The sequence below is a fragment of the Streptomyces sp. NPDC017448 genome (genome assembly GCF_044330565.1).
Lineage (GTDB): Bacteria > Actinomycetota > Actinomycetes > Streptomycetales > Streptomycetaceae > Streptomyces.
Window position 1 is genome coordinate 55,823 of the sequence record NZ_JBIRLM010000025.1, and the last position, 43,643, is coordinate 99,465.

At 73.4% G+C, this 43,643-nt stretch carries 39 protein-coding genes (1 of these 39 cut by a window edge); 8 read left to right on the top strand and 31 right to left on the bottom strand.

Annotated elements, in window-relative coordinates:
* The 7 genes from ACH4K1_RS29630 to ACH4K1_RS29660 form a co-directional block, all read right to left on the bottom strand.
* Nucleotides 1-997, bottom strand: partial view of an NtaA/DmoA family FMN-dependent monooxygenase gene (locus ACH4K1_RS29630; RefSeq protein ID WP_398092671.1) — the 5' portion only. 284 nt of this gene lie to the left of the window's left edge; only the first 997 of its 1,281 coding nucleotides appear in the window; the start codon lies at nt 995-997; its stop codon lies off the left edge, out of view.
* 14 nt (nt 998-1,011) lie between these two features.
* Nucleotides 1,012-2,088, bottom strand: coding sequence for an LLM class flavin-dependent oxidoreductase (locus ACH4K1_RS29635; protein WP_398092630.1), 1,077 nt, complete (start codon nt 2,086-2,088; stop codon nt 1,012-1,014).
* Nucleotides 2,089-2,184: 96 nt separating this feature from the next.
* A complete protein-coding gene (locus ACH4K1_RS29640) occupies nt 2,185-3,147 on the bottom strand; it encodes an ABC transporter substrate-binding protein (RefSeq protein ID WP_398092631.1) in 963 nt (320 codons plus the stop codon).
* Between the two features lie 28 nt (nt 3,148-3,175).
* The gene (locus ACH4K1_RS29645) at nt 3,176-3,928 is read right to left on the bottom strand and encodes an amino acid ABC transporter ATP-binding protein (RefSeq protein WP_398092672.1); all 753 of its coding nucleotides are present in this window, start codon (nt 3,926-3,928) and stop codon (nt 3,176-3,178) included.
* A 17-nt stretch (nt 3,929-3,945) separates the two neighbouring features.
* Entirely contained in the window at nt 3,946-4,899 is a 954-nt protein-coding gene (locus ACH4K1_RS29650; RefSeq protein ID WP_398092632.1) for an amino acid ABC transporter permease, read from the bottom strand.
* 73 nt (nt 4,900-4,972) lie between these two features.
* Nucleotides 4,973-6,814 (bottom strand): FAD/NAD(P)-binding protein, encoded by a 1,842-nt coding sequence (locus ACH4K1_RS29655; RefSeq protein WP_398092633.1) that lies wholly within the window; start codon nt 6,812-6,814, stop codon nt 4,973-4,975.
* A complete protein-coding gene (locus ACH4K1_RS29660; protein WP_398092634.1) occupies nt 6,811-7,689 on the bottom strand; it encodes an amino acid ABC transporter permease in 879 nt (292 codons plus the stop codon). The genes ACH4K1_RS29655 and ACH4K1_RS29660 overlap by 4 nt, the downstream gene beginning before the upstream one ends.
* A 551-nt stretch (nt 7,690-8,240) precedes the next feature.
* Between ACH4K1_RS29660 and ACH4K1_RS29665 the strand changes: the two genes are divergently transcribed.
* Nucleotides 8,241-9,179, top strand: coding sequence for an ABC transporter substrate-binding protein (locus tag ACH4K1_RS29665; RefSeq protein WP_398092635.1), 939 nt, complete (start codon nt 8,241-8,243; stop codon nt 9,177-9,179).
* Between the two features lie 17 nt (nt 9,180-9,196).
* Here ACH4K1_RS29665 and ACH4K1_RS29670 read toward each other — a convergent pair whose 3' ends face one another.
* Nucleotides 9,197-10,411 (bottom strand): DUF5685 family protein, encoded by a 1,215-nt coding sequence (locus ACH4K1_RS29670; RefSeq protein ID WP_398092636.1) that lies wholly within the window; start codon nt 10,409-10,411, stop codon nt 9,197-9,199.
* A 310-nt stretch (nt 10,412-10,721) separates the two neighbouring features.
* On the opposite strand from ACH4K1_RS29670, the gene ACH4K1_RS29675 reads away from it, so the two are divergent.
* The gene (locus tag ACH4K1_RS29675) at nt 10,722-11,165 is read left to right on the top strand and encodes a cell division protein SepF (protein ID WP_398092637.1); all 444 of its coding nucleotides are present in this window, start codon (nt 10,722-10,724) and stop codon (nt 11,163-11,165) included.
* 69 nt (nt 11,166-11,234) lie between these two features.
* Here ACH4K1_RS29675 and ACH4K1_RS29680 read toward each other — a convergent pair whose 3' ends face one another.
* Entirely contained in the window at nt 11,235-12,455 is a 1,221-nt protein-coding gene (locus tag ACH4K1_RS29680; RefSeq protein ID WP_398092638.1) for an acyl-CoA dehydrogenase family protein, read from the bottom strand.
* A 101-nt stretch (nt 12,456-12,556) separates the two neighbouring features.
* Nucleotides 12,557-14,290 (bottom strand): MFS transporter, encoded by a 1,734-nt coding sequence (locus ACH4K1_RS29685; RefSeq protein ID WP_398092639.1) that lies wholly within the window; start codon nt 14,288-14,290, stop codon nt 12,557-12,559.
* A 520-nt stretch (nt 14,291-14,810) separates the two neighbouring features.
* On the opposite strand from ACH4K1_RS29685, the gene ACH4K1_RS29690 reads away from it, so the two are divergent.
* Entirely contained in the window at nt 14,811-15,824 is a 1,014-nt protein-coding gene (locus tag ACH4K1_RS29690) for a phosphatase PAP2 family protein (RefSeq protein WP_398092640.1), read from the top strand.
* Nucleotides 15,825-15,938: 114 nt separating this feature from the next.
* On the opposite strand, the gene ACH4K1_RS29695 is transcribed toward ACH4K1_RS29690, so the two are convergent.
* The 3 genes from ACH4K1_RS29695 to ACH4K1_RS29705 all read right to left on the bottom strand — a co-directional run bounded on the left by ACH4K1_RS29695 (nt 15,939) and on the right by ACH4K1_RS29705 (nt 18,798).
* Nucleotides 15,939-16,154: an I78 family peptidase inhibitor gene (locus ACH4K1_RS29695; RefSeq protein WP_228991485.1), complete on the bottom strand. Its 216-nt coding sequence runs from the start codon at nt 16,152-16,154 to the stop codon at nt 15,939-15,941.
* A gap of 533 nt (nt 16,155-16,687) precedes the next feature.
* The gene (locus tag ACH4K1_RS29700; RefSeq protein WP_398092641.1) at nt 16,688-17,518 is read right to left on the bottom strand and encodes a transferase; all 831 of its coding nucleotides are present in this window, start codon (nt 17,516-17,518) and stop codon (nt 16,688-16,690) included.
* A complete protein-coding gene (locus ACH4K1_RS29705) occupies nt 17,515-18,798 on the bottom strand; it encodes a glycosyltransferase family 4 protein (protein ID WP_398092642.1) in 1,284 nt (427 codons plus the stop codon). Before ACH4K1_RS29705 ends, ACH4K1_RS29700 begins: the two co-directional genes overlap by 4 nt.
* Before the next feature lie 497 nt (nt 18,799-19,295).
* Here ACH4K1_RS29705 and ACH4K1_RS29710 point away from each other — a divergent pair, with 497 nt between their 5' ends.
* Together ACH4K1_RS29710 and ACH4K1_RS29715 are read left to right on the top strand one after the other, a co-directional pair.
* Nucleotides 19,296-20,078: a hypothetical protein gene (locus ACH4K1_RS29710; protein WP_228991488.1), complete on the top strand. Its 783-nt coding sequence runs from the start codon at nt 19,296-19,298 to the stop codon at nt 20,076-20,078.
* 137 nt (nt 20,079-20,215) lie between these two features.
* On the top strand, nt 20,216-20,545 hold the full coding sequence (locus tag ACH4K1_RS29715) for a hypothetical protein (RefSeq protein ID WP_398092643.1): 330 nt from the start codon (nt 20,216-20,218) through the stop codon (nt 20,543-20,545).
* Between the two features lie 95 nt (nt 20,546-20,640).
* On the opposite strand, the gene der is transcribed toward ACH4K1_RS29715, so the two are convergent.
* The 5 genes from der to aroH all read right to left on the bottom strand — a co-directional run bounded on the left by der (nt 20,641) and on the right by aroH (nt 25,125).
* Nucleotides 20,641-22,116: a ribosome biogenesis GTPase Der gene (der, locus tag ACH4K1_RS29720; RefSeq protein ID WP_145798824.1), complete on the bottom strand. Its 1,476-nt coding sequence runs from the start codon at nt 22,114-22,116 to the stop codon at nt 20,641-20,643.
* A gap of 73 nt (nt 22,117-22,189) precedes the next feature.
* Entirely contained in the window at nt 22,190-22,846 is a 657-nt protein-coding gene (locus tag ACH4K1_RS29725; protein WP_398092644.1) for a lysophospholipid acyltransferase family protein, read from the bottom strand.
* Entirely contained in the window at nt 22,843-23,538 is a 696-nt protein-coding gene (gene cmk, locus ACH4K1_RS29730; protein ID WP_398092645.1) for a (d)CMP kinase, read from the bottom strand. Before cmk ends, ACH4K1_RS29725 begins: the two co-directional genes overlap by 4 nt.
* A gap of 142 nt (nt 23,539-23,680) precedes the next feature.
* The gene (locus ACH4K1_RS29735; RefSeq protein WP_398092646.1) at nt 23,681-24,766 is read right to left on the bottom strand and encodes a prephenate dehydrogenase; all 1,086 of its coding nucleotides are present in this window, start codon (nt 24,764-24,766) and stop codon (nt 23,681-23,683) included.
* Nucleotides 24,763-25,125: a chorismate mutase gene (gene aroH / locus ACH4K1_RS29740; RefSeq protein ID WP_398092647.1), complete on the bottom strand. Its 363-nt coding sequence runs from the start codon at nt 25,123-25,125 to the stop codon at nt 24,763-24,765. Before aroH ends, ACH4K1_RS29735 begins: the two co-directional genes overlap by 4 nt.
* A 300-nt stretch (nt 25,126-25,425) precedes the next feature.
* On the opposite strand from aroH, the gene ACH4K1_RS29745 reads away from it, so the two are divergent.
* Together ACH4K1_RS29745 and ACH4K1_RS29750 are read left to right on the top strand one after the other, a co-directional pair.
* A complete protein-coding gene (locus ACH4K1_RS29745; protein ID WP_398092648.1) occupies nt 25,426-25,842 on the top strand; it encodes a Rieske (2Fe-2S) protein in 417 nt (138 codons plus the stop codon).
* Between the two features lie 43 nt (nt 25,843-25,885).
* Nucleotides 25,886-26,590 carry a DNA polymerase beta superfamily protein gene (locus ACH4K1_RS29750; RefSeq protein ID WP_398092649.1) on the top strand — a complete coding sequence of 235 codons (705 nt, stop codon included), beginning with the start codon at nt 25,886-25,888 and terminating at the stop codon, nt 26,588-26,590.
* A 25-nt stretch (nt 26,591-26,615) separates the two neighbouring features.
* Here the strand turns inward: ACH4K1_RS29750 and ACH4K1_RS29755 are convergent, their stop codons facing one another.
* The 13 genes from ACH4K1_RS29755 to ACH4K1_RS29815 form a co-directional block, all read right to left on the bottom strand.
* Nucleotides 26,616-27,641, bottom strand: a complete 1,026-nt coding sequence (locus ACH4K1_RS29755) for an ADP-ribosylglycohydrolase family protein (RefSeq protein ID WP_398092650.1) — start codon at nt 27,639-27,641, stop codon at nt 26,616-26,618.
* The gene (locus ACH4K1_RS29760) at nt 27,638-28,405 is read right to left on the bottom strand and encodes an NUDIX hydrolase (protein ID WP_398092651.1); all 768 of its coding nucleotides are present in this window, start codon (nt 28,403-28,405) and stop codon (nt 27,638-27,640) included. The genes ACH4K1_RS29755 and ACH4K1_RS29760 overlap by 4 nt, the downstream gene beginning before the upstream one ends.
* A complete protein-coding gene (locus tag ACH4K1_RS29765) occupies nt 28,402-29,481 on the bottom strand; it encodes an AAA family ATPase (RefSeq protein WP_398092652.1) in 1,080 nt (359 codons plus the stop codon). The genes ACH4K1_RS29760 and ACH4K1_RS29765 overlap by 4 nt, the downstream gene beginning before the upstream one ends.
* Nucleotides 29,478-30,131, bottom strand: a complete 654-nt coding sequence (gene pnuC, locus ACH4K1_RS29770) for a nicotinamide riboside transporter PnuC (RefSeq protein WP_398092653.1) — start codon at nt 30,129-30,131, stop codon at nt 29,478-29,480. Before pnuC ends, ACH4K1_RS29765 begins: the two co-directional genes overlap by 4 nt.
* A gap of 129 nt (nt 30,132-30,260) precedes the next feature.
* Nucleotides 30,261-31,565 carry a pseudouridine synthase gene (locus ACH4K1_RS29775; protein WP_398092654.1) on the bottom strand — a complete coding sequence of 435 codons (1,305 nt, stop codon included), beginning with the start codon at nt 31,563-31,565 and terminating at the stop codon, nt 30,261-30,263.
* Nucleotides 31,565-32,221, bottom strand: coding sequence for an SMC-Scp complex subunit ScpB (scpB, locus tag ACH4K1_RS29780; RefSeq protein WP_398092655.1), 657 nt, complete (start codon nt 32,219-32,221; stop codon nt 31,565-31,567). The genes ACH4K1_RS29775 and scpB overlap by 1 nt, the downstream gene beginning before the upstream one ends.
* Entirely contained in the window at nt 32,218-33,174 is a 957-nt protein-coding gene (locus ACH4K1_RS29785) for a segregation and condensation protein A (protein WP_398092656.1), read from the bottom strand. Before ACH4K1_RS29785 ends, scpB begins: the two co-directional genes overlap by 4 nt.
* A gap of 85 nt (nt 33,175-33,259) precedes the next feature.
* A complete protein-coding gene (locus tag ACH4K1_RS29790; protein ID WP_398092673.1) occupies nt 33,260-33,820 on the bottom strand; it encodes a hypothetical protein in 561 nt (186 codons plus the stop codon).
* Nucleotides 33,817-34,935, bottom strand: a complete 1,119-nt coding sequence (locus ACH4K1_RS29795; protein ID WP_030114293.1) for a ParA family protein — start codon at nt 34,933-34,935, stop codon at nt 33,817-33,819. Before ACH4K1_RS29795 ends, ACH4K1_RS29790 begins: the two co-directional genes overlap by 4 nt.
* Nucleotides 34,936-35,303: 368 nt before the next feature.
* Entirely contained in the window at nt 35,304-36,419 is a 1,116-nt protein-coding gene (ald, locus tag ACH4K1_RS29800; protein WP_398092674.1) for an alanine dehydrogenase, read from the bottom strand.
* Nucleotides 36,420-36,562: 143 nt separating this feature from the next.
* Nucleotides 36,563-38,695, bottom strand: coding sequence for a tetratricopeptide repeat protein (locus ACH4K1_RS29805; RefSeq protein WP_398092657.1), 2,133 nt, complete (start codon nt 38,693-38,695; stop codon nt 36,563-36,565).
* A 200-nt stretch (nt 38,696-38,895) separates the two neighbouring features.
* Entirely contained in the window at nt 38,896-39,522 is a 627-nt protein-coding gene (locus ACH4K1_RS29810) for an NUDIX domain-containing protein (RefSeq protein WP_398092658.1), read from the bottom strand.
* 86 nt (nt 39,523-39,608) lie between these two features.
* The gene (locus ACH4K1_RS29815; RefSeq protein WP_398092659.1) at nt 39,609-41,276 is read right to left on the bottom strand and encodes a CTP synthase; all 1,668 of its coding nucleotides are present in this window, start codon (nt 41,274-41,276) and stop codon (nt 39,609-39,611) included.
* Between the two features lie 419 nt (nt 41,277-41,695).
* Between ACH4K1_RS29815 and ACH4K1_RS29820 the strand changes: the two genes are divergently transcribed.
* Nucleotides 41,696-43,522, top strand: coding sequence for a glycoside hydrolase family 15 protein (locus ACH4K1_RS29820; RefSeq protein ID WP_398092660.1), 1,827 nt, complete (start codon nt 41,696-41,698; stop codon nt 43,520-43,522).
* The last annotated feature ends 121 nt before the right edge of the window (nt 43,523-43,643 follow it).

Consider the following 43,643-nt stretch of genomic DNA (forward strand, 5'->3'; position numbering starts at 1 on the left):
CGAGCGCGCGCCAGCGGGCGGCGGTCGCGAGGGGGTCGCCGTGCCGGACGCGGCCCTGAGTGATCCCGGAGTCGGGGACCGGGTCGAAGTCCGGGAGCGGGCCGTCGGGGTCGTACGCGGAGAGGTCGGCGCCCCAGACCTGTTCGGCGGCGAGGATCGCGTTCTGCGGGGAGACCTGCTGCCGGCGGATCTCGTACGCCAGCTCCTGGGCCTCGGCGTCGGTGTCGCCGGTCACCACGGTGACGCCGGGCATGATCCTGAGGTCGTCGGGCTGCCTGCCGTACGCGGCGAGTCTGGCCTTGACGTCGGCGTAGAAGGCACGGCCCGCCTCCAGGGTGCCGTGCCGGGTGAAGACGACGTCGGCGGCGGACGCGGCGAACTCCCGGCCCTCGTCGGAGTCCCCCGCCTGGATGACCACCGGATGCCCCTGCGGCGAGCGCGGGACGGTGAACTCGCCGGAGATCGTGAACTGCGGCCCCTCGTGGGCGAACGGCCGCGAGACGCCGTCGGGCGTCCAGGAGTCCCAGAGCTCGCGGGCGGTGGCGACGAACTCGGCGGCCCGTACGTACCGGTCGGCCCGGTCGAGGTAGCCGCCCCGGCGGAAGTTCTCGCCGGTGAAGGCGTCGGAGGAGGTCACCACGTTCCAGGCGGCGCGGCCCGCGCTGAGGTGGTCGAGGGTGGCGAGCCGGCGGGCCAGTTCGTAGGGCTCGTTGAAGGTGGCGTTGACGGTGGCCGCGAGGCCGAGCCGTTCGGTGACGGCGGCCAGCGCGTTGAGCACGGTCAGCGACTCGGGCCGGCCGACCACGTCCAGGTCGTGGATGCGGCCGTTGTGCTCGCGCAGCCGCAGCCCTTCGGCGAGGAAGAAGAAGTCGAACTTCCCGCGCTCCGCGGTCCGGGCCAGGTGCTCGAAGGAGGAGAAGTCGATCTGGCTGCCGGAGCGGGGATCGGCCCACACGGTGGTGTTGTTGACGCCGGGGAAATGGGCGGCGAGGTGCATCGGGCGCGGCACGGTCAGGCCCCCTTCCCGGCGGTCCGGGCGGTGGAGTACCGGCCGGCGGGGCGCGGGAGTCCCAGGTGTTCCCGCAGGGTGCCGCCGGGATGGAAGGTGCGGAAGAGGCTGCGGTGCTGGAGGAGGGCCACGGTGCCGTTGACGATCCTTTCGAGGTCGCGTTCGGGGGTGATGGGGGTGAGGTGGAAGCCGTCGGCCGCGCCGGAGCCGTGCCATCGGGCGATGAGGTCGGCGAGGTCGACGGGCCCGCCCCGGAAGTAGGTGCCGCGCCCGGCGAGCTGCGGCCCGGTCTCCAGCCCCGGCTCCGGCGCGGTCTCCGCGTCGCCGAGGTCGACGGTGAGCGCGACCAGGACCCGCAGGGCTTCCGGGTCGCGCCCGTGGGCGGCGGCCCTGGCGCGCACCTCGTCGCGGACGGCGGCCGCCTGCTCGGGGGTGGTGGCCCGGATGTGGACGACGTCGGCGTGCCGGGCGGCCGCCTCGCGGGCCGGGGCGGTGGTGGCGTCGAGGACGGTGACGGGCCGGCCCTGCGGCGGACGCGGCACGATCGCGGGGCCCTTGACGGTGAAGGCGGAGCCGGTGAAGTCGACGTAGTGGAGCTTGTCCCGGTCGATGAAGCGGCCGGTGGCGGTGTCCCTGATCTCGGCGTCGTCCTCCCAGCTGTCCCAGAGCCGTGCGGAGACGTCGGCCACCTCGCCGGCCTCCCGCCACAGCTCGGCGGGGGGTGCGGCGGGGCGCCTGCCGAACAGCCGGGCCTCGGCCTCGGTGGTGGAGACGTCGGCCTGCCAGCCCGCCCGGCCCCGGCTCACCCAGTCGAGGGTGGCGACGGCCGAGGAGACGTGGAAGGGCTCGGTGTGGGTGGTGGTGACGGTCGGGACGAGGCCGATCCGGTCGGTGCGGGGGGCGACACGGGCGAGGACGGCGAGCGCGTCGAGGCCGGGCCGGGCGAACGAGTCGCCCAAGGTGACGTAGTCGAGCGCGCCGTCCTCGGCCAGCTCGGCCAGCCGGAGGTAGTGCCCGGCGTCGTAGTGCGGGGGGCCGCCGATCTCGGCGGCGAGGTGGAGGGGGGTACGGGTGGACATGCGGTACCTCTCGGGTCGGCGGGCGGGGGCACCGGGGCGCCGTCGTGGCCGGGCCGGACGGGGCGCGGTCGCGACGACGGGCCCGCGGCGCCGGCGTCAGCTCGTGGGTTTCGGCAGGCCGGGCGGGTTGATCTCCGACTTCTCCACGGCCTCGCCGCTCAGCCCCCAGCGCTTGAGGACCTCGCCGTACGAGCCGTTCCGGATGATGTGGTCGATCGCGGCGGCGTACGCCTCCACCAGGCCGCTGTCCTTCTTGGTGGTGGCGGCGATCTTGCCCTGGAGGTCCCCGCCGGCCCCGGAGAGCTGTCCGACGATCTCGGACTGGCCCGCCGTGGCGACGTGGTAGGCGGCGCTGGGGCTGGGGCCGAGGTGGGCGTCGATGCGGCCGGACCGGAGGGCCAGGTAGTAGTCGGTCTCCTTCTGGAAGTACCTGATGTCCACCGGCTCGCGCCCGGCCCTGGCGTTCTCCTCGCTCCACTCGACGAGGATCTTCTCCTGGTTGGTGCCGGAGGAGACCGAGATGGTCTTCCCGGCGACGTCGGCGGGGCCCTTCACCTTCCAGCCGGAGCCCTTCTCCGCCTCGAAGGCGATGTTGTCGAGCCGGTAGGTGGCGAAGTCGTACTTCTCCTTGCGCTCCTCGGTCACCGTCACGTTGGACAGGACGGCGTCGAACTTGGAGCTGTCCAGACCGACGAAGAGGTTCTCCCAGGAGACCTGCTCGAACTCCGGTTCCAGACCGAGGGTGTCGGCGACGAGGGTGGCGATGTCGATCTCGGAGCCGATCCGGGTCTTGTCGTCGGTGGCGTAGAAGGCGAGCGGCGGCGAGGCGTCGGCGCTGGACCCGATGCGCAGCGTGCCGCGCTCGCGGACCGCCTCGGGGACGAGGGCGGCGGCGGCAGCCGCCTTCTCACCCCTGATGCGGTCCTGGTCGGGGCCGATGTCGACCCCGGTGGCCTGGCGGCCCTCGGGGGCGGCCGGGTCGGAGGCGCCGCAGGCGGCGAGCAGACCGGTGGCGGTGAGCACGGCGAGGGCGAGGGTGGTGCCGCGGCGGACGGACACGTACGGACTCCTTGGGGCGAGAGGCGGTTCAGAGGACCTTGGAGAGGAAGGCGCGGGTGCGTTCCTGGACGGGGTGGTCGAGTACGGCGGCGGGCGGGCCCTGTTCGACGATGCGGCCCTCGTCCATGAAGACGACGGTGTCGGCGACCTCGCGGGCGAAGCCGATCTCGTGGGTGACGACGATCATCGTGGTGCCGCTGCGGGCGAGGTCCTTGATGACGTCGAGGACCTCCCCGACGAGTTCGGGGTCGAGGGCGGACGTCGGCTCGTCGAAGAGCAGCAGCCGGGGTTCCAGGGCCAGGGCGCGGGCGATGGCGACGCGCTGCTGCTGGCCGCCGGAGAGCTGACCGGGGTAGGCCGCCGCCTTGTCCAGGAGGCCGACCCGGTCCAGCAGCTCCTCCGCTGCCGCGACGGCCTCCTTGCGAGGGCGGCGCAGCGCCGAGACGGGCGCCTCGACGATGTTCTCCAGGACGGTGAGGTGCGGGAAGAGATGGAAGTTCTGGAAGACGAACCCGATCCTCGTGCGCCGGCGCAGCACCTCGCGTTCGCGCAGCTCGTAGAGCTTGTTCCCCTCCCTGCGGTAGCCGACCGGGGAGCCGTCCACGCTGATCCAGCCCCGGTCGGCCTTCTCCAGGTGGTTGATGGTGCGCAGCAGGGTGGACTTGCCGGAGCCGGAGGGGCCGATGACGACGGCCACCTCGCCGGGACGGACTGCCAGGTCGACCCCGCGCAGCACCTCCAGGGAACCGAACTTCTTGTGCACGGAGCGGATTTCGACCATGGCGTCGCTGGGTGCGCTCATCGCACGGCCCCCTTTGCGTAGTGGCGTTCGACGTAGTGCTGGAGGACGGAGAGCGCGGTGGTGAGCAGGACGTACCAGACGGTGGCGACCATCAGCAGGGGAACCACCCGGCCGTTGCGGCCGTAGACCACCTGTACCTGGTAGAAGAGTTCGCCGATCGCCATGACGGAGACGATGGAGGTGCCCTTGAACAGCGAGATGATCTCGTTGGCGGCGTTGGGCAGGATGGAGCGCATGGCCTGCGGGAGGACGATCCGCCGCAGCTGCCGGAGCCGGGGGATGCCGAGGGCGGCCGCCGCCTCCAACTGGCCGTGGTCCACGGCCAGTACGCCGCCGCGCACGATCTCCGCCGCGTACGCCGCCTGGTGCAGGGCGAGACCGAGGACGGCCGCGCTGGTCGCGCCCACGAGGTTCATCGTGTCGAAGGCGAAGAAGCCCGGCCCGAACGGGATACCGAACGTCAACTCCTCGTAGAGATAAGCAAGGTTGAACCAGAACAGCAGTTGCACGATGAGCGGGATCGAGCGGAACGCCCAGATGTAGCCGTACGCGGCCGTCCGCAGGAACCTGCTCGCCGAGAGCCGTGCGAAGGCCAGGACGACGCCGAGGGCGAAGCCGATCGCCGTTCCGTAGAGGGTGAGCTGGAGGGTGAGCCAGACGGCCTTGAGAATGGTCGGCGCGGTGAAGAACCGGGCGAAGACGCCCCACTCCCAACCGGGGTTCGTGATCAGCCCGTTGAGGAACTGGGCCAGCAGGACGGCGGTGGCGGCGATGGCGGCCCAGCGCCACGGGTGGCGGACGGGGACAACGGTGAGCGCCTCGGGGTCGGTGCCGGGTCCGTCCGCCTTCACGGTGGGCGGCCCGACGGGCGGGTCGACGGGCGGGTCGACGGGCGGGTCGACGGGTGGGTCGACGGGTGGGTCGATGGGTGGATCGCTGGTCAGCGGCATGAAGGGAGTCCTCGGGCGCGGAAGCGGTGGCTGTACGGGAAGGGGCGGTAAGGGAGAGGGCCGGCCGGGCCGGTCAGGAGGCGCGGTCGGCGCGACAGGAGAGGTCGCGCAGGAACGTGAGCACGGCGCGCGCGGCGGCGTCGTTCTGCCGGAAGGCGGGGCCGCCGGTGCGGGGCCGGGTGAACGCGCCGCCGGCGCGGGCGGTGGTGAACGGGCCCAGCGCGAAACGGCGCGGGTGCGGGCGGCCCTCCCGGTCCAGCACCCGGCTGTCGGCCGGGTCCACGGAGAGCAGCCCGGTGTCGGTGATCGCGGCCCCGTCGTCGCGCAGGGCGCGCAGCAGGGGGCTCGCGGTGTGCCGGAGCGAGGGGTCGGGCAGCCGGGCCTCGACCAGTGCGCGGGCCTCGGTGGACGCGCCGGGGACGGTGGTGCTCCGGGCCCGGAAGAGGCCCCGCTCCTCGTCGGTCTCCACGGTGAGCCCCGCGCCGAGGAAGCGGACGACGCCGGCCCGCGAGAGGGCCAGGAGCTGCCGGAGGCGGGGGCCGGGCGGGCCGGAGGCCAGATGGCTGAAGAACCCGTGCCACCGGGGGTCGGTGTCACCGAGCCGGACGAGTTGGGCGTAGGCGGAGAGCAGCCCGAGGAAGACGGCGAGGTCCTCGCTGTGCTCCGGGTCGTGTCGACGGGCCAGGTCGTCCGTGATGTACGCGCGCAGGGCTTCCTGGAGGGCGTCGGGCGAACCGTGGCGTACTCCGTCGAGCGGCCGGTCGAGCGCTTCGAGGTCGAGCCGGTCCGCGGGGTCGGGTACGGCCTCGGCGATGAGGCCGGCCAGCTCGGGGCTGCCGGGATCGGCGGCGGCGTACTTCTCGGCGAAGACCTCGTGGTCCAGGGCGGTGCGTTCGGGGTGGGAGGTGAACAGCCGGTGGTAGTGGGCGTGGCCCAGCTCCTTCACGACGACCGGCCAGACGTCGCTCCGGAAGTCGACCGGCCTCTTCCCGCGCAGCACCTTCTCGGCCCATTCGGGCCCCAGGAACCTCGGCAGGGGCGGGCGCTCGCCGGTCCAGGAGTAACCGATCTTCGCGTGGTAGGGAACCCCGCGCCGCGATCCGACGTACAGGACCGGCTCGCGGCCCGAGGGCACGTAGGCCCCGCCCTCGTGGTGGCCGCCGCGCCCCTCGGTGAGCAGGACCATCAGGTCGATGAAGGCGAGCCCGAAGCCCCGGACGATGACCGGCTCGCCGGGGCGCAGGGCGTCGAGGTCGCTGTCGGCGGTGAAGTCGGGCGGCAGGTGCACCAGGCCGTGCCGCCGGGCGAAGTCGCCCAGCCGGGCGTGCTCCGGTTCCCGCTCGGCGTCGAGGTGGCCCACGGTCAGGACGACGAGGTCGGCGAGGAGCGGTTCGGCGCGGCCCCGGAGCCGGACGTGCTGGCGGCCGCCGCGCGGACCGCTGACGGCGAGGGCGGTGGTGCGGTGCTCGTGCACGGTGATGCCGGGCGGCAGGGCGGCCAGGGCGCGCCGGTAGGTCCAGCGCAGGTAGGCGCTCTGGAGGCGCCGGGTGGGGAAGTCGGTCCCGGTGAGGGCGTGTATCTCGGCGAGCACGGCGGGGTCCGCGTCCGGGGTGACGCGCCCCGCGCGGACGTCGGCGGCCCAGGCGTCCAGGGCCGGTCCCGCCACGACGGGGCCGGCCGCCTCCACCGTCTCGTCGGTGAACATGGTGACGTCCTCGGCCATGGAGTTCATCCACAGCAGCGGCGACTGGTCGGGCCGCCAGATCCGGCCGCCGCCCGGCGGGTAGGGGTCCACGAGATGGATGTCGAGAGGCGCGTCGCCGTACAGCTCACCGGCGCTGGCGGCGATGCGCTCGAGGACGCCGGTGCCGCGCGGCCCCCCGCCGATCACCACGACGGCGGGTGCGGCGCTCATCGCGCACCCGCCGTGCCACGGGCGTAGTACCGCTCGACGTAGCGCTGGCCGATGCTCAGCACCGTGGTGACGGCCGCGTACCAGAGGGTGGCGACGAGGAGCAGCGGGATGACCTGGTAGGTGCGGTGGTAGACGAGCTGCACGGAGTGGAGCAGGTCCTGCACGGCGATGACGCTGACGATGGAGGTGCCCTTGAGCGTGCCGATCAGCATGTTCCCGGCCGGCGGGACGATGGAGCGCATCGCCTGCGGCAGCACGATGCGCCGGAACCGCCGCCAGGGGCCGAGGCCGAGGGACTGGGCGGCCTCCACCTGCCCGCGCTCGACGGAGAGGATGCCGCCGCGCACCACCTCGGCGGCGTACGCGGCCTCGTGCAGGGTCAGCCCGATGACGGCGACGGCGACCGGGCCCAGGAGGCTGACGGTGGAGACGCCGAGGATCTGCGGGTACAGGGCGCCGATGTTGAACCAGAACAGCAGCTGGACCAGGATCGGCGTGGACCGGAACAGCCAGATGTAACCCCAGCTGACCGCCTGGAGAACCGGGTTGCCGGAAAGCCGCAGCACGGCGAGCAGGGCGCCCAGCGCGAATCCGAGCACCATGACCACGGCGGTGAGCCAGAGCGTGAGCCACAGTCCGCGCAGGACGGGCACGGTGGCGAAGTAGGAGAACACGACGTCCCACTGGAAGGCGTCGTTGCGGACGACCGAGTTCAGGACGAGGGCGAGCAGGACGAGGACGACGACGGCCGCCGCCCGACGGCCCGTCCGGCGTACCGGGACGATACGCGGCAGGGCTGCGGGCCCGTCCTCGGCCGGCGGCCGGGAGACGGCCGGCGGCGGGGAGGAGGGCGGCGGGACGGTCTGCGGGGGCATGGGGAGCTCCGTGGAGGTTCAACTCGAACACGGGGCGTGCCTTCACACCGGAAACCACACGCGGACCGGGCCCCTCAGCGCCGGTCCGCCTCCGAGATAAGCGGCGTGCGCGGGGAGTTGTCAAGCCTGTCCACACTGTGAGCCGTACGTCGCCCGCCGGTTGACGCGCACCCGGATGGCTGGTCCACTGAGCCCATGCATCCGCAGCAGTGGCTGGTCACCCGCTCCCACATCGACTTCGGTCGCGTGTGGTCCTCCTCCTGTTGAGCCGACCCCGCAGCTGTCCGGTTCCTCCCTGCTCACGCCGCTTTTCCTCCGGCGTTCGAGCCCCGTCTCCCGCGTGACTTCACCTCCACCACACCGCGTCACCCTCCCCTCGCCCCGCCCTGCTCTGCCCTGTCCTGCCCTGCCGTTGCCCTGTCTCGCCTCGCCGATCCCTCTCTCCCTCCGGCCGACGTTCCACCGCTCTGCGCGCCGCCGCGGCTCCGTGCCGTGCCGCCGCGCCGGGGAGGGTGGCCGGCCTCCCCCGACGAACCCGGAGAAGCACCGCCATGTCCCGCGCCCGGCATACCGCCCTGTTCGCGTCCATCACCGTCGCCGCCCTGACGCTCACCGCCTGCGCCGTGCCGGCCGGCACGGCGGACGGCCGATCCGGCGGGGCCGCCGCCGAAGGGAGGGTTCCGAAGACGGACGTGGTCTCGACGGTCCGCAAGGACGAGGCCGCCGCGCGACTGCTGCCCGCCCGGGTGCGCGAGGCGGGCACCCTGCGGATCGCCTCGTCCGTGGGCGCCCCGCCCAGCGCCTTCTACCGGGAGGACGGCTCCACGCCGGTCGGCGCCGACATCGACTTCGCGGACGCGGCGGCCCGGGTGCTCGGGGTGACGCTGGAGCGCGAGGTGGCGTCCTTCGAGGCGATCCTGCCGGCGCTCGGCAGCGGCAAGTACGACCTGGGCACCGGGAACTTCGGCGTCACCGACGAACGCCGCGGGACCATCGACTTCGTGACGTACATCAACGACGGGCAGGGCTTCGCGGTCCGCGAGGACAGCACGCTCAAGGAGGTCACCGACCTCACCCGGCTGTGCGGTCTGAACGTGGCCACCGCGGCGGGCACCACCTTCGAGGTGACGCTCCAGGAGAACCGGTCCCGGTGCGCGGCGGCGGGCAGGAAGCCCTACGAGGTGAAGACCTACGCCGACCCGGCGGCCCTCTGGATCTCGCTCCGGCAGAAGCGCAGCGACGTGGTGATGTCCACCATCAACGGGCTGCGGTACGCGGTGGCCCAGCAGGAGGGGCTGCGCTTCCTCAACGAGTTCAAGCGGCTCGACGTGGGCTTCGCCTTCAAGAAGGGCACCCCTCTCGCCCCCGCCTTCCAGGCCGCGGTCGACCGGCTCAAGGCGGACGGGACCTATGACCGCATCCTGAAGAAGTGGGGTGTCACCGGGTCCGCGATCGAGACCTCGCGGATCTCGCCGCCCGAGCTGAAGTGATCCGGGCCCTGCCGGGCTCAGCAGTCGCAGCCGCAGGACTCCCCGCAACAGCAGCAGCCCTCGCCGCACTGGCTGCAGCAGTCGCACGCCTCGCAGCAGTCGCCGCAGTTGCTGCAGGGCGCCTGGCGCCGCTCCCTGCTCCAGGGGTCCTCGTAGCTCCCGCAGCACATCTGGCAGGTGCAGGCGAGACCGGCCCAGACCAGGCACCCGGCGATCAGCCCGCGCCGGTCTCGGGGCGGCTGCGGCGGGGGCGGCGGGGAGCCCGGGCCGCCGGGGGCGTACGGGTTGCCGGGCGGCGCCCCGTACGGATTGCCCGGCGGGGGCCCGAAGGAACCGTCCGGCACGAGCAGCCCCGAGCCCTCCCGGTGGGAGCAGGAGGAGGTGCCGAACGCGCGGTCGACCGAGCGGCGCAGTTCGTGGGCGAGCAGGACGTGGACGAGTCGGGCGTCGGTGAACTCCACCTCGCGGAGGGCGAGCCGTACGCCGTGCAGGGCGTCGTCGCAGAGCCGGCGCGCCTCGGCGAGCGGGGTGCCGGTGGCCGTCAGCGGGTTCCAGGCGCCCGAGGCCGCGTCGGCCTCCCGGTCCTCCACGGCGTCCAGCAGGTGGGCGAGCCGCCCGAAGAGGCGGCCCGCCTCCGCGAGCGGCGGGGCGTTCTGCGGCTTTCCGGCGAGGACGGCGGTGTGCGCGAAGGCGGCGGCGGTGGCGGTCTCGGTGGGTTCGGTGACCGCCAGCAGCGGGGTGCCGGGGCCGGCGAGCGTCTCGATACCGGTCTGCCGGTCCACCGCGTCGACGAGGAGCGCGGTGTCGAAGCCCAGGGCCGCCCCGGTCCGCGCTCCCGCGCGGTCCCAACCGGCGGCCACCCGGCGCGCGGCGGCGGCGACCGGGCGACGGGCCAACAGGCCGTCCCGGTCGGCGACGTGGTCGCGGACCTTGGCCGAGGCGAGGACGAGCGAGACGGCGGCGGCGAGCCGGGCCCCCTCGCCCTGGGCCACCGGCGCGGTGCGCATGGCGCGCAACGGGCAGGGGCCCGCGGTGCGCCGCGCCCCGGGGGCCCGGCCGACCTGAGCCTCCGTCAGGACCGAGACGATCAGGCCATCATAGTTCGTCACGATACGGGCGAATTGCCCGTGATCCGCCCTCAGGGCCAGGCAGAGACCGCAGAGATGGGCCATCCACTCGGTCCGGAGACCGTCGGAGAGCCGGTGGACGCAGGGCCTGACGATTCCGAACACGACGATCCCCCGTGAGCCGTTCAGCCGGTGCGCGACGCTCGCGTACCGGAGCGTCGTGCATCGTATCGAGCCACCCGTTCACCCGTCCGTCAGCAGGATCACCCGTACGGCCCGAACCGTCATATTTTCTTTTTGCAACCCCCCCTGAGCTAGGACGAACCCTGACGAACCGCCACATCCTCTGCACCAGTCACGTCACGAATCGCCTGCGAGCCGACTATCTACTTGGCGCGGTATCCGCATCATGGACGACCATAGGGATACGAAAGAGATGCGGAACACGACAGAACCGCGGTGAGAGGAGGCGTCCATGGGATCGGTGCGCAAGGCGAGTGCCTGGCTGGGCCTCGTGGAGGACCACGACGAGCGGTACTACGACGACGAGTACAACGACGGTCCGGAGACCGGCACGGGCAGCCACGCCTGGGTCACCGACCCCCGGGTGCAGGTGGCCACCGAGGCGGCCGAGGAGCGGGACCGCCGGATCGCGACGGTGACGCCGGACAGCTTCCGGGACGCGCGGGCCATCGGCGAGCTGTTCCGGGACGGCGTCCCGGTGATCGTCAACCTCACGGCCATGGACCCCGCCGACGCCAAGCGCGTGGTGGACTTCGCCGCCGGGCTGATCTTCGGTCTGCGCGGCTCGATCGACCGGGTGGCCACCCGGGTCTTCCTGCTCTCCCCCGCCGACACCCAGGTGGTGGCGGGCGAAGCCGCCGACCGGAAGGCCGACGGCTTCTTCAACCAGAGCTGAGCGGGGCGCTCGCCGGAGACGGAACCGGTCAACGCGGCCGGCCGGCGTGCGCGGTCCGGCGCACCTCCGTCACCGGAAGGCGTCGAGGCCGGTGAGCGCCTTGCCCAGGACCAACTGGTGCATCTCCACGGTCCCCTCGTAGGTGAGCACCGACTCCAGGTTGGTCGCGTGCCGCATCACCGGGTACTCCAGCGAGATCCCGTTGGCCCCGAGGATCGTGCGCGCGGTGCGGCAGATCTCGATCGCCTCCCGCACGTTGTTGAGCTTGCCGAAACTGACCTGCTCCGGCCGGAGCGCGCCCGCGTCCATCCGGCGGCCCAGGTGGTGGGCGAGCAGGATGCCCTTGTGCAGCTCCAGGGCCATGTCCGCCAGTTTGGCCTGGGTGAGCTGGAAGCCGCCGATCGGCCGGCCGAACTGCTCCCGGCCCCGCGCGTAGTCGAGGGCCGACTCGAAGCTGGCGCGCGCCGCTCCCATGGACCCCCAGACGATGCCGTAGCGCGCGTGGCTCAGACAGCTCAGCGGACCGCGCAGCCCCTTCGCCTCCGGGAGCACCGCGTCGGCCGGCAGCCGCACCTCGTCCATGACCAGCTCGCTGGTGACCGAGGCGCGCAGCGACCACTTGTGCCGGATCTCCGGGGCCGAGAACCCGGCGGCGTCGGTCGGCACGACGAACCCCCGGACGCCCCGGCCGTCCCCGCCCTCGTCGGTCTGCGCCCACACGACGGCGACCCCGGCCACCGAGCCGTTGGTGATCCACATCTTGCGGCCGGTGAGCACCCAGTCCTCGCCGTCGCGCTTGGCGTACGTCCGCATCCCGGCCGGGTCCGAGCCGTGGTCGGGCTCGGTCAGGCCGAAGCAGCCGATGATCTCGCCGGCCGCCATCCCGGGCAGCCACCGCCGCCTCTGCTCCTCGGAGCCGTAGCGGTGGATCGCGTACATCGCCAGCGACCCCTGTACGGAGACGAGCGAGCGGATGCCGGAGTCGGCGGCCTCCAGCTCCAGGCAGGCCAGCCCGTACTGGACGGCGCTCGCCCCGGCGCAGCCGTACCCGTCGAGGGACATGCCGAGAGCGCCCAGCGCGCCGAGCTCGCGGGCCAGCTCCCGGATGCCGGGCAGTTCGCCCTTCTCGTACCACTCGGCGATGTGCGGCAGGACGCGGTCGGCGGCCCAGGCGCGGACGGTGTCGCGGATCGCGAGGTCGTCGGGACCGAGCAGGTCGTCGATGCCGAGGGGGTCCGTGGCGTCGAACGGCGGCAGCTTCGACGGCTTCACGGACTCGGTGCTGGACATGAGGGCGCCTCCGGCGGCTCGCACGGTGCTCGGAGGGGCCGGGAGGATCCCGCCCTCCGAAAACTAGCAGTGGTAGTCGGGCGTCGTGCTGACGTTACGGCTCAGTGTGCCGCCCGTCCAGAGCCGGTCGCCTCGGCCGGCTCGCGCCGCGCGGGCGCCACCGGGCGCGGGACCGCGCGGTCGGATCCGGGCGCCCGGGCCGCTTCGGGGGCCCGATGTCCGGGCGGCGCGGTCTCGGCGCCCCCGCTCGCGGATGCGGCGGCCCCGGAGCGGGGCGGGGCCGTCTCCTGCGCCGGGCAGTCCATGGCCCTGGGCAACCGCAGCGCGGCCAGCGCCCCGAGCAGCAGCAGCCCGGCGCTGACCAGGAGCGTGGTGTGGAGGCCCTCGACGAAGGCGTGCCGGGCGGTGGAGCGCAGCAGGTCGCCCATCGGTCCGCCCAGCTGCGCGGCCACCTGGTACGCCTCGCCCAGCGAGTGGGAGGCCGCCGCTCCGGCGTGGGCGGGGACGCCCTTCTCGTGCAGGGAGGCGAGGCCGGGAGCGTACGCGGCGTTCATGACGCTGCCGAGCAGGGCGATGCCGAGGCCCGCGCCCAGTTGGTACGAGGTCTCGCCGATCGCCGCCGCGCCGCCCGCCCGTTCCGGCGGGGCGTCGCTCAGCATCGACTCGTACGCCCCGAAGAGCGTGGTCTGCAGACCGAAGCCGAGCAGGACGAACCCGCAGGTCAGCAGGGCGGGCCGGTCGTGCTGCCCCATCGAGGTGAGCAGCAGCACCGAGGCGGCGGTGAGGACGAAGCCCCACCCGACCATCCGGCGGGGCCCGACGCGGCGCAGGGTGTACGAGCCGGTGGCGCCCGCCGCCATGGCCGCGAAGGTCAGCGGCAGCAGCCGCAGGCCGGTCTCCAGCGGGCTGAGCCCCAGCACCAGCTGCAGGTACTGGACGGCGATCAGCTGGAGGCCGACCAGCGCCAGCATGGCGAGCACGATGCAGCCGACGGCGGTGGAGAAGGCGGGGCGGGCGAACATCGTCACGTCGATCAGCGGATGGTCGCGGCGCCGCTGCCGGCGCACGAAGAGGGCCAGGAGCACCGCTCCGAGGACGGAGGGGATCAGCGCGCCCGGGTCCAGGAGGCCCGCGCCTCCGCCCAGCCGCTTGACGCCCAGGACGACGCCGAGCACACCGGCGGCGGCCGTCAGCGCGCCCAGCACGTCCCACGGGCCCTCGTCGCCGCCCCGCGACTCGGGCAGCAGCCAGCGGCCCAGCGGCAGGATCACGGCCATCAGCGGAATGTTGATCAGGAAGACCGAGCCCCACCAGAAGTGCTCGACCAGGAAGCCGCCGACGACCGGCCCGACGGCCGCGCCGATCGCGGCCACCGCGGTCCACACCCCGATGGCGAGCGCCCGCTCCCGGCGGTCGGGGAAGACCTGGCGGACGATCGACAGCGTGGCGGGCATGATCATCGCGCCGCCGACGCCGAGCAGGGCGCGGGCCGCTATCAGCACGGCGGACGAGTCGGCCGACGCGGCGACCGCGGAGGCGAGGCCGAACAGCACGTACCCCAGGAGCAGCACGCGCCGTCTGCCGACCCGGTCACCCAGCGTGCCGAAGAGGATGAGGAGCGAGGCGCAGACGAGGGGGTAGGAGTCGACGATCCACAGGAGGGCCGGTCCGCTCGGGCGGAGGTCCTCGGTGAGGGAGGGGACGGCGACGTGGAGCACGGTCGCGTCCAGCGCGACGACCAGGAGGCTCAGGCAGAGGACCACGAGGACGACCCAGCGGTCGGCGCCGTCCGCGGCCCGGCGCAGCCGGTTCCCGGCCGTGGTCGTCCCGGTCATCTGCGTACCTCCCGATGAGTCCTCGCGCTCGGCGGGCCGACGGCGACGCGGGGTGCGCGTCCCCCGGCCCCGGCATCGACGGGCGAGTGAAGCGTCAGCGTACGCGAGTTCGGCGAGGCCACACGTGGTCCACGTCATACCCCGGCCCGCCGCACAGTGTGGCGTACGCCATCCCGGCTCCGGCCGGGGGCTCCCTTCCGGACCGCCCGCGGCCCGCCGCCGGAGGAGGCCCCGGGCGGGCGGCCGGCCGGAGGGAGCGGACGTCCGCCCGGCCGGGTGCGTCTCCCCCGAATGGCGGTATCAATTGTCGGGGATTTGGATGCGGCCCTCTTTCCGAGAGATCAAACACCTCGGCGAACGAACGGGCGGACAATCGGCGGGGCCGCGCAGTACAAGATCACGGAGATTCTTCTCCGGGCCCGGAAAAGACATCGTTTCGAGACGGAGTCCACATCACATCGTCATCACAAAGCGGCTGGTTCGGCCTGCTCCCACACTCACTCGCTGTAACGTCGATTGGGTGCGTACCGACATCTTTGCCCGGCTGGACCGGGAGCCGGAACCGCCGAAGATAGAGGCGCCGCGGATGAGCCGTCACCGCATCGCCCTCTTCGGCGGAACGCTGGCGTTCTATGTCGCCATCGTCTGGGCGGTGCTGATCACGTCCTGGCTGGTGGCTCTGGACTGGAAGGTCATGCTGTTCCGGCCCTACCAGCAGTGGCCGGAGCTGCACGCCTTCCTCGACTACTACGTCGTGCTCGGTCAGCGCGGCCCCACGGCGGTGATGGTCGCCTGCTGGCTGGGCTGGCGCTCCTGGCGTCAGCACACCCTCCGGCCGCTGCTGGTCCTCGGCACGTCCCTGCTGCTGCTCAATGTGACGGTGGGCGCGGTCAAGCTGGGGCTCGGGCGGCTCGGCCCGCACTACGCGACGCAGATCGGCTCGGCCGAGATGTTCGCCGGCGGCGATATATTCCCCTCCGGGCACACCGCCAACGCCGTCGTGACCTGGGGAATCCTTGCCTACCTGGCCACCACGCCACGCGCCAGACGCTATCTGTCCGCCGTCTCCGCGACGGTCTCCCTGGGCGTCGGCCTGACCACGGTCTACATCGGTACGCACTGGCTCAGCGACGTCCTGCTGGGCTGGACGGCCGGACTGCTGATCCTCCTGGCGCTGCCGTGGTTCGAGCCGCTCATCGCCCGGACCGAGACCTGGATCTTCGCGGTGCGCGAGCGGTGGCGGGAGCGGCGCGGCGGAGCCCGCCCCGCGACCGGTGCCGGGCCGCAGCCGGTGCTGCTGCCGCAGCCGACGGCCGCCGACGGCCTCGCCGCCGAAACCGCGCCGGCCGCGCCGCCCGAGCCGGCGCTGCCCGCCGGTCCCGCGGGGACGGGCGTCCGGGCGCGGGCCCACACCGGGCACACCGCACAGCCGGGCGGTATGCCGGTCGCCCCGGCGGGCGTCCGGCGCCCGCCGCCGCACGCGGAGCGGGGCCCGCGCGCCGGCAGTCCGGCGCGCCCGATGTCGGGGGGCTGATCCCGCCTCCCCGTCCGGCCGGGCCGACAGGCCCCGGCCCCTCCTCGTGCACGCCTCGCGCATGCCGGTGGCCCCGACCTCGGTCGGGGCCACCGGCATGTCCGGGCCGGGCGGTCAGCCCACCCAGCAGCGCGTCACGGCGCCGTCCTCAACCTGGAAGTTGATGCGGCCCTGCCGGAACTCCATGGTGAGGAACGTGCCCGGCGGGACCGCCCGGACCGTGTCCCAGCCGCGGCTTCTGGCCTGCCGTTCGGCGGCGTCGGCGGCGAGGCCGACGTACGTGCCGGTGTCGTCGTCCGGCTGGGCGGGAGGGGTCGGTAGAGATGCCATGCCTTCACCGTAGGCGGCCCCGGACCGTGACGGAAGGCCGGGCCGGGCCGGTCCGCCGTCGCATCTCCCCGTACCGCGGCGGTCACGCTTGTGTCACAAGATCCCCACACGCTTATACGTCGCCCCCTCCCCCGGAAGGGCCCGGCCGGGACCGTACGCGCGCAATAGCGGGCCCCTTCGTTCACCAGTCCGAAAAGGCGCTCGCATTACTCCGGAATCACCCGGGTGACCTGCTTCTTTTTCCAGCTCCGGGAGCACGCCCGAATGGCCGGAGCACAAGAATTTTCCGTGCTCTTCAACCGCTCTTCCCTTTCCGCGCGTTTCCCTCGCACGCCCGCCGGAAGGACGGGCGACCCGTCGTCCGAAGAGGAGCCGGGCGCGTTCGACCGCTCCCGGCGGCCCCGCTGCGGGGTCGCGCGGCCCGCCCGGAAGCGGGCGCCGGGCGGGGGCGGGAGCCGGCGCCGGGCGGGGGCGACCGAGGCGTCCGGGCCCCGTCGGCTGCCCGGCCCCTCCTCCGGTCCGGGGACCGTTCCTCAGCGGCCCGCCGGGGCGGGCTCCAGCCGGAGGCAGAGGTCGTTGTCGGCGGTGTAGCACGGGGTGGCGAGCACTCCGGGCGCCGCCGGGGCGCTCGGGTAGACGAAGGATGTGCGGCGGGACCACACGTCGTCGAGGATCCGGGAGATCCGTACGCCCTCCGCACCCGCCGCCGGGATCAGCCACAGCTGCCAGAGCTGCGCCCCGGCCACCCGGCCGGCGGCCGGCGGCGCGTAGGGCAGGGTGAAGGCGAAGGCCCCGGCGGGCCCGCCCGGGGAGGCGAGCGGGACGGCGTGCGTCCGGGCCGGCTCCCCGGGCAGCCGGGCTTCCACGGCGGCCCCCTCCCCCGCCGTGACGCCGTACAGCACGCCCTCGACCGTCATGCCGTCCGGTCCGCCGACGACGGCCCCCGCCTCGGCGTGCGGGGCGCGGACCCAGCAGCGCAGGGCGAGCCGCCCGTCGGCGGTCGGGTAGGGCACCCGGGCGCTGACGCCCGGGGCCCCGGCGTCCGGGGTGCGGTCGACGAGGGCCCGCAGGTCCCGCAGCCCCGGCTCCACGGTCCGCGTCCCCTCGGCCCCCGGCTCCTCGACGTAGGCGTCCCAGCGCCCCTCGGCCAGGCGGGCGGAGGCGGGGAGCACCGCCCGCAGCCGCCCGGGCCCGGAGCCGCTGAGCGGTATGCGCACCGTGCCGCCGGGTGCGGCGCCCGCCGCGCCCCGGCGGCGCAGCAGCAGCGTGGACGCGGCGACGGGGGCCGCCGGGGCGGTCAGGACGAAGGTGAGCGTCCCGGCCGGATCGGCGGCGCAGTCGGCCCGTACGGCGGTGGAGCTCATGGGGTCCTCCCCTTGCGGAGTACGTCGGCGGCCTTGTAGCGCAGGGCGTAGGCCCCGTCGAGGACGGTGCCGCGGGTGCGGTGCAGCGCGGTGCGCAGGGCGCCGTGGCCGCGTCCCCGCGCGCCGCGGGCGACGAGTTCGGTGAAGAGGCTTTCGTGGCGTTCGGCGATCCGCGCCGGGTCGAAGCGGGCCGAGGCGGTCAGCGCGGCCGCGCTCATCCGGTGGCGCAGCTCGTCGTCCTCGATCAGCTGGAGCAGTGCGGCGGCGATCGCGTCCGGGTCGCCGACCGGCACGAGGCGGCCGTCGACGCCGTCCTCGACGATCTCGGCCGGCCCGTGCGGGCAGTCGGTGGCGACGACCGGCAGGCCGCCGCGCATCGCCTCGACGATGGTCATGCCGAAGGACTCGCGGTCCGAGGTGACGGCGGCGATCGACCCCTTGGGCCACTCGGCCTCCATCGGGTTGGCCGAGCCCATCAGGAACACGTGGTTGTGCAGGCCGAGCCGGTCGACGAGGGTGCGCAGCGCCGCCTGCTCGTCGCCGGTCGCGTCGCCGCCGCCGTAGATGCGCAGCCGCCAGTCGGGGCGGGCCGCGGAGACCTGGGCGAAGGCGCGCACCAACAGGTCGTAGCGTTTGACCCGGTGCAGCCGGCCCGCCGCGACGACCCACTTCAGATCGCCGCCCGCGGGCGGGCAGGCGGGCTCGGGAACGGCGTTGGGGATGGCCTCGATCCGCACGCCCGGCAGCTTCAGCCGGGTGCGGTAGTCGTCCGCGTCGGCACGGGTGACGGTGGTGAGCGCGTCGAGCATCGTGTAGCGGTGGGCGATCTCGCGGCGCAGCCGGTAGCCGTGGCTGTCGAGGGTCAGGTGCTCCTGCCCGACGCGCACCGGTCCGCGCCGGGTCTCCCGGCTGAGATGGACGTTGAGGCCGGGGCGGGTGCCGACGACGACGTCCGCCCCGGTGGTCCGCAGGTGGGCGGCGATGCGGGCGTCGGTGAGCCGGCTGTACTGCTTGTGCCGGCTGTCGCCGCGCGGGAAGACCGCGGCGGGGCGGGCGTGGTCGGGGTCGCCGCCGTCGTAGGTCGCGCTCTTCTTCCGCAGGTCCACGAGGTGGCGCAGCGCCACGCCCTCGGGCGCGCCGAGGACGGGGGCGTCACGGTGCCGGAAGACGGACACGATCTCGACGTCGTGCCGCTCCGCGAGCGTACGGGCGAGCGTGAACGTCGTCCGAATGGTCCCCCCGATTCCGTAGGCATTGTGCAGAAGGAAAGAAATATGCATGGTGTCGCTGTTTCCCCTGTCGAACCGACCTTGTCAAGACGGTGCTTCCCGACCGCTTGCCCGCCCGAAATGCACCGGGAAATCCCGGAGCATCCCCGCTTTCGCTCCCGGCGTTCCCGCCCGCCCACCGGACCGCCGCTGACCTGCGGGTTCCGGAAGGAAAGAATCCGGATACCCGCCGGACCCGAAAGTAACGGGACCGCGCGAGCAGGCTGCCGTCACGGTGCGCGGGTCGCCTGCCCACCACCCGTTCGCCGACACTTTCCTCCGAGCTTGACGTAGGAAAATGCCGGGAGGTTGCCTGCCGCTCGGGAAAAGATTCCGGGCCCCTCCGCCGACGGAATCCGCACCGGCGGCTCGACAGGGCGGCTCATCGGCCCCGGCCCGTCTTTTCGCACTTCCGTCCGGCCGGTGCGTGACCCCGGCCACGCATCCCGCGTTGTCCTCGGTATGAGCCGGGAACCACCCGGCCCACGCACCGAGTTCGAGGAGCCCCCGTGCCGCGCATGCTCGACGTCAGCCAGGACGTACGCGCCGAGATCGGCGACGACGAAGCCGACCGGCTGCTCGTCGGCGACAACGCCCCGGGCAGTTACGACTGCACCTCCTGCCGCACCCCGGGCGACTCCGACCAGGAACGCACCAGCACGGTGCTGTTCGTCGGCGACGAGACGGCCGTCCTCGCCTTCGCCCACGCCACGTGCATCCCCTCGCAGGTCGTCAGGGTGGCCGAGGACCAGCTCCAGGGCGCGGTGCGCAGCATCACCGGCAGCGAGCGGAAGAACACGGAGGGGCTCATGCCCGAACAGGCCGTCCTCGGCATCACCAGCGGACTCGTCCTCATCGAGGACGACCTGCGTCCGGCCCTGGTCGTCGAACCGACCGGCCCGGTCGCCCGGCCCGGCACCGACGGCAGCGGGGGCGACGAGTTCCTCCAGCTGCTGCTGGAGCAGGGCTTCCGCCCGGCCCCCGGCCTGAACCGGCTGCCGGAGGTCCTGCCGGGCTGGTCCGTGCTGCTGGCGGTGGGCCAGCTCCATGCGGTGCTGCAGCCGAGCGCGGGCGGCGGCAACCCGGTCGCCTGGTGGCAGGCCCACCGGCCGCTCCAGGTGACCGAGGGCTGGCGGGCCGCGGTCAACAAGTCGCAGACGGTCCTCGTCTTCGCCGCCCCGGCCGGCACCATCGGCCAGCAGCCGCGCGAGGATCTGCTGCGGGACGCCCTGGAGAAGGCCGCGGTCAACGGCGTCCTGGTCGCCGCGGCGATGCCGCTGGCCGGGACCTGAGCGTGTCCGCCCCGGTCGGGCGCTCGCGCCGTACGGCGTTTTCTCCGGCGGGGCCGCATCCGAGGAGCGGCGAGGTCGTTGGCACCTACGTGCACTCATACGACTCCTCCCGCCAGCATCAGAGCCCGATCCCTGCCATGCGTCCCGCGCAGGAGCCGCCGGGGGGCGTGTCCCCCACCCCGATCTACGACGCGCTGTACTCCGAGTACCGGCGCTCGTTCCGGGCGTTGCCGGGCGATCGGAGCGGCGAGGAGAACCTCTCCTTCCCGGCGCTCAGCGCCGGCTTCTTCGCCACGAGGGCCCCGCTGAGCGGCCGCCCGGCCCCCTCCGGGCGCGAGGGCCGGGGAACGGGCGGCGGGCAGGGCCAGCACACCGGCGGCGTCGGCGCCTGGCAGCGGGTCGGACGGCACGCGGGACGCCCCCGGCCGGCCGCCCTGCCGCCCGGGACGGGGTCGCGGGACTCCTGAGGCCCCGACCGGAACCCGACGGCGCAGACCGTACGGCGAAGCCCCGGACCGCTCGCTCACCGCGAGAGCGGTCCGGGGCTTCGCCGTACGGCGGGCTACTTGCCGGTGTTGCGGCCGCGCTTCTCGCGGACGCGTACGGAGATGTGGATCGGGGTGCCCTCGAAGCCGAACTCCTCGCGCAGCCGGCGCTCGATGAAGCGGCGGTAGCCGTGCTCCAGGAAGCCGGAGGCGAAGAGCACGAAGCGCGGGGGCTTGGTGCCCGCCTGGGTGCCGAAGAGGATGCGCGGCTGCTTGCCGCCGCGGACCGGGTGCGGGTGGGCCGCGACGACCTCGCCGAGGAAGGCGTTCAGCCGCCCGGTGGGGATGCGGGTCTCCCAGCCCTCGATCGCGGTCTCGATCGCCGGGACCAGCTTCTCCATGTGGCGGCCGGTGACGGCCGAGACGTTGACGCGCGGGGCCCAGGAGATCTGGGCCAGCTCCGTCTCGATCTCGCGCTCCAGGTAGTAGCGGCGCTCCTCGTCGAGGGTGTCCCACTTGTTGAAGGCGACGACGATGGCGCGCCCGGCCTCCACGGCCATGGTGACGATGCGCTGGTCCTGGACGCTGATGGACTCGCTGGAGTCGATCAGGATGACGGCGACCTCGGCCTTCTCCACGGCTGCGGCCGTACGGAGCGAGGCGTAGTAGTCGGCGCCTTCCTGAAGGTGGACGCGGCGGCGGATACCGGCCGTGTCGATGAACTTCCAGGTGATGCCGCCGAGGTTGATCAGTTCGTCGACCGGGTCGCGGGTGGTGCCCGCCAGCTCGTTGACGACGACCCGGTCCTCGCCGGCGACCTTGTTCAGCAGGGAGGACTTGCCGACGTTCGGGCGGCCGATCAGGGCGATCCGGCGGGGCCCGCCGAGCGCCGTGCCGAACTTCTGGGCCGGGGCGTCCGGCAGGGCCTCCAGGACGGCGTCCAGCATGTCGCCGGTGCCGCGGCCGTGCAGCGAGGAGACCGGGTAGGGCTCGCCGAGGCCGAGCGACCACAGCGCGGTGGCGTCCGCCTCGCCGCTCTGGCCGTCGACCTTGTTGGCGCACAGGACCACGGGCTTGCCGGCCCGGCGCAGCAGCTTGACGACCGCCTCGTCGGTGTCGGTGGCGCCGACGGTGGAGTCCACGACGAAGACGACCGCGTCGGCCGTCTCGATGGCGTACTCGGCCTGGGCGGCGACCGAGGCGTCGAGGCCGAGGACGTCCTGCTCCCAGCCGCCGGTGTCGACGACCTTGAAGCGGCGCCCGGCCCATTCGGCCTCGTAGCTGACGCGGTCGCGGGTGACGCCGGGCTTGTCCTGCACGACGGCCTCGCGGCGGCCGATGATCCGGTTCACCAGGGTCGACTTGCCGACATTGGGGCGGCCGACGACGGCGAGCACGGGGAGCGGTCCGTGACCGGCCTCGTCGAGGGCTCCCTCGATCTCCTCGGGGTCGAAGCCTTCCTGCGCGGCGAGCTCCATGAACTCCGCGTACTCGGCATCGCCAAGTTCTCCGTGCTCGTGGCCCGAGCCGTCGGAGTGAATCTGGTCGTTCATGAAGTCCGTTCCTCTGTGCGTCATCGATGGACCGCGATCAGCGCGGCCCACTACTCAAGTACTCAAGTCTGGCCTATCGCCCGGTGAGGCGCTTGGCGGTTTCCAGGTGGGCGGTGAGCTTCGCCTGAATCCGCAGGGTCGCCTCGTCCAGCGCCTTGCGCGTACGCTGCCCGTCGCCGGCGCTCGCGTCGAACGCGTCGCCGAAGACGACGTCGACCCGGCTGCGCAGCGGGGGCAGCCCCCGTATCAGCCGGCCGCGCCGCTCGGTGCTCCCCAGGACCGCGACGGGCACGATCGGGGCCCCGCCGCGGACCGCGAAGTAGGCGAGCCCGGCGCGCAGCGAGGCGAAGTCGCCCTCGCCCCGGGTGCCCTCCGGGAAGATCCCGAGGGCCCCGCCGTCCGCCAGGACGCCCAGGGCGTGGCTGATGGCGGTGCGGTCGACGGTCGTACGGTCCACCTCGATCTGCCCGATGCCGTGCAGGAACGGGTCGAGGGGGCCGACGAACGCCTCCTTCTTGATCAGGAAGTGCACCGGCCGGGGCGCGGTGCCCATCAGCATCGGGCCGTCGATGTTGTGGGAGTGGTTCACCGCGAGGATGACCGGTCCGGTGGCGGGCACCCGCCAGGCCCCGAGCACCCGGGGCTTCCACAGCCCGTACATCAGGCCGATGCCGATGGTCCGCCCGACGGCCGCTCCGCGCAGCGTGGGCGCGCCCGTGGCATCGCTCACGCGGCGACCCGCTTCCCCTCGACGAGGGTGACGACGCACTCGATGACCTGCTGGAGGGTCAGTTCGGTGGTGTCCACCTCGACGGCGTCGTCCGCCTTGGCGAGCGGGGAGGTCTTGCGGCCGGAGTCGGCGGCGTCCCGCTTGATCAGCGCCTCGCGGGTGGCGGCGAGGTCGGAGCCCTTGACCTCGCCGCTGCGGCGGGCGGCGCGGGCCTCCGGAGAGGCGGTGAGGAAGATCTTGAGGTCCGCGTCGGGCAGCACGGTGGTGCCGATGTCCCGGCCCTCGACCACGATGCCGCCGGTCGCGGCGGCCGCGATGGAGCGCTGGAGGGCGGTGATGAGCGTACGCACCTCGGGAACGGCGCTGACGGCGCTGACCTTGGAGGTGACCTCCTGGGTGCGGATCGGCCCGGAGGCGTCCACGCCGTCCACGGTGATCGTCGGGGCGGTGGGGTCGGTACCGGAGACGATCACGGGCTTGGCGGCGGCGGTGGCGATCTCCTCCGGGTTGCTCACGTCCACGCCGTTGGTCAGCATCCACCAGGTGATGGCCCGGTACTGCGCGCCCGTGTCCAGGTAGCTCAGGCCGAGCTCGGCGGCGACGGCCTTCGAGGTGCTCGACTTGCCGGTGCCCGAGGGCCCGTCGATGGCGACGATCACGGAGGAGCGTGCGGTTTCCACGGTGGTGGACACCTTCCTGGTACACGGGGCGGGGACGTACGGGCCTGGAAGCGGCCTCGTACCAGGTTACCGAGTGCCGGGCACGCCCTTGTACCCCGTACGGGTGAGGGGGCGCCGCCGCCCCGGCGCACGGCGCCCCACCGGCCGGGGCGGCTCAGCCCCGGATCGACCAGCCCCGTTCCCGGAGCGCCGCGCCGAGGGCCGGGGCGGCGCTGGGCTCGACCATGATCTGGACGAGGCCCGCCTGCTGGCCGGTGGCGTGCTCGATGCGGACGTCCTCGATGTTGACCCCGGCCCGGCCGGCGTCGGCGAAGATCGCGGCCAGCTCGCCCGGCTTGTCGCCGATGAGGACGGCGACGGTCTCGTACGCGGCGGGGGCCGCTCCGTGCTTGCCGGGAACCCGGACGCGGCCGGCGTTGCCGCGGCGCAGGACGTCCTCGACGGCGTGGGCGCCCGCGCTCCGCTTCCCCTCGTCGGCGGATCCGAGCCCGCGCAGCGCGGCCACGGTCCGCTCCAGGTCGGCGGCGACCCCGGCGAGGACGTCGGCGACCGGGCCGGGGTTGGCGGAGAGGATCTCCACCCACATCCGGGGGTCGGACGCGGCGATCCGGGTGACGTCGCGGATGCCCTGGCCGCACAGCCGTACGGCGGTCTCGTCGGCCTCCTCCAGCCGGGCGGCGACCATGGAGGAGATCAGCTGCGGGGTGTGCGAGACGAGGGCGACGGCCCGGTCGTGGGCGTCGGCGTCCATGACGACGGGGACGGCCCGGCAGAGGGCGACCAGCTCCAGCGCGAGGTTGAGCACCTCGGTGTCGGTGTCCCGGGTCGGGGTGAGGACCCAGGGGCGGCCCTCGAAGAGGTCGGCGGTGGCGGCGAGCGGACCGGAGCGCTCCTTCCCCGCCATGGGGTGGGTGCCGATGTAGGCGGCGAGGTCGAGGCCGAGCGCCTCCAGTTCGCGGCGCGGGCCGCCCTTGACGCTGGCGACGTCCAGGTAGCCGCGGGCCGCCCCGTCGCGCAGGGCGGTGGCGAGGACGGCGGCGGTGTGCGCGGGCGGCACGGCGATCACCGCCAGGTCGACCGGGCCCTCGGGGGCCTCGTCCGTACCGGCCCCGAGCGCGGCGGCGGTGCGGGCGGACTCGGGGTCGTGGTCGACGAGGTGGACGCGGACGCCGCGGCCGGCCAGTGCGAGGGCGGCGGAGGTGCCGACGAGCCCGGTTCCGATGACGAGGGCGGTTCTCACTGGGCGATGTCCTTGCGCAGAGCGGCGGTGGCGCCGAGGTAGACGTGGGTGATCTCGGCGCGCGAGAGGTAGGTCTCGACGTGCACGAGGATACGGACGACCCGGGGCATGGCCCCTTCGACGTCCAGTTCCTGGGCGCAGATGAGGGGGACGTCGACGATCCCGAGGCTCCGGGCGGCGGCGGCCGGGAAGTCGCTGTGCAGGTCGGGGGTGGCGGTGAACCAGATGCTGATCAGGTCGTCGGCGACGAGTTCGTTGCGCTCCAGCACGGTCGTGAGCAGTTCGCCGACCCGTCGGCCCATGTGCCCGGCCTCGTCCTCGTCCAGCTGGACGGCCCCCCGGATCGCCCGTACCGCCACGTCGTGCTCCTCGTCCCTCGTCCGTTCGCCCGCGCCGCCGCACCTGCGGCCGCTCGTCCCACCCTAGATCGGCCGGGGCGAGGGCGGTCACGGCGTTCCCTCCGTGAGACGGGCGGGGCGCGGGCCGGGCGGGCGGTGGCGCGCGGTACGGGCTTCGGCGTGCGCGGTACGGGCTTCGGCCGGAGGAGTCCCGTCCGCCACCCGGTCGGGGGCACGGCCCGCCCGGTTGCTTCTCCCCCGGGCTCTCCGCCCCCACGATGGCCCCCGTCCACCGCGCCACGCCCCACCCGAGGAGAGCCCATGAACGCACGGCGAAGGGCGGTGCTGGCCGCCGGTGCGGCGGGCGCCGCCGCCCTGACCACCGGCTGCGGTTCCTCCGGCGGGGGCGGCGGTGGGGACGCCGGCTCCCCGCCGCCGTCGGCGGACGACGGGGTGGAGCTGGCCCGGACCGCGGACATCCCGGTCGGGGGCGGGGCGGTCCTCAAGGAGCGGAAGGTCGTGGTGACCCAGCCGACGGAGGGCGAGTTCAAGGCGTTCTCCGCCGTCTGCACCCATGCGAGCTGCCTCGTCTCGACGGTGAGCGACGGCTCCATCGCCTGTCCTTGCCACGGCAGCAGGTTCGGCATCACCGACGCGGCGGTCGAGGCCGGACCGGCGACCCGGCCGCTGCCCGCCGTGCGGATCAGCGTCTCGGGGGGCGCGATCCGGCGGGCCTGAGCCGGGCCGGTGGCCCCGCGGCCGGACCGGTAGCCTCACGGCCGTGACCAGCTCCGCCGACGAGGCACTCGTACGCGACCACACGGTCTACGCCTGCGTGATGGGCTCGCGCGCGTTCGGTCTGGCGACCGAGGACAGCGATACGGACCGGCGGGGGGTCTTTCTCGCGCCCACCCCGCTGTTCTGGCGCCTGGAGAAACCGCCGACGCATGTGGAGGGGCCCGCGCCGGAGCAGTTCTCGTGGGAGCTGGAGCGCTTCTGCGAGCTGGCGCTCCGGGCCAACCCGAACGTGCTGGAGTGCCTGCACTCCCCGCTCGTGGAGTGCGTGGACGGCACCGGCCGCGAGCTGCTGGCGCTGCGCGGGGCGTTCCTGTCCCGGCTCGCGCACGGCACGTTCGTCCGGTACGCCCTGGGGCAGCGGAGGAAGCTGGAGGCCGACGTACGGGTCCACGGCGCACCGCGCTGGAAGCACGCGATGCATCTGCTGCGGCTGCTGGCGAGCGGCCGGGACCTGCTGCGCACCGGTGAGCTGCGCATCGACGTCGGGAGCGCCCGGGAGGAGCTGCTGGCGGTGAAGCGGGGCGAGGTGCCCTGGCCGGAGGTGGAGCGCCGGATGAACCGCCTGGGGGCGGAGAACGACGAGGCGGCGGCCCGCACCCCGCTGCCGCCGGAGCCGGACCGGGCGGCGGTGGAGGACTTCCTCGTCCGCGCCCGGCGGGCGTCGGCGGCGCGGGAGGCGGCCCGCTGAACGGCCGGCGGGCCGCCCTCGGCGCTCAGGCGTCCCAGAGCGCCGCCAGGGAGAGCAGGTCGCTGCGGTACTCGATGCGCTCGGACCACTCCTTGGGCCAGGCCGCCGCGCCCAGGTGCGCCCCGGCGAGCGCCCCGGTCAGGCAGGCGATCGAGTCGGAGTCGCCCCGGGTGCAGGCGGCCCGGCGCAGGGCGGTGACGGGTTCCTCGGGGAAGAGCAGGAAGCAGTGCAGGGCGGTGGCGAGGGCCTCCTCGGCGACCCAGCCGTCCCCGGTCCGCTCGCACGGGTCGGTCTCCGGCGACGGGGAGCGCAGGGCGTCCCGGACGGTCTCCAGGGCCGCCAGGCACTCGTCCCAGCCGCGCTGGATGTACGCCTGCGGTGTGGCGTCGCCGGCGTGGAGCCAGAGGTCGCCGAGCCACCGGGTGTGGTACCGGCCCCGGTTCTCGAGGGCGTAGCTGCGCAACTGCCCGATCAGGCCGAGGGGTTCGCCGCCCTGGGCGAGCAGGAACACCGCGCGGGCCAGCAGGTCGGAGGCGGCGAGGGCGGTGGGGTGGCCGTGGGTAAGGGCGGCCTGGAGCTGGGCGGCGCCGGCGCGCTGCTCCGCGCTGAGGCCCGGGACCAGGCCGAGGGGGGCGACGCGCATGTTGGCGCCGCAGCCCTTGGAGTGGAGCTGGCTGGCCTCCTGCCATCTGCGGGTGCGTTCGAGCAGGCGGCAGGCGGTGAGGCAGGTGTTGCCGGGGGCGCGGTCGTTGTCCGGCGAGTGGTACCAGGCGACGAACTCGGCGATGACCGGGCCCGTCATCCGCTCGGGGGTGAGCAGTCCGCTGTCCATGGCGGTCCGGATGCCCCGGCCCAGCGCGATCGTCATCTGGGTGTCGTCGGAGACCACGGCCGGCGTCAGGAGGGGCAGTTGCCGCCAGGGGCCGAACTTGGCGAGGATCGAGGGTACGTCGTTGAACTCGGTGGGGAAGCCCAGGGCGTCGCCGAGGGCGAGCCCGGTCAGGACGCCGGTGGCTGCCTGCTTGGTCAGGGGCGGGGTGGCGAGGGTCATCGGTCGTGTCCTTCCGGTCCGGAGGAGGCGGCGGCGTCGGTGCGCTGCGGGCGCAGCAGCGGCGGGTGCAGGGCAGTGGCATCGCCCGCCCGGTGGAGCGCGGCCGGTTTGCCCCGGCCGCCGGTGCGGCGCGGCGGGCCCTCGACGGCCTCGACGAAGCCGGGTGCGTTGAGGACCTTGCGCCGGAAGTTGGGGCGGTCCAGCTCGACGCCCCAGACGGTCTCGTAGACCTGCTGGAGCTCCCCGAGGGTGAACTCGGGGGGGCAGAACGCGGTGGCGAGGCAGGTGTACTCGAGCTTGGCGCCGATCCGGTCGCGGGCGTCCGCGAGGATCCGGTCGTGGTCGAAGGCCAGCGGCCCGGCCGCGTCCGCGTCCCACCACCGGGCGGACGCCGCGTCGCCGCCGCCGCGCGGTTCGGGCAGGTCCGGCAGGAGGGCGGCGTACGCGACGGAGACGACCCGCATCCTCGGGTCGCGGTCCGGGGCGGTGTAGGTCCGCAGCTGTTCGAGGTGGAGGGCGCCGACCGTATCGGGGCCGAGGCCGGTCTCCTCCGCGAGTTCGCGCCGGGCGGCGTCCTCGGCGGACTCGCGGGGCAGGAGGAAGCCGCCGGGCAGCGCCCACCGTCCCCTGAAGGGCTCCTGGCCGCGTTCGACGAGCAGCACGTGGAGCCGGGCCTCGCGGACGGTGAAGACCGCGAGGTCGACGGTGACGGCGAACGGGGCGTAGGCGTGCGGGTCGTAGCCCTCGGGGGCGGGGGTGTTCATCGTTTCTCCGGGAGGGGGGCGGCGAAGTCCCAGCCGGCGGCGAGGAGTTCGTCGACGGCGGCGACGGCGGCGGCGAGCCGTGTCTCGGGCGGGCCGGTCATCTCGACGAACCGCCGCCCCGTGCGAGTGAGTTCGGCGCGGAACCGGTCGGTCATCCAGGGGCGCAGCTCCTCGCCGTCGCGCAGTCCGTCGTCCTCGAAGGCGACGCCCTCGTGGTCGGTGAGGAGCCACAGGTGGTGGCCGGCCCGGTCCGCGATCTCCTCGACGAGCGGATTGCGGCCGCCGACGTACCGCTCGTGCCAGACGGTGGTGGCGAAGGAGTCGGTGTCGCAGAAGAGGACCGGGGATCCGGCGCGGGCGGCGGCCTCCTCCCGGTCGTTCTGGGTCCGGGCGATGAGCGGGAAGTCGTCGGTGGTGAAGGCGACGTCCTCCCAGGCGGCGCCCGGCCACCGCTCGCGCAGGGCGGCGAGCTTGTCCTCGCTGTACTCGCGCCCGTATTCGGCGACGTAACCCGTGCGGGACCAGACTCCGCCGCGCGCCCGGTAGTGGGCGGCGAGCGCCCGGGCGAGGGTGGTGGTGCCGGTGGACTCCGCGCCGAGGACGACGACCCGGCGCGCGAGGGCGGCCCGTACGGGCGGCTGGAGGAAGTCCCAGCAGCCCACGGGGTCCGCGCGCACGGCGGTGCCGGAGACCGGGAAGAGGGTGCGGTCGGGGTCGACGAGGACGGAGTGGGCGCCGAAGCGGCGGCCCAGCTCCTCCCCGTACGCCTCCGAGGTGAAGACGGCGTCCACCCGCTCGGGCACGGCGGCGGTGAAGACGGCCATGTGGGCGTCCCAGACGGCCGGGTCGGTCACGTCCATGTGCGTGTCGTCGACCGCCCCGACCACCGTGACGTCCGGATGGACCTCGCGCATCCAGGCGACCCGGTCGGCGAGCGGGACCGACTCCACGGAGGCGGCGCAGACCAGCACGGTCAGCCGCTCGCAGCGGTCCTGGGCGGTGCGGACGAGGTGGTGGTGGCCGGCGTGCGGCGGGTAGAACTTGCCGAGCACCAGGCCGTGTCCGTAGCGCTTCACGCGGCCGCCCCCACCGGGCGGGCCGCACGGGCGGCCAGGTCGCGGCGCCAGTCGCGCAGGCCCATCAGGCAGAGCGCGAGGAATCCGGCGTACAGCAGCGAGGTCAGGTACAGCCCCTTGTGGGCGTAGAGCGGGATGTAGACCACGTCGGCGGCGATCCACAGCCACCAGGACTCCAGCCTCTTCCTGCACTGGCCGTAGGTGGCCGTCAGCGACAGGGACGTGGTCAGCGCGTCCCAGAACGGGACGGTGGAGTCGGTCGCCCGGGAGAGCAGCAGGGTGATCGCCGCGGTCCCCACCACCCCCGCCGCGAGCAGCCGGCTCCATTCGGCGCGGGTCGTTCTGCGCACCGGCAGGGCGGTGGAGCCCGGTCCACCCCCGTGGGTCCAGGTCCACCAGCCGTACGCGGCGAGGGTGATGAAGACGATCTGGAGGCCGGCGTCGGCGTACAGACCGGCCTGGGCGAACAGCAGGATGAAGAAGACGTTGTTGGCGATGCCGATCGGCCAGTTGGCGATGTGCTGGCGGGCCACGAGCCAGACGCACAGCGCCCCGCTGCCGAAGCCGAGCACCTCGGTCCAGCTGACCGGGGTGTCCAGGACCGTCACCAGGGGCTGTTGCAGGGGGTCGAGTACGTCCGCGAGACTCACGCCCGCCTCCTTCTTAATAGTCACTCTGACTATAAAGGCTGGACGGGGACGGCGAAAGGCCCGCGGCCGGTTCGGTTCGAACTTTCCGAACCGAACCGGCCGCGGGCCTTCGCAGGGGTGCGGACGCGGCTAGAGGCCGACCTCGTTCATCAGCATGCCGACCTCGGTGTTGGTCAGGCGGCGCAGCCAGCCGGACTTCTGGTCGCCCAGCGGGATCGGCCCGAAGGCCGTCCGCACCAGCCGCTCGACCGGGAAGCCGGCCTCGGCCAGCATCCGGCGCACGATGTGCTTGCGGCCCTCGTGGAGGGTGACCTCGACCAGGTAGTTCTTGCCGGTGTTCTCGACGACGCGGAAGTGGTCGGCGCGGGCGTAGCCGTCCTCCAGCTGGATGCCGTCCTTGAGCCGCTTGCCGAGGTCGCGCGGCAGGGGGCCCTGGATGGCGGCCAGGTAGGTCTTCTTCACGCCGTACTTGGGGTGCGTGAGGCGGTGGGCCAGCTCACCGTGGTTGGTGAGCATGATGATGCCCTCCGTCTCGGTGTCGAGCCGCCCGACGTGGAACAGCCGCGTCTCGCGGTTGGTCACGTAGTCGCCGAGGCACTGGCGGCCGTCCGGGTCCTCCATCGAGGAGACGACCCCGGCGGGCTTGTTCAGCGCGAAGAAGAGGTACGACTGCGTGGCGACGGTGAGGCCGTCGACCTTGATCTCGTCCTTGTGCACGTCGACGCGCTTGCCCTGCTCGACGACGATCTCGCCGTTCACCTCGACGCGGGCCTGCTCGATCAGCTCCTCGCACGCCCGGCGCGAGCCCATCCCGGCCCGGGCGAGGACCTTCTGCAGCCGCTCGCCCTCCTGCTCGGCGCCCGGGTGGGTCTTGGGCAGTTTGATCTCGGGCTTGTTCGCGTACCGGTCGCGGTTGCGCTGCTCGATCTTGGCGTCCAGCTCGCGGGAGCGCGCCGGGGCGCCACCGCGCCGGAAGCCGCCGCCGCTGCGGCCGCCACCCTGCGCGGGCTTCGGGCCGCCCTTGGCACCGCCGCGCGCGGCGGCCCCGCGGCCCTTGCGGGGGCCGTCCTGGCCCTCCCGGGCGCCGGGGGCGTCGTTGCCCACGTCGTAGCGGCGCTCCTCGGGGCGGGGACGGCGGGGGCGCTGGTCCTGCTCGTCGCGTCCGCCCTGGAAGCCCTGACCGCCGGGACGGCCGCCCTGGCCGCCGGGACGCCCGCCCTGGCCACTGCCGCCGCGGGCGCCGCCCGGGCCGCCGGAGCGCCCTCCCGGGCCGCCGGAGCGTCCGCCCTGGCCACCGCCCTGGCCCTGACGGAAGGACCCGCCGCCGCTCCGCCCGCCGCCGCCCGCGCCGCCGCCCCGGGAGTTCCGGTCGGGGCCGCCGCTCCGGCCACTGCCGCCGCTGCCGCTTCCGCTGTTCCTGCCACTGCTTCGCATCAAAATTCCGTCTTGTCGTCTGCGTGAGTATCCGGGGTGTCCGGTGCGTCCGGATCGAACGACGGCACACCCTCTAGCGTCTCAGCCTCGATCGCGTCCGCCTCCGGGAGGAAGGGCGCGAGCTCCGGGAGCTCGTCCAGGCCGCGCAGGCCCATGCGCTCCAGAAAGTAGTTCGTCGTCCTGTACAGGATCGCACCTGTTTCGGGTTCCGCGCCCGCCTCGGCCACCAGACCCCTCTGGAGGAGGGTCCGCATGACCCCGTCGCAGTTGACTCCGCGCACCGCCGAGATCCGCGAGCGGCTCACCGGCTGCCGGTACGCGACGACCGCCAGCGTCTCCAGCGCGGCCTGGGTGAGCCGGGCGTGCCGGCCGTCCAGGACGAAGCCCTCGACCGCCGCCGCGTACTCGGAACGGCTGGAGAAACGCCAGCCGCCCGCCACGAGCCGCAGGTCGAAGCCCCGGCGCTGCGCGGTGTACTCGTCGGCCAGCTCCCGCAGCGCGTCCGCCACCGCCCGCCGGGGCCGCTGGAGCACCTTGGCGAGGTGGTCGACGGTGGCGGGCTCGTCGACGACCATGAGGACCGCCTCCAGGGCGGGCTTGAGGTCGAGCGAGGCGACCGCGCCCTCGTCCCGCTCCCGGTCCGGCTGCTCGCTCATTCCCGTAGGCCCTCCTCGTCGGTCCCGTCCCCCGGCTCCTGGTCGAACTCGTCCGTCACCACCGGCTCCGCACCCTCCTCGCCGCACCAGGCCACCAGCAGGTCGCCCAGCGCCTCGTCCTGGTCCAGGGTGACGGCCTTCTCGCGGTACAGCTCCAGCAGGGCCAGGAACCGTGCGACCACGGTGAGGGTGTCCGGCGCGTCCTCGGTCAGCGCCTCGAAGCTCACCGCCGCCCCCGCCGCGCGCAGCCGCTCCACCACCAGGCCGGCCTGTTCCCGGACGCTGACCAGCGGGGTGTGGATGTGGTCCACGTACACCTGGGGCTCCGGCTTCGGCCGCATCGCCTTCACCGCGAGCCGCGCGAAGCCGTCCGGGCCGATGCCGATGACCACCTCGGGCAGCAGGGCCGCGTGGTGGTCCTCCAGTCCGACCGTACGGGGGCGGCGGCGGGCCTCCGCCTCCAGGCGGTCCTGGAAGATCTCGGCGATCCGCTTGTACGCCCGGTACTGGAGCAGCCGCGCGAAGAGCAGGTCCCGCGCCTCCAGGAGCGCGAGGTCCGCCTCGTCCTCCACCTCGGCGGCGGGCAGCAGCCGGGCGGCCTTGAGGTCGAGCAGGGTGGCGGCGACGACCAGGAACTCGGTGGTCTGGTCGAGGTCCCCGCCGGGGCCCATGGCGCGGAGGTGCGCCATGAACTCGTCGGTGACCTTCGACAGGGAGACCTCGGTCACGTCCAGCTTGTACTTGGAGATGAGCTGGAGGAGGAGGTCGAAGGGGCCCTCGAAGTTCACCAGCCGCACGGTGAACCGCCTGCCGTCGCCCTCGGGCTCCCGCTCGCCCGCCCCGGGCTCCGGCTCGGCGGCGGGCTCCGGTACGGCCTCCGGGGGCGCCGCGCCGCCCGCTCCCCGCCCCAGGGCGCGTCGGCGCGGGGCTGCGGGGGCGTCGGACGTGGGCATGGCGGTTCCAGGGGTGGGGCGGCGGCGCGGGCGGGCCCCGCCGGCCGGCGGGTCCTTGCGGGGCAGGCTACCCGCGCCGTGCCGCTCAGCGGCCGCGCAGCCGCCGTACGAGGATGCTCGCGTCGCCCCGGGACTCCAGGTCCGCCAGGACCACCGCCACCGCCTCGCGGACGATGCGGCCGCGGTCGACGGCGAGGCCGTGTTCGCCGCGCAGGACGAGCCGGGCGTGTTCGAGGTCCATCAGCTCCTCGGCGGAGACGTAGACCGTGATCTTCTCGTCGTGCCGCTCCCGGCCGCTGGGGCGGCGGTTGGCGCCGCGTCCGGCGCCGCGCCTGCGCTGCGGCTGGACCGCCGGCGGCTGCTCGGCCGGTGCGGGGGCGGGACGCTCACCGGAGGCGGCCTGGGCGGAGGCCGGACGCTCGCCCTCGCCGCTCCGGCCGCGGGGGTCGGGGCCGTCGGCGTCGGCCGCGGCGTGTTCCTCACGGTCCGCCTGCGGGGCCTGGCCGGAGGGGCCGCTCTCCCCGGCGGGCGCGGGAACCCGCGGCTCGCCGTTGGCCTTGCGCCGCCGGTCCGCGGGGGAGGACGGCTGGAGGCCCATCCCGCCTCCGGTGGTACGGAACAGCTCGTCGGCCCCGGGCAGACTCACTCGGCGTGACACCGGGCGAGCACCTCCCTGGCGAGCTGGCGATAGGCGGCCGCGCCGACCGAGTTGGAGGCGTACGTGGTGATGGGCTCACCGGCGACCGTGGTCTCCGGGAAGCGGACCGTGCGCCCGATGACCGTGTGGTAGACGTGCTCGTCGAAGGCCTCGACCACGCGGGCCAGGACCTCGCGGCTGTGCACCGTACGGGAGTCGTACATGGTGGCGAGGATGCCGTCGAGCTCCAGCTCCGGGTTGAGCCGCTCCTGGACCTTCTCGATGGTCTCGGTGAGGAGCGCGACCCCGCGCAGCGCGAAGAACTCGCACTCCAGCGGCACTATGACCTTGTGAGCGGCGGTCAGGGCGTTCACGGTGAGCAGGCCGAGCGAGGGCTGGCAGTCGATCACGATGTAGTCGTAGTCGGCCATCAGCGGCTTGAGGGCGCGCTGGAGCGTGGACTCGCGGGCCACCTCGCTGACGAGCTGCACCTCGGCCGCGGAGAGGTCGATGTTGCTGGGCAGCAGGTCCATGTTGGGGACCGCCGTCTTGAGCAGCACGTCGTCGGCCGTCATGCCCCGCTCCATGAGCAGGTTGTAGACGGTGAGGTCGAGCTCCATCGGGTTGACCCCGAGGCCCACGGAGAGGGCGCCCTGCGGGTCGAAGTCGACGAGCAGGACCCGGCGCCCGTACTCCGCCAGCGCGGCGCCCAGGTTGATGGTCGACGTGGTCTTGCCGACGCCGCCCTTCTGGTTGCACATCGCGATGATCTTGGCGGGGCCGTGCTCGGTCAGGGGGCCCGGGATCGGGAAGTACGGCAGGGGCCGCCCGGTCGGGCCGATGCGCTCACGGCGCTGGCGCGCGGCGTCGGGTGCGAGGGTGGCCGCGTACTCCGGGTCGGGCTCGTACTCGGCGTCGGGGTCGTAGAAGTGCCCCTCGGGCACCTCGGCGAAGTCGGCGAAGCGGTCGGTGTCCCGGCTGCTCTCGTTGCCGGCCGTGGCGTTCACGTGTGGGCCGTCCATCGTCTGGGGGGCTGTCGTCATGTGCTGTTGGGTGGCGAAGGTGCGGACCGCGACGGAGCCGACAGCTTCGAGCCCGGTCGGGCTCAGACCCCGTACAGGCATCCCTGGTTGACCACCCCCAGGAGTAATTGTCGACTCATTCACAAGTCGTCTTACCTCCTTGAGCGTGACCAGGAAACTTATCGATAGGTCAGCGTGGCACCATGCCGACGATGGGCGACTCTATGGCGTGTCACCGGTTCGCAGCAACACAATCCGCCGGACCCGGCCCGATGTGTCGGCAATCGAACACCGCGCTGTCAAGGGCGCACAGCGGCCAAGCCGCACATTTCGCCGCCGAACGAATCGGGTGAAGGGTTACGTTCGAGGCGAGTCGCACGCCGGGCGCGCGGGGCCCGACACACGACCGGCCGGACCCTGCGGGGCAAGGTCCGGCCGGACGCGCGATGTTGACGGAAGGGGTTGACCCGTCAGCCGAGGAGCGTGCTCAGCTCGACGTGCGGGAGGCCGTGCGCCTCCGCCACCTCGCGGTAAACCACCTGGCCCTCATGGGTGTTGAGCCCCTTGGCCAGCGCGGCGTCGCGGCGCAGGGCGTCGGCCCAGCCGCGGTTGGCGAGCTCCACGATGTAGGGCAGCGTCGCGTTGGTGAGCGCGTAGGTGGAGGTGTGGGGCACCGCACCGGGCATGTTGGCGACGCAGTAGAAGACCGAGTCGTGGACCTGGAAGGTCGGCTCGGCGTGGGTGGTGGGACGCGAGTCCTCGAAGCAGCCGCCCTGGTCGATCGCGATGTCGACAAGTACACTTCCGGGCTTCATCTTGGCGACGAGCTCGTTGGTGACCAGCTTCGGCGCCTTGGCGCCGGGGATCAGCACGGCGCCCACGACGAGGTCGGCCTCGACGACGGCCTTCTCCAGCTCGAAGGCGTTGGAGACCACGGTCTGCACCTTCGTGCCGAAGATCCTGTCGGCCTCGCGCAGCTTGTTGATGTCGCGGTCGAGCAGCGTGACGTGGAAGCCGAGGCCCACGGCGATCTGGGTGGCGTTCCAGCCGGAGACGCCGCCACCGATGACGACGGCCTTGCCGGCGTGGGTGCCGGGGACGCCGCCGGGGAGCACACCGCGTCCGCCGGCCGAGCGCATCAGGTGGTACGCGCCGACCTGCGGGGCGAGGCGGCCCGCGACCTCGGACATCGGGGCGAGCAGCGGAAGGGCGCGGTTCGCGGTCTCGACCGTCTCGTACGCGATGGCGGTGGTGCCGGAGGCCAGCAGCGCGTCGGTGCACTCGCGGGAGGCGGCGAGGTGCAGGTAGGTGAAGAGGGTCTGGTCCTTGCTCAGGCGGTGGTACTCCTCGGCCACCGGCTCCTTGACCTTCAGCAGCAGGTCGGCGGCGGCCCAGACCTCGTCGGCGGTGGCCAGGATCTGCGCGCCGGCGGCGACGTACTCCTCGTCCGGGATGGACGAGCCGACGCCGGCGTCGTGCTCGATGACGACCTGGTGGCCGTGGCGGACGAGCTCATGCACTCCGGCGGGGGTGATCGCCACCCGGAACTCGTTGTTCTTGACTTCGCGGGGGATGCCGACCTTCACGTCGATCACGGTCCTTGGCTCGGAGGGGCATCCGGGCATGGCGGAACATACCCGGACATATGCAGCTTAAAGGGAGACGCCACGAACGAGCGCAGCAGAGCCAGTCTAATGAAGGACTTCGTGCTGTCTAGCCTTACAAAGCATTAACTTTCTGTCGAAGCGCTACGGATTTCGTAGGCGGAAGCCTCGTCTCCCAGCAATCTCTCGGCCGCGCTCCGGTGCAGCCGGGCCGCCGTCGGATCGCCGAGCCGGTCCAGGGTGTCCGCCAGCCGCAGCTCCAGCGCCGCCTGAAGCCGCACGTCACCGGCGCGCCGGGCCAGCTCCACGGCCTCCCGGCAGGTCCGGAGCGAGTCGTGCGGCCGACCCGCGTACTCCTGGACCCGGGCGCTCTCGCTGAGCGCCCGTGCCTGGGCGGGCAGGTCCCCGAGCCTGCGGTGGCCGACGGCCGCCGCCCGCCAGTTCCGCAGCGCCTCTCCGTAGCGCCCGGCGTACGTGTGGACCGCCCCGAGCCGTCCGTAGAGCCGGGCCTCGTCCGCGCGCTCCCCCTGGGTCAGGCGCTGGGCGAGCGCCCGGCCGTACCAGTCGGCGGCCCGGTGGTAGTCCCCCAGCTCCTCGTAGGCGCCGCCTACGGATTCCATCGCGCGGCCGGTCGCGTACAGGTCCTTCGCCGCCTTTCCGGCGTCCAGCGCGGCCCGGTAGCGGCTCAGCGCCTCCCGGGTGCGGCCGGTGCGGGCGTCCAGGTCGGCGAGGTTCAGCAGGGCGGCCGCCTGCTCGCGGGGCAGCTCGCGGCGGAGGGCCACGTCCAGGACGAGACCGTGCAGCCCGTACAGCTCGGGGGCGGCCTCCTCGGTCCCCCGGTGCGCCGCCAGCGCCCGGACCAGGGCCGCCACCAATCGGCGCGCCAGGGTGTCCAGCTCCCCGTCGGCCACCGCCAGCCGGGCCGAGGCGAGCAGTGCGGGCTGGCGGACCCGCAGCCAGGCGCCCGCCTCCTCGGCGCTGGGGAAGCGCAGCGAGCGGGGCAGTCCGGCCAGCTTGCGGCGGGCGGTGGAGCCCTCCGGCTCGGTGACCGCACGGCAGGACTGGAGCCGGCGCACGGTCCGCTCCAGCATCCGGGCGCGGGCGAGCTGGATCTCGGCCGGCCGGTCCCGGTCCTCCAGCAGCGCCCGCAGCAGCGGAACGAGGCAGCCGGGCACCGCGTACAGGGGGTGGGCCGCGCCGTCCGTGCGCAGCAGCCCGAGCTTCACGAAGTCGTCGAGGGTGGAGCGGGCGGCGGAGACCGAGCAGCCGGCGAGTGCGGAGGCCGTGTGGGCGTCGGCGAGTCCGGCGGGGGCGAGGGCCAGCAGGCGCAGTATCCGGGCGGCGGCCTGCGGCAGGGAGTCGTGGACCAGCCGGAACGCGCGGGACAGCGGCCGGGCCCCGACCGGCTGCTGCTCGGCGGGGTCGGGCAGCTTCTGCAGCCGGCCGGCGATGTCGGCGACCGAGGCCATGGGGCGGGCGGCGAGCAGGCCGCCCACCAGCGCGAGCGCCGCGGGCTGCCCCCCGCACTCCTCGGCCAGCCGCTCGGCGGTGCGCGGGTCGACGGTGATGCGGACCTGCCCCACGGTGCGGGCGAGCAGCCGTACCGCCGCGCCCTTCTCCAGTCCGCCGAGCGTGCAGGGCCGCACGTCGGGGATGCCGGTCAGCGGGCCGGTGGCGGTGGCGACGACCAGGCAGTGCGGGTTCTCCGGGAGCAGCGGGTCCACCTGCTCGGCGTCGGCCGCGTCGTCGAGCACCAGGACGACCCGGCGTGCGGCGAGCGCCGCGCGGACCATCTCGGACAGTTCGTCCTGGTCGGCGCCGGGCGGTACCGGAGTCCCGAGGAGGCCGAGGAGCTCGCCCGCGGTGCGTTCGGTGGGGATCCGTTCGCCGCCGGGGTCGGTGAGGCCGACCCGCAGCACTCCGTCCGGGTAGTCGCCGGAGCCGGTGCCGGGGACGGACCAGGGCAGGGCCCCCGCGACCGCCGCCGCTGCCCCCACGGCGTCGGTTCCGGTGAGCGCGCCGGCCAACTCCTCGGCGAGCGCGCTGCGGCCGGACCCGGGACGGCCGGCGATGAGCAGGACGCGCGCGCGGGGGGCCTTGCGGCCGGCCAGGGTGTCCAGCCCCGCGCGCTCGATGTCCTCCCGCAGCGCCTTCAACTCCCGTTCGCGGCCGAAGAATCGGGGTGGGGCCGTGCCCGACGGCTCCTCGGCCGCCGGGGCCTTCGCCGGACCGCTGGTGTCCACCGCCTGATCGGTCACGAGCCACGCTCCACTTCGCTGCACGCGGTGCCCGCCGGAACTCCGGCCGGGCGCTTTTCGAGCGTAGTTCAGCGACGGGGACGATCACCGCGGTGCGGGGCGGCGGACCGGGAACATCCCCCGATCGGATCAGAGTCTCTTCATTCTTTATGACTGATTCTCGTGTCCGACCGGGGGCGGGGGTGCGTGCGGACGGGCCGTCAGCCCTCGAACGGCCGGGCCGGCCAGGGCGCTTCGGCGGGGCGCAGCGATTCCTCGCCCTCGCCCGCCCGTACGGCGGTGAGCGCGAGCGCCCCGACGACCAGGCAGTTGTTGTGCAGGTCCCCCGCGATGACCGAGCGGACCAGCTCGGGCAGCGGGATCCGGGCCTGCTCCATGTCGGCCTCCTCCTCGGCGACCGCGTACCGCTCGCCCTCCACTTCGGAGAGGTCGCGGGCCAGGAAGATCCGCACGGCCTCGTCGCAGCCGCCGGGCGAGGTGTACACGTCGGTCAGGACCCGCCAGTCCTCGGCCTTGACGTGCGCCTCCTCGTACAGCTCGCGCTGGGCGGCGTGCAGGGGGTTCTCACCGGGGACGTCGAGCAGCCCGGCCGGGATCTCCCAGAGCCGGTGGCGCACCGGGTGGCGGTACTGCCGCAGGACGATGACCCGGTCCTCGTCGTCGATGGCGAGCACGGCGACGGAGCCCGGGTGGACCTGGTAGTCGCGGCCGTGGACGGAGCCGTCGGGCATCACCACCTGGTCGGTGCGGACGCTGGTCTTGTTGCCGGTGAAGGGCGTCACCGTCGCGGTGATCTGCCACTCCTCGGGCGTGTCCTGGATACCCATGTGCTACGTCCTCCCACGAACCAAAAGGAAACCGGGGCACCGATCCGCATCGGATCCGTACCCCGGTCAACCGTAATGCCTCGGTGTTACGCCTCCGCGCCGCCGGCCGCGGCGACCTGGCGCGCGACGGCCGCCTTCACCAGGCCCGCGAAGAGCGGGTGCGGGCGGGTCGGGCGGGAGCGCAGCTCCGGGTGCGCCTGGGTGGCGACGAGGTAGGGGTGGACCTCGCGCGGGTACTCGACGTACTCGACGAGCTTGTTGTCCGGGGAGGTGCCGGAGAAGACCAGGCCGGCCTTCTTCTCCAGCTCGGACCGGTAGGCGTTGTTGACCTCGTAGCGGTGGCGGTGGCGCTCCTCCACGTACGGCTGGCCGTCGTACGCCTCCCGGACGAGGGAGCCCTCGGCGAGCTTGGCCGGGTAGAGGCCGAGCCGCATGGTGCCGCCGAGGTCGCCGGCGCCCTCGACGTAGGCGAGCTGCTCCTCCATCGTCGAGATGACGGGGTGGGAGGTGGCGGCGTCGAACTCGGTGGAGTTGGCGTCGGGGATCTCGGCGAGCGAGCGGGCCGCCTCGATCACGATGCACTGGAGGCCGAGGCAGAGGCCGAGCAGCGGGACCTTGTTCTCGCGGGCGTAGCGGATGGCGCCGACCTTGCCGTCGACCCCGCGCTCGCCGAAGCCGCCGGGGATGCAGATCGCGTCGACGTCGCCGAGGTGCTCGGCGGCGCCGGCGGCGGTGCGGCAGTCGTCGGAGGTGACCCACTTGACCTTGACCCGGGCCTTGTTGGCGAAGCCGCCGGCGCGGATCGCCTCGGTGACCGAGAGGTAGGCGTCGGGCAGGTCGATGTACTTGCCGACCAGGGCGACGGTGACCTCGTGGTCGGGGTTGTGGACCCGGTCCAGCAGGTCGTCCCAGGTGGTCCAGTCGACGTCGCGGAACGGCAGGTCGAGCTTGCGCACGACGTAGGCGTCCAGGCCCTCGGTGTGGAGCACCTTGGGGATGTCGTAGATCGACTTGGCGTCGATCGCGGCCACGACGGCCGCCTCGTCCACGTCGCACATCAGCGAGATCTTGCGCTTGATGGCGATGGGGACCTCGCGGTCGGCGCGCAGCACGATGGCGTCCGGCTGGATGCCGATGTTGCGCAGGGCGGCCACCGAGTGCTGGGTGGGCTTGGTCTTCAGCTCGCCGGAGGGGCCGATGTAGGGCAGCAGCGAGATGTGGACGACGAAGACGTTGTCCCGGCCGACCTCGTGGCGGACCTGGCGGACGGTCTCCAGGAACGGCAGCGACTCGATGTCGCCGACCGTCCCGCCGACCTCGGTGATGACCACGTCCACGTCGTCGGTGGCCATGCGGCGGATGCGGTGCTTGATCTCGTTGGTGATGTGCGGGATGACCTGCACGGTGTCGCCCAGGTACTCGCCGCGCCGCTCCTTGGCGATGACCTGCGAGTAGACCTGGCCGGTCGTCACGTTGGCGGAGCCGTCGAGGTCCACGTCGAGGAAGCGCTCGTAGTGGCCGATGTCCAGGTCGGTCTCGGCGCCGTCGTTGGTGACGAACACCTCACCGTGCTGGAAGGGGTTCATCGTGCCGGGGTCGACGTTGAGGTAGGGGTCGAGCTTCTGCATGGTGACCCGCAGACCGCGGGCCTTGAGCAGGGCACCCAGGCTGGAGGCAGTCAGACCCTTGCCGAGGGAGGAGGCGACACCCCCGGTGACGAAGATGTGCTTGGTCGTCGTGGATGTGGGCTGCATAGCCAAAGGGGGCTCCCGTGGTCGCGATTCGGAGGTGCGTACCGGCCACCGAACCGGGGATTCCGGGGTGCCGTCGCTGCGGTTCGGGGGCCTCGTCCGCTCTCGCGAACGACCACCGGTCCACGGGCTACCAGGGTAACAGCGACCGGGAGAGGCTGCTTCCGGCCACGCTCTCCACCGGGGGGTCACACCATCGCCCCAGCCCTTTCACGTCCCACTCGATCGGGTCAGGGATCTTGCGGGGACCGTCGCGCGGATCTTCGTGGTGCGTCGTATCCTGCTCAAACACTCGCTGCCGAGACGGCCGGGCGGCGGCACCACCCAAGGCCGCCCACCGGTACAGGACTCGTCGGATCTTCCCGGGTGAAAGACCCTACGACCCCCTATGACCCGCAGTAAGGGCCCTATGACGGGGCGACATGGCCGTTCGACTGGAGACGCACGTGGCCGGGCGCATCGAGGATTACGCACTCATCGGAGACATGCAGACCGCCGCCCTGGTCTGCCGGGACGGCACAGCGGATTGGCTGTGCCTGCCCCGCTTCGACTCCCACGCCGTATTCGCGGGCCTGCTGGGCACCGAGGAGCACGGCTTCTGGCGCCTGGGCCCCGCGAGAGCGGAGGGAACGGAACCGGCCCTCGCCGACCGGCGGCGCTACCGCGGCGACTCCCTCGTGCTGGAATCGGAGTGGGACACACCGCGCGGCACCGTACGGGTGACCGATTTCATGCCGCCGCGTGACGGCGCCCCCCAGCTCATCCGGATCGTGGAGGGCGTCAGCGGCCGGGTGCCGATGCGCTCGGAGCTGCGGATGCGGTTCAGCTACGGCCGGGTGACCCCGTGGGTGCACAAGGTCGACAACCGCACGGTCGCCGTCGCCGGCCCGGACTCCGTCTGGCTGGACACCGAGGCGGAGACGTACGGCAAGAACCTGACCACCTACTCCGACTTCACCGTCGGCCCCGGCGAACGGGTGGCCTTCACGATCAGCTGGCAGCCTTCGCACCACGGCCCGCCGGCCCTCCCGGAGCCCGAGAACTCCCTGGAGGCGACCGAGCTGTTCTGGCGCGAGTGGGTCGATCAGTGTACGTACCACGGGCCCTATCGGGAGGCGGTCGTCCGCTCCCTGATCACGCTCAAGGCCCTCACGTACGCGCCGACCGGCGGCATCGTCGCCGCCCCGACCACCTCGCTGCCCGAGGAGATCGGGGGCGTACGGAACTGGGACTACCGCTACACCTGGCTGCGGGACGCCGCCATCACCCTCTCCTCGCTGCTGCGCACCGGGTACCGGGAGGAGGCCCGCGCCTGGCGCGAGTGGCTGCTGCGGGCGGTGGCGGGCGACCCGGAGAACCTCCAGATCATGTACGGCATCGCCGGCGAGCGCGAGCTCGGCGAGGCGGAGCTGGACTGGCTGCCCGGTTACGAGAACTCCACTCCGGTCCGCGTCGGCAACGGCGCCGCCAACCAGCTCCAGCTCGACGTGTACGGCGAGGTCACCGAGGCGCTGCACCTGGCGCACATGACGGGTCTGACGCGCAACGACTACGCGATGGGCCTCCAGCTCAAGCTGATCGAGTACCTGGAGAAGCACTGGGAGGAGCCCGACGAGGGCATCTGGGAGGTGCGCGGGCCGCGCCGGCACTTCGTGCACTCCAAGGTGATGGCCTGGGTCGCGGTCGACCGGACGATCAAACTGGTCGAGTCCGGGGACGTCGAGGGGCCGCTGGAGCGGTGGCGCGCACTGCGCGAGGACATCCACCGGGACGTCTGCGAGCGCGGCTACGACCCGGAGCGCAACACCTTCACCCAGTCCTACGGGTCGAAGGAGCTGGACGCCTCCCTCCTGCTCATCCCGCAGATGGGCTTCCTGCCGCCGGACGACAAGCGGGTCATCGGCACGATCGAGGCCATCCAGCGGGAGCTGTCCACGGAGGACGGCTTCATCCTGCGCTATCCGACGGAGGGCGATGCCGCGGGTGTGGACGGTCTGGCGGGCGACGAGGGCGCGTTCCTGGCCTGCTCGTTCTGGATGGCCGACGACCTCGCGATGATCGGCCGGGTCGACGAGGCCCGCCGGCTCTTCGAGAAGCTGCTGTCGCTCCGCAACGACCTGGGCCTGCTGGCCGAGGAGTGGGACTCCAACCTCCAGCGGCAGGTCGGGAACTTCCCGCAGGCGTTCAGCCACGTCCCGCTGATCGACACGGCCCTGCGGCTGACGGCGAGCGGCGCGTACGTCGGCTGACCCGCCGGACCGCGCGGTGGCCGCCCCCCCCCCGGGGGCCGGGGGGGGGCCCCCCCCCGGTCGATGGGGGGGGGGTGGGGGGGGGGCGGGAGCCCCCCGGGGGGCGAAGCGGAAAACCCCG

Coding starts and splice junctions, on each gene's coding strand:
- ACH4K1_RS29645 (WP_398092672.1), bottom strand. CDS start 3,928: ATGGTCGAAATCCGCTCCGTGCACAAGAAGTTCGGTTCCCTGGAGGTG.
- ACH4K1_RS29715 (WP_398092643.1), top strand. CDS start 20,216: ATGCGTCCCGCGCAGGAGCCGCCGGGGGGCGTGTCCCCCACCCCGATC.
- ACH4K1_RS29745 (WP_398092648.1), top strand. CDS start 25,426: ATGAACGCACGGCGAAGGGCGGTGCTGGCCGCCGGTGCGGCGGGCGCC.
- ACH4K1_RS29810 (WP_398092658.1), bottom strand. CDS start 39,522: ATGGGTATCCAGGACACGCCCGAGGAGTGGCAGATCACCGCGACGGTG.
- ACH4K1_RS29685 (WP_398092639.1), bottom strand. CDS start 14,290: ATGACCGGGACGACCACGGCCGGGAACCGGCTGCGCCGGGCCGCGGAC.
- ACH4K1_RS29705 (WP_398092642.1), bottom strand. CDS start 18,798: ATGCATATTTCTTTCCTTCTGCACAATGCCTACGGAATCGGGGGGACC.
- ACH4K1_RS29820 (WP_398092660.1), top strand. CDS start 41,696: ATGGCCGTTCGACTGGAGACGCACGTGGCCGGGCGCATCGAGGATTAC.
- ACH4K1_RS29815 (WP_398092659.1), bottom strand. CDS start 41,276: ATGCAGCCCACATCCACGACGACCAAGCACATCTTCGTCACCGGGGGT.
- ACH4K1_RS29635 (WP_398092630.1), bottom strand. CDS start 2,088: ATGTCCACCCGTACCCCCCTCCACCTCGCCGCCGAGATCGGCGGCCCC.
- ACH4K1_RS29665 (WP_398092635.1), top strand. CDS start 8,241: ATGTCCCGCGCCCGGCATACCGCCCTGTTCGCGTCCATCACCGTCGCC.
- ACH4K1_RS29795 (WP_030114293.1), bottom strand. CDS start 34,935: ATGCCTGTACGGGGTCTGAGCCCGACCGGGCTCGAAGCTGTCGGCTCC.
- ACH4K1_RS29660 (WP_398092634.1), bottom strand. CDS start 7,689: ATGCCCCCGCAGACCGTCCCGCCGCCCTCCTCCCCGCCGCCGGCCGTC.
- ACH4K1_RS29755 (WP_398092650.1), bottom strand. CDS start 27,641: ATGACCCTCGCCACCCCGCCCCTGACCAAGCAGGCAGCCACCGGCGTC.
- ACH4K1_RS29680 (WP_398092638.1), bottom strand. CDS start 12,455: ATGTCCAGCACCGAGTCCGTGAAGCCGTCGAAGCTGCCGCCGTTCGAC.
- ACH4K1_RS29760 (WP_398092651.1), bottom strand. CDS start 28,405: ATGAACACCCCCGCCCCCGAGGGCTACGACCCGCACGCCTACGCCCCG.
- ACH4K1_RS29775 (WP_398092654.1), bottom strand. CDS start 31,565: ATGCGAAGCAGTGGCAGGAACAGCGGAAGCGGCAGCGGCGGCAGTGGC.
- ACH4K1_RS29695 (WP_228991485.1), bottom strand. CDS start 16,154: ATGGCATCTCTACCGACCCCTCCCGCCCAGCCGGACGACGACACCGGC.
- ACH4K1_RS29650 (WP_398092632.1), bottom strand. CDS start 4,899: ATGCCGCTGACCAGCGATCCACCCATCGACCCACCCGTCGACCCACCC.
- ACH4K1_RS29700 (WP_398092641.1), bottom strand. CDS start 17,518: ATGAGCTCCACCGCCGTACGGGCCGACTGCGCCGCCGATCCGGCCGGG.
- ACH4K1_RS29655 (WP_398092633.1), bottom strand. CDS start 6,814: ATGAGCGCCGCACCCGCCGTCGTGGTGATCGGCGGGGGGCCGCGCGGC.
- der (WP_145798824.1), bottom strand. CDS start 22,116: ATGAACGACCAGATTCACTCCGACGGCTCGGGCCACGAGCACGGAGAA.
- ACH4K1_RS29675 (WP_398092637.1), top strand. CDS start 10,722: ATGGGATCGGTGCGCAAGGCGAGTGCCTGGCTGGGCCTCGTGGAGGAC.
- scpB (WP_398092655.1), bottom strand. CDS start 32,221: ATGAGCGAGCAGCCGGACCGGGAGCGGGACGAGGGCGCGGTCGCCTCG.
- ACH4K1_RS29785 (WP_398092656.1), bottom strand. CDS start 33,174: ATGCCCACGTCCGACGCCCCCGCAGCCCCGCGCCGACGCGCCCTGGGG.